The sequence below is a fragment of the Nocardia sp. NPDC005998 genome (assembly GCF_040614395.1).
Lineage (GTDB): Bacteria > Actinomycetota > Actinomycetes > Mycobacteriales > Mycobacteriaceae > Nocardia.
Genome location: NZ_JBEXUI010000038.1, coordinates 1 through 56,640 on the forward strand (window position 1 = coordinate 1; position 56,640 = coordinate 56,640).

53 protein-coding genes (1 of these 53 only partly in view) are annotated in these 56,640 nt (G+C 65.8%); 31 read left to right on the forward strand and 22 right to left on the reverse strand.

Features of this window, described 5'->3' with window-relative positions; genetic code table 11:
* Positions 1-140: 140 nt before the first annotated feature.
* Both ABZ293_RS33860 and ABZ293_RS33865 read right to left on the reverse strand, forming a co-directional pair.
* Positions 141-917 (reverse strand): IclR family transcriptional regulator, encoded by a 777-nt coding sequence (locus ABZ293_RS33860; RefSeq protein WP_355187418.1) that lies wholly within the window; start codon positions 915-917, stop codon positions 141-143.
* Between the two features lie 120 nt (positions 918-1,037).
* On the reverse strand, positions 1,038-2,138 hold the full coding sequence (locus ABZ293_RS33865; protein WP_355187420.1) for a sugar kinase: 1,101 nt from the start codon (positions 2,136-2,138) through the stop codon (positions 1,038-1,040).
* An 88-nt stretch (positions 2,139-2,226) separates the two neighbouring features.
* On the opposite strand from ABZ293_RS33865, the gene ABZ293_RS33870 reads away from it, so the two are divergent.
* The 4 genes from ABZ293_RS33870 (at position 2,227) to ABZ293_RS33885 (ending at position 7,313) form a co-directional block, all read left to right on the forward strand.
* On the forward strand, positions 2,227-3,519 hold the full coding sequence (locus tag ABZ293_RS33870; protein ID WP_355187422.1) for an amino acid deaminase: 1,293 nt from the start codon (positions 2,227-2,229) through the stop codon (positions 3,517-3,519).
* Between the two features lie 4 nt (positions 3,520-3,523).
* Positions 3,524-5,137 (forward strand): D-aminoacylase, encoded by a 1,614-nt coding sequence (locus ABZ293_RS33875; protein ID WP_355187424.1) that lies wholly within the window; start codon positions 3,524-3,526, stop codon positions 5,135-5,137.
* Positions 5,134-5,769 carry a bifunctional 4-hydroxy-2-oxoglutarate aldolase/2-dehydro-3-deoxy-phosphogluconate aldolase gene (gene eda, locus ABZ293_RS33880; RefSeq protein ID WP_355187426.1) on the forward strand — a complete coding sequence of 212 codons (636 nt, stop codon included), beginning with the start codon at positions 5,134-5,136 and terminating at the stop codon, positions 5,767-5,769. The genes ABZ293_RS33875 and eda overlap by 4 nt, the downstream gene beginning before the upstream one ends.
* 92 nt (positions 5,770-5,861) lie before the next feature.
* On the forward strand, positions 5,862-7,313 hold the full coding sequence (locus tag ABZ293_RS33885; protein WP_355187428.1) for a gluconate:H+ symporter: 1,452 nt from the start codon (positions 5,862-5,864) through the stop codon (positions 7,311-7,313).
* 409 nt (positions 7,314-7,722) lie between these two features.
* Here the strand turns inward: ABZ293_RS33885 and ABZ293_RS33890 are convergent, their stop codons facing one another.
* Complete coding sequence (locus tag ABZ293_RS33890; RefSeq protein WP_355187430.1) at positions 7,723-8,685, reverse strand: YafY family protein; 963 nt, start codon at positions 8,683-8,685, stop codon at positions 7,723-7,725.
* A gap of 63 nt (positions 8,686-8,748) precedes the next feature.
* Between ABZ293_RS33890 and ABZ293_RS33895 the strand changes: the two genes are divergently transcribed.
* A complete protein-coding gene (locus ABZ293_RS33895) occupies positions 8,749-9,933 on the forward strand; it encodes an epoxide hydrolase family protein (RefSeq protein ID WP_355187432.1) in 1,185 nt (394 codons plus the stop codon).
* On the opposite strand, the gene ABZ293_RS33900 is transcribed toward ABZ293_RS33895, so the two are convergent.
* Positions 9,923-10,906 carry a YafY family protein gene (locus ABZ293_RS33900; RefSeq protein WP_355187434.1) on the reverse strand — a complete coding sequence of 328 codons (984 nt, stop codon included), beginning with the start codon at positions 10,904-10,906 and terminating at the stop codon, positions 9,923-9,925. The two genes, ABZ293_RS33895 and ABZ293_RS33900, sit on opposite strands and share 11 nt — an antisense overlap.
* Positions 10,907-10,969: 63 nt before the next feature.
* Between ABZ293_RS33900 and ABZ293_RS33905 the strand changes: the two genes are divergently transcribed.
* Complete coding sequence (locus tag ABZ293_RS33905; RefSeq protein WP_355187435.1) at positions 10,970-11,461, forward strand: pyridoxamine 5'-phosphate oxidase family protein; 492 nt, start codon at positions 10,970-10,972, stop codon at positions 11,459-11,461.
* 12 nt (positions 11,462-11,473) lie between these two features.
* Here the strand turns inward: ABZ293_RS33905 and ABZ293_RS33910 are convergent, their stop codons facing one another.
* Positions 11,474-12,163, reverse strand: a complete 690-nt coding sequence (locus ABZ293_RS33910; protein WP_355187437.1) for a TetR family transcriptional regulator — start codon at positions 12,161-12,163, stop codon at positions 11,474-11,476.
* A gap of 147 nt (positions 12,164-12,310) precedes the next feature.
* On the opposite strand from ABZ293_RS33910, the gene ABZ293_RS33915 reads away from it, so the two are divergent.
* Positions 12,311-13,075 carry an SDR family NAD(P)-dependent oxidoreductase gene (locus ABZ293_RS33915; protein WP_355187439.1) on the forward strand — a complete coding sequence of 255 codons (765 nt, stop codon included), beginning with the start codon at positions 12,311-12,313 and terminating at the stop codon, positions 13,073-13,075.
* A gap of 13 nt (positions 13,076-13,088) precedes the next feature.
* Here the strand turns inward: ABZ293_RS33915 and ABZ293_RS33920 are convergent, their stop codons facing one another.
* Positions 13,089-13,991, reverse strand: coding sequence for a LysR family transcriptional regulator (locus tag ABZ293_RS33920; RefSeq protein WP_355187441.1), 903 nt, complete (start codon positions 13,989-13,991; stop codon positions 13,089-13,091).
* A gap of 112 nt (positions 13,992-14,103) precedes the next feature.
* Between ABZ293_RS33920 and ABZ293_RS33925 the strand changes: the two genes are divergently transcribed.
* Positions 14,104-14,874: an SDR family oxidoreductase gene (locus ABZ293_RS33925; RefSeq protein ID WP_355187442.1), complete on the forward strand. Its 771-nt coding sequence runs from the start codon at positions 14,104-14,106 to the stop codon at positions 14,872-14,874.
* Between the two features lie 241 nt (positions 14,875-15,115).
* On the forward strand, positions 15,116-18,514 hold the full coding sequence (locus tag ABZ293_RS33930) for an aminoglycoside phosphotransferase family protein (RefSeq protein WP_355187444.1): 3,399 nt from the start codon (positions 15,116-15,118) through the stop codon (positions 18,512-18,514).
* Positions 18,515-18,840: 326 nt separating this feature from the next.
* Here the strand turns inward: ABZ293_RS33930 and ABZ293_RS33935 are convergent, their stop codons facing one another.
* The 5 genes from ABZ293_RS33935 to ABZ293_RS33955 form a co-directional block, all read right to left on the reverse strand.
* Positions 18,841-20,061 carry an RNA polymerase sigma factor gene (locus ABZ293_RS33935; protein ID WP_355187446.1) on the reverse strand — a complete coding sequence of 407 codons (1,221 nt, stop codon included), beginning with the start codon at positions 20,059-20,061 and terminating at the stop codon, positions 18,841-18,843.
* Position 20,062: 1 nt separating this feature from the next.
* A complete protein-coding gene (locus ABZ293_RS33940) occupies positions 20,063-20,404 on the reverse strand; it encodes a YciI family protein (protein ID WP_355187448.1) in 342 nt (113 codons plus the stop codon).
* A gap of 9 nt (positions 20,405-20,413) precedes the next feature.
* Positions 20,414-20,983 carry a dihydrofolate reductase family protein gene (locus ABZ293_RS33945; RefSeq protein ID WP_355187450.1) on the reverse strand — a complete coding sequence of 190 codons (570 nt, stop codon included), beginning with the start codon at positions 20,981-20,983 and terminating at the stop codon, positions 20,414-20,416.
* A gap of 98 nt (positions 20,984-21,081) precedes the next feature.
* Entirely contained in the window at positions 21,082-21,861 is a 780-nt protein-coding gene (locus ABZ293_RS33950) for an isocitrate lyase/phosphoenolpyruvate mutase family protein (RefSeq protein WP_355187452.1), read from the reverse strand.
* On the reverse strand, positions 21,861-22,523 hold the full coding sequence (locus ABZ293_RS33955; protein WP_355187454.1) for a hypothetical protein: 663 nt from the start codon (positions 22,521-22,523) through the stop codon (positions 21,861-21,863). The genes ABZ293_RS33950 and ABZ293_RS33955 overlap by 1 nt, the downstream gene beginning before the upstream one ends.
* Positions 22,524-22,587: 64 nt before the next feature.
* Here ABZ293_RS33955 and ABZ293_RS33960 point away from each other — a divergent pair, with 64 nt between their 5' ends.
* From ABZ293_RS33960 to ABZ293_RS33990, 7 genes are all read left to right on the forward strand, one after another.
* The gene (locus tag ABZ293_RS33960; protein WP_355187456.1) at positions 22,588-23,295 is read left to right on the forward strand and encodes a winged helix-turn-helix domain-containing protein; all 708 of its coding nucleotides are present in this window, start codon (positions 22,588-22,590) and stop codon (positions 23,293-23,295) included.
* Positions 23,296-23,709: 414 nt separating this feature from the next.
* Entirely contained in the window at positions 23,710-24,768 is a 1,059-nt protein-coding gene (gene argC, locus ABZ293_RS33965; protein ID WP_355187458.1) for an N-acetyl-gamma-glutamyl-phosphate reductase, read from the forward strand.
* Entirely contained in the window at positions 24,765-25,982 is a 1,218-nt protein-coding gene (gene argJ, locus ABZ293_RS33970; protein WP_355187460.1) for a bifunctional glutamate N-acetyltransferase/amino-acid acetyltransferase ArgJ, read from the forward strand. Before argC ends, argJ begins: the two co-directional genes overlap by 4 nt.
* A gap of 76 nt (positions 25,983-26,058) precedes the next feature.
* Positions 26,059-26,991, forward strand: coding sequence for an acetylglutamate kinase (gene argB, locus ABZ293_RS33975; RefSeq protein ID WP_354953032.1), 933 nt, complete (start codon positions 26,059-26,061; stop codon positions 26,989-26,991).
* Entirely contained in the window at positions 26,991-28,205 is a 1,215-nt protein-coding gene (locus ABZ293_RS33980) for an acetylornithine transaminase (RefSeq protein WP_355187462.1), read from the forward strand. The genes argB and ABZ293_RS33980 overlap by 1 nt, the downstream gene beginning before the upstream one ends.
* 77 nt (positions 28,206-28,282) lie before the next feature.
* Entirely contained in the window at positions 28,283-29,248 is a 966-nt protein-coding gene (argF, locus tag ABZ293_RS33985) for an ornithine carbamoyltransferase (protein ID WP_355187463.1), read from the forward strand.
* A 124-nt stretch (positions 29,249-29,372) separates the two neighbouring features.
* A complete protein-coding gene (locus ABZ293_RS33990) occupies positions 29,373-29,885 on the forward strand; it encodes an arginine repressor (protein WP_354953026.1) in 513 nt (170 codons plus the stop codon).
* A gap of 415 nt (positions 29,886-30,300) precedes the next feature.
* Here the strand turns inward: ABZ293_RS33990 and ABZ293_RS33995 are convergent, their stop codons facing one another.
* From ABZ293_RS33995 to ABZ293_RS34005, 3 genes are read right to left on the reverse strand one after another with little or no spacing between them, the layout of a single operon-like run.
* Positions 30,301-30,756 carry a deaminase gene (locus tag ABZ293_RS33995; protein WP_355187465.1) on the reverse strand — a complete coding sequence of 152 codons (456 nt, stop codon included), beginning with the start codon at positions 30,754-30,756 and terminating at the stop codon, positions 30,301-30,303.
* Positions 30,753-31,445, reverse strand: a complete 693-nt coding sequence (locus ABZ293_RS34000) for a dihydrofolate reductase family protein (protein WP_355187467.1) — start codon at positions 31,443-31,445, stop codon at positions 30,753-30,755. The genes ABZ293_RS33995 and ABZ293_RS34000 overlap by 4 nt, the downstream gene beginning before the upstream one ends.
* A complete protein-coding gene (locus ABZ293_RS34005; protein ID WP_355187469.1) occupies positions 31,442-32,161 on the reverse strand; it encodes a hypothetical protein in 720 nt (239 codons plus the stop codon). Before ABZ293_RS34005 ends, ABZ293_RS34000 begins: the two co-directional genes overlap by 4 nt.
* Positions 32,162-33,282: 1,121 nt before the next feature.
* Between ABZ293_RS34005 and ABZ293_RS34010 the strand changes: the two genes are divergently transcribed.
* Genes ABZ293_RS34010 through galE form a run of 4 tightly spaced genes read left to right on the forward strand, consistent with a single transcriptional unit; the run spans position 33,283 to position 37,185 of the window.
* Complete coding sequence (locus ABZ293_RS34010; RefSeq protein WP_355187471.1) at positions 33,283-33,762, forward strand: hypothetical protein; 480 nt, start codon at positions 33,283-33,285, stop codon at positions 33,760-33,762.
* A 23-nt stretch (positions 33,763-33,785) separates the two neighbouring features.
* Positions 33,786-35,180 carry a phosphomethylpyrimidine synthase ThiC gene (locus tag ABZ293_RS34015; RefSeq protein WP_355187473.1) on the forward strand — a complete coding sequence of 465 codons (1,395 nt, stop codon included), beginning with the start codon at positions 33,786-33,788 and terminating at the stop codon, positions 35,178-35,180.
* Position 35,181: 1 nt separating this feature from the next.
* Positions 35,182-36,210, forward strand: coding sequence for a hypothetical protein (locus tag ABZ293_RS34020; protein WP_355187475.1), 1,029 nt, complete (start codon positions 35,182-35,184; stop codon positions 36,208-36,210).
* On the forward strand, positions 36,211-37,185 hold the full coding sequence (galE, locus tag ABZ293_RS34025; RefSeq protein WP_355187476.1) for a UDP-glucose 4-epimerase GalE: 975 nt from the start codon (positions 36,211-36,213) through the stop codon (positions 37,183-37,185).
* A 305-nt stretch (positions 37,186-37,490) separates the two neighbouring features.
* Here the strand turns inward: galE and ABZ293_RS34030 are convergent, their stop codons facing one another.
* A complete protein-coding gene (locus tag ABZ293_RS34030; protein ID WP_354953022.1) occupies positions 37,491-37,643 on the reverse strand; it encodes a hypothetical protein in 153 nt (50 codons plus the stop codon).
* 221 nt (positions 37,644-37,864) lie between these two features.
* Here ABZ293_RS34030 and ABZ293_RS34035 point away from each other — a divergent pair, with 221 nt between their 5' ends.
* The 3 genes from ABZ293_RS34035 (at position 37,865) to argH (ending at position 41,473) form a co-directional block, all read left to right on the forward strand.
* Positions 37,865-39,067 (forward strand): argininosuccinate synthase, encoded by a 1,203-nt coding sequence (locus tag ABZ293_RS34035; protein ID WP_355187478.1) that lies wholly within the window; start codon positions 37,865-37,867, stop codon positions 39,065-39,067.
* A 91-nt stretch (positions 39,068-39,158) separates the two neighbouring features.
* The gene (locus tag ABZ293_RS34040) at positions 39,159-40,064 is read left to right on the forward strand and encodes an SAM-dependent methyltransferase (RefSeq protein WP_355187480.1); all 906 of its coding nucleotides are present in this window, start codon (positions 39,159-39,161) and stop codon (positions 40,062-40,064) included.
* Positions 40,061-41,473, forward strand: a complete 1,413-nt coding sequence (gene argH, locus ABZ293_RS34045; protein ID WP_355187482.1) for an argininosuccinate lyase — start codon at positions 40,061-40,063, stop codon at positions 41,471-41,473. The genes ABZ293_RS34040 and argH overlap by 4 nt, the downstream gene beginning before the upstream one ends.
* 248 nt (positions 41,474-41,721) lie before the next feature.
* Here argH and ABZ293_RS34050 read toward each other — a convergent pair whose 3' ends face one another.
* Entirely contained in the window at positions 41,722-42,492 is a 771-nt protein-coding gene (locus ABZ293_RS34050; RefSeq protein WP_355187484.1) for a hypothetical protein, read from the reverse strand.
* 169 nt (positions 42,493-42,661) lie between these two features.
* On the opposite strand from ABZ293_RS34050, the gene ABZ293_RS34055 reads away from it, so the two are divergent.
* The 5 genes from ABZ293_RS34055 to ABZ293_RS34075 all read left to right on the forward strand — a co-directional run bounded on the left by ABZ293_RS34055 (position 42,662) and on the right by ABZ293_RS34075 (position 46,983).
* Positions 42,662-42,985: a multidrug efflux SMR transporter gene (locus ABZ293_RS34055; protein WP_355187486.1), complete on the forward strand. Its 324-nt coding sequence runs from the start codon at positions 42,662-42,664 to the stop codon at positions 42,983-42,985.
* 45 nt (positions 42,986-43,030) lie between these two features.
* Positions 43,031-43,876 carry a DUF4253 domain-containing protein gene (locus ABZ293_RS34060; protein ID WP_355187488.1) on the forward strand — a complete coding sequence of 282 codons (846 nt, stop codon included), beginning with the start codon at positions 43,031-43,033 and terminating at the stop codon, positions 43,874-43,876.
* Positions 43,877-44,004: 128 nt separating this feature from the next.
* Positions 44,005-44,769 (forward strand): ATP-binding cassette domain-containing protein, encoded by a 765-nt coding sequence (locus ABZ293_RS34065; protein WP_355187539.1) that lies wholly within the window; start codon positions 44,005-44,007, stop codon positions 44,767-44,769.
* A gap of 77 nt (positions 44,770-44,846) precedes the next feature.
* Positions 44,847-45,953 carry an ABC transporter permease gene (locus ABZ293_RS34070; protein WP_355187490.1) on the forward strand — a complete coding sequence of 369 codons (1,107 nt, stop codon included), beginning with the start codon at positions 44,847-44,849 and terminating at the stop codon, positions 45,951-45,953.
* Positions 45,954-46,008: 55 nt separating this feature from the next.
* Entirely contained in the window at positions 46,009-46,983 is a 975-nt protein-coding gene (locus tag ABZ293_RS34075) for an ABC transporter substrate-binding protein (protein ID WP_355187492.1), read from the forward strand.
* A gap of 104 nt (positions 46,984-47,087) precedes the next feature.
* Here ABZ293_RS34075 and ilvA read toward each other — a convergent pair whose 3' ends face one another.
* Positions 47,088-48,308, reverse strand: coding sequence for a threonine ammonia-lyase (ilvA, locus tag ABZ293_RS34080; protein ID WP_355187494.1), 1,221 nt, complete (start codon positions 48,306-48,308; stop codon positions 47,088-47,090).
* Between the two features lie 313 nt (positions 48,309-48,621).
* Positions 48,622-49,791 carry a serine hydrolase domain-containing protein gene (locus ABZ293_RS34085; RefSeq protein WP_355187496.1) on the reverse strand — a complete coding sequence of 390 codons (1,170 nt, stop codon included), beginning with the start codon at positions 49,789-49,791 and terminating at the stop codon, positions 48,622-48,624.
* A gap of 171 nt (positions 49,792-49,962) precedes the next feature.
* Here ABZ293_RS34085 and ABZ293_RS34090 point away from each other — a divergent pair, with 171 nt between their 5' ends.
* The 3 genes from ABZ293_RS34090 to ABZ293_RS34100 all read left to right on the forward strand — a co-directional run bounded on the left by ABZ293_RS34090 (position 49,963) and on the right by ABZ293_RS34100 (position 52,992).
* Positions 49,963-50,685 carry a GntR family transcriptional regulator gene (locus ABZ293_RS34090; protein ID WP_355187498.1) on the forward strand — a complete coding sequence of 241 codons (723 nt, stop codon included), beginning with the start codon at positions 49,963-49,965 and terminating at the stop codon, positions 50,683-50,685.
* A gap of 85 nt (positions 50,686-50,770) precedes the next feature.
* Positions 50,771-52,258 carry an NCS1 family nucleobase:cation symporter-1 gene (locus ABZ293_RS34095; RefSeq protein WP_355187499.1) on the forward strand — a complete coding sequence of 496 codons (1,488 nt, stop codon included), beginning with the start codon at positions 50,771-50,773 and terminating at the stop codon, positions 52,256-52,258.
* Complete coding sequence (locus tag ABZ293_RS34100; protein WP_355187501.1) at positions 52,258-52,992, forward strand: aspartate/glutamate racemase family protein; 735 nt, start codon at positions 52,258-52,260, stop codon at positions 52,990-52,992. Before ABZ293_RS34095 ends, ABZ293_RS34100 begins: the two co-directional genes overlap by 1 nt.
* 19 nt (positions 52,993-53,011) lie before the next feature.
* On the opposite strand, the gene ABZ293_RS34105 is transcribed toward ABZ293_RS34100, so the two are convergent.
* The 4 genes from ABZ293_RS34105 to ABZ293_RS34120 all read right to left on the reverse strand — a co-directional run.
* On the reverse strand, positions 53,012-53,362 hold the full coding sequence (locus ABZ293_RS34105; protein ID WP_354960074.1) for a hypothetical protein: 351 nt from the start codon (positions 53,360-53,362) through the stop codon (positions 53,012-53,014).
* Positions 53,363-53,920: 558 nt separating this feature from the next.
* Complete coding sequence (gene idi, locus ABZ293_RS34110) at positions 53,921-54,499, reverse strand: isopentenyl-diphosphate Delta-isomerase (RefSeq protein ID WP_355187503.1); 579 nt, start codon at positions 54,497-54,499, stop codon at positions 53,921-53,923.
* Positions 54,496-55,368, reverse strand: coding sequence for a geranyl diphosphate 2-C-methyltransferase (locus ABZ293_RS34115; protein ID WP_355187505.1), 873 nt, complete (start codon positions 55,366-55,368; stop codon positions 54,496-54,498). Before ABZ293_RS34115 ends, idi begins: the two co-directional genes overlap by 4 nt.
* A 54-nt stretch (positions 55,369-55,422) precedes the next feature.
* On the reverse strand, positions 55,423-56,640 hold the 3' portion of the coding sequence (locus ABZ293_RS34120) for a family 2 encapsulin nanocompartment cargo protein terpene cyclase (protein ID WP_355187507.1). Its footprint extends 339 nt past the window's final position; only the last 1,218 of its 1,557 coding nucleotides appear in the window; its start codon lies off the right edge, out of view; the stop codon is at positions 55,423-55,425.

The following is a 56,640-nucleotide window of genomic DNA, read 5'->3' on the forward strand; positions in this document are numbered from 1 at the left end:
GCTCCGTCACGAGCGAGTGCTCGGCTGTGTTGATTGTTCGCTCGCTTCGCTCGCTCATGACTGCGCCTCGCTGGCGCTCGGCTCCGTCACGAGCGAGTGCTCGGCTGTGTTGATTGTTCGCTCGCTTCGCTCGCTCATGACTAACCTTTCGTTGCGGTCGGGTGTGCGGTGCGGACGGGAGTCCAGCCGAGTTCGCCGGAGATGGCATCGGCCGCGGCGCGCACCCGCGGCAGTTCGGCAAGCACCTGGTCGTGGTCGAGCAGCATGTCCGGTACCGACATGGAGACCGCCGCGACCACCGTCCCCGTGCCATTGCGCACCGGGACGCCGATGCAGTTGACGAAGCTCTCGTGCTCCTCGTGGTCTTCGGCATAGCCCTGTGCGGCAACGAGTTCCAGCTCAGCGAGATAGCGTTCGGGGGTACGGATGGTGCGGTCGGTGAATTCGCGGTAGTCGATGCGTTCCGCGATCACCCGCCACTCGGCGCGCGGTTGCGCGGCGACCAGCACTTTGCCGACCGCAGTGCAGTGCAGTGGGGCGGGGCGACCGATCCGTGAGTACATGCGGACGCTTTGGATGGCATCGAATTTGTCGATGTAGATGGCCTCGCCGGACTCGTAGGTGGCCAGGTGGATCGTCTGGCCGGTGGCGGAATTCAGCGCACTGAGATGCGGGCGCGCGAGGGTACGGACGTCACGCTGTTCGAGTGCCCGGTTGGCAAGCTCGAAAAGCCGTGAGCCGAGCACGTATTGGTGCTGGCTGTCATGGGTGACGAAGCGCTGGGACTCCATGGTCTGCAGCAGCCGCAGCACCGTCGACTTGTGCACGCCGAGTTCGGCCGCGAGCTGATCCAATGACCGGGCGTCCTCGCCGAGCGAGAGCAGGATGGTCAACGCACGCAACAGACTCTGGCTCATGACCGTGCCCTACTCGTCGCCGACGCTATGTTCTGGAATCGCTCGCTCATGACTGCGCCTCGCTGGCGCTCGGCTCCGTCACGAGCGAGTGCTCGGCTGTGTTGATTGTTCGCTCGCTCATCACGTCACATTCTCGGCTAACACGTCTCTGCGGTAATGCACACGCCCCCAAGCGGACTCGTCGAGGTCGGCTAGGACTTCCAAGGCCCGCGGCGAGGGCAGTTCGGCGACATCGCCGGTGCCGGTGAGTGCGGCGGCGGCGCACAGATGGCCGAAGCGCAGGCGCTGTGCCAGTGGACGTCCGTGCAGCAGGGCGGCGAGGTAGCCGCCCGCGAAGGCGTCGCCGGCACCGATCCGCTCGGTGATCTCCAGTTCGAGGGCGGGCACTTCGACGCGCTCCGTACCGGAGAATCCGGTGACCGAATGCTCATTGTTCTTGACCACCAGATGCCGCGGCTGCGGGAACAGTGCGCGCAATCGGTCGGCGTCGTCTTCGCCGAAGACCGCACCGGCCTCATCGGCGCCGAGAAAGACCACGTCGCAGCCGCGCACGTGGTGGGCCAGCACCTCGGCGGCCTGCGCCGCGCGTCCGGCCCACAGTGCCGGACGGTAATTCAGATCGAAGCTGACCAGCCTGTCCCGGCGCGGCAGTGTGACCAGGGCTTCGGTGAGCTCGGTCGCGGATTCCGAGAGTGCGGTGGTGATTCCGGTGAAGTGCACGACATCGCAGTGTTCGAGCAGACCGGCCGCCGTAGTGGCCGCGAGATCGGCGGTGGACAGTGCGCTGGCGGCGGAACCGGTGCGGTAGTAGAGCATGCGGCTGGCGCGTTCGGCCAGATCCGTGGCCTTGCCCGAACCGCTGCCGCGCTCTTTCACGTAGACCGCGGTGGGGCGTGCGGGATCGGTGACGACCGCGGACACATCGACTCCGCGTGCCGCGAGATGTCCGGTCAGGTACCGGCCGAAGCCGTCGTCGCCGACCCGCGAGATCCATGCGGCGTCCACGTCGAGCTGGGTGAGCACCGTCGCCACATTCGCCTCGGCGCCGCCCGCGGTTCGCTCGAAGTTGTCCGAGTCCTCCAGCGGACCGGGGCGCGCCACCAGAACGGCGAGCCCCTCACCGATGGTCACCGCCCGTGGGCGGGGCGACGTAGTAGCCCACGTCACATCGATCTCCCTTCTGCCCTTGCGGCCACCGGCCATCCAGTGCAGAATAACCACACTGAACACGATGTGCAACAAGCGTTGCAAAATATGCAATGCATGGCAGATATGACTCAGCGGAGACGATTCCGCGGGAAGGAGCGACATGGCGATTGATGAGAAAGCCGTTGCTGCACTGGCGGATCGGACCCTCGGTCCGGAGCACAAGGGTCTGCCGCCCGCGGCGTGGGGTCGCACGGTCCGGGAATTTCTGGCCGCCGCGCCGTACCTCGATGAGTTCGAGACACCGGTGCTGACCGTCGATCGCGCCGCCGTCGCGGCGAATGTCGCGGTCATGGCCGATTGGGCGGCGGCTGCGGGTATGCGCTTGGCGCCGCACGGAAAGACCACGATGGCGCCGCAGCTATGGGCCCAGCAGCTGGCCGCCGGTAGCTGGGGCATCACCTTGGCCACCGTGTGGCAGGTACAGGTGGCCCGTGCCTTCGGCGTCGAGCGGATCGTACTGGCCAACTCGCTGGTCGATCCCGTCGGATTGCGCTGGGTCGCCAAGGAATTGGCGCGCGATCCGCAGTTCGAATTCCTCTGCTGGGTCGACTGCGTCGAGGCCGTCGCGTTGATGGACGAGCAGTTGTCGGGTGATGTGCGCATTCGGGTGGTCATCGAACTCGGTGGGCCGCATGGCCGTACGGGGGCGCGAACCGTCGAGCAGGCGCATGCCATCGCCGAGGCGGTCGGCAAGTCCGAGCGGCTGACACTGGCCGGAGTCGGCGGATACGAGGCCGCGCTCGCGCACGACCGGACTCCGGACGGTATCGACGCCGTTCGGCATTACCTCGACGAACTCGCTCGCCTGCACCGCGAACTCGCCGCGGCCGGACGCTATCCGGATCGGGCGATCGTCACCGCAGGCGGTAGCGCCTACCCGGATCTGGTCGTCGAATGTCTCTCCGGGCTCGCCGATGAGCAAGGCGCACAAGGTGTTCCGACCACAGTGGTGCTGCGCTCGGGTGCGTACATCATCCACGACGACGGTTTCTACGCGGGTATCTCACCGCTGGCCGCACCGCGCAGCGAACGGCCGCTGCGCTCGGCGATGCACGGGTGGGCGCGCACCGTTTCGCGACCCGAGGCGGAGCTCGCGCTCCTGGATGCGGGGAAGCGCGATCTTCCCTTCGATGAGGGGCTTCCGGTCCCGCAATTCGTTGCGGGACCGGAGGGGCCACTGAATCCGGACGCACATGTCAGCGCGCTCAACGATCAGCACACCTTCCTGCGGCTGCCGGGCGGTGCGCCCACCGATGTGCCCGTCGGCAGTGTGGTGCGGCTGGGGCTGTCGCATCCGTGCACGGCCTTCGACAAGTGGCGGCTGATCCCGGTCATCGATGATGCCGATGCCGAGCGGCCGCGCGTTGTCGACCTCGTGCACACCTTCTTCTGACGCCATGACGGACTTAGTGTTTCGCGATATCGACGTCATCGATGGCACCGGAGCGCCACGTTTCCGCGCCGATGTCGCCATCGACCGGGGACGCATCACCACGATCGCGGAGCCGGACACGATCACCGTGGCGGCGCGGTTCATCGATGCCGCGCCTGGTGCGGTGCTCGCGCCGGGCTTCATCGATATGCACGCACATTCCGATCTGCATCTGCTCACCGATCCCGGTCATTTCCCGAAGATCAGCCAGGGCGTCACCACTGAGGTCATCGGACAGGACGGACTCTCCTACGCCCCGATCGATGACGCCGCGCTGTCGGTGCTGCGGCGGCAGATCGCCGGGTGGAACGGCAATCCCAGCGAACTCGACTTCTCCTGGCGCACAGTCGGGGAGTATCTGGACCGGCTGGATCAGGGCATTACACCCAATGCCGCCTACCTCGTGCCGCAGGGCACACTGCGGTTGCTGGTCGTCGGCAGTGAACAGCGTCCGGCCAGCGTCGATGAGATCCGGCGCATGTGTGAACTGCTGGCGCAGGGACTGCGCGAGGGTGCGGTCGGGATGTCGAGCGGTCTCACTTACACCCCCGGAATGTATGCCGACACCGGGGAATTGGCGGCACTGTGCGAGGTCGTCGCCGAGTACGGCGGGTTCTATGCGCCGCATACCCGCTCCTACGGCAAGGGGGCGTTGGCGGCCTATGCCGAGATGATCGGCCTGGCTCGGAGTACCGGGTGCGCACTGCATCTCACGCACGCGACCATGAACTTCAGCGTGAACCACGGGCGCGCACCGGAATTTCTGGCATTGATCGATGCCGCCAGGGACGAGGGGTGCGATATCACCCTCGACACCTATCCGTATCTGCCCGGCTCGACGACGCTGTCGGCCCTGCTGCCGAGTTGGGCGATGTCCGGTGGCCCGGATGCGGCGCTGGCCCGTATCGACGATCCGGCGATGCGTGCGCGAATCGCCTTGGACATCAATGTGAATGGTTCCGACGGCTGTCACGGTGTCACGGTCGAATGGGGGACCATTCAGATCAGTGGCGTCGCCAACCCGGAGTTGGGGGAGTTCGTCGGCCGGACGGTCGCGGAGATCGCGGCCGATCGTGATCGCGCGCCGGTCGAGGTGTTCTTCGAACTGCTGCGCCGAGATCAGCTGGCCACCACCATCCTCCAGCACGTCGGGCACGAGGAGAACGTGCGCGCGATCATGGCGCATCCGGGGCATATGGGCGGCAGTGACGCACTGCTCGTCGGCGATCGGCCGCATCCACGCGCGTGGGGCACCTTTCCGCGCTATCTGGGCCATTATGTCCGTGAACTCGGGGTGCTCGGGCTCGAGGACTGTGTGCACCATCTGACCGGTCGGCCCGCCGAGCGGCTGCGGCTGAGCGACCGTGGGCAGGTATTCACCGGATACGCAGCCGATCTCGTGCTGTTCGATCCGTCGACGATCAGCGATACCGCGACCTTCGACAACCCCAAGCAGCAGGCGCGTGGGATTGCGCATGTGCTCGTCAATGGGGAGTTCGCCATCGAAAACGGCGCGCCTACCGGCAAACTCGCCGGGCGTGCGCTGCGGATGGATGCCGCGCGGAAGGAGACATATTGAATGCCAATGGCGCTCTCGGCGCCCTGGAAGTCATTCGCGCCGACCGGGTGCTGAGTGTGGTTCGCGCGCCCGAGATTCCGGATCCGGCTGCACTGGCAGATGCCTTGGCGCGCTCCGGGATTCGCACGTTGGAACTCACGTTCACCACCCCCGGCGTGCTCGATTACCTACCGGTGGCCGCGGCCGTCGATGGCGCGGTCGTCGGTGTCGGGACCGTGCTGCACGCCGACCAGGCCAAGGCCGCGATCGAGCGCGGAGCTCGGTTCCTCGTTACTCCCGGCGTGCGTGCCGAGGTTGCGGCCGTCGCGGCCGAGTGCGACATCCCGGTCGTCATGGGTGCTTTCACCCCCACCGAGGTGCTCACCGCGCTCGATCTCGGCGCGGCCGCGGTGAAGATATTCCCGGCCAGGGCACTCGGCCCCGGCTACTTGAAAGACCTGCGCGGCCCCTTCCCCGATGTGGCGCTCATTCCCTCCGGGGGCGTCAATGCGGGCAATGCCGCCGAATTCCTCGCCAACGGAGCCGTGGCCGTGACCGCGGGTACCGATGTCGTGGCCCCATCCGACGTCGCCGCGGGCCGATGGTCCGAAATCGCCTCGCGCGCTGCGTCATTCGTTCGATCCATGAATTGAGAGGTACCCACGGTGAGGGAGCGCAGCGAGCGAACAAGTCCACCCAGCGCCCAGCGGCGTATGCCCGGGCCGAGCGTCAGCGAGGCACGGGCATGAACGCCACTGTCGACTGGCTGCGCACCACTACCCCGGGGTTGCTGGTGCTGTGCGGTCTCGCGATTGCCGTACTGCTGTTCGCCATTATCAAGGTCAAGCTGGAGCCGTTCATTGCACTGCTGCTCACCGGACTCGGTCTGGCCCTGGCCGCCGGACTACCGGTGTCGAAGATCGTCGGCACGGCGATCAAGCCCGGTGATTCGCTCTTGGAGACCGGATTCGGCGGCATCCTCGGGCATATCGCGGTCATTATCGGCCTCGGCACGGTGCTCGGCGCGATTCTCGAACGCTCCGGTGGTGCGGATGTATTGACCGGCAAGCTGTTGGGCATCTTCGGTGCCAAGGGCGCGCCGGTGGCCATGGGTCTGCTCGGGCTCATCTTCGGCATCCCGGTCTTCTTCGATATCGGTATCTTTGTGCTGGCGCCGCTGATCTATGTGGCCGCCAAGCGCGGTGGGCGGTCGCTGGTGCTGTACGCGATGCCGATGCTGGCCGGTCTGTCCATGACCCACGCCTTTCTCCCGCCGCATCCCGGACCGGTGGCGCTCGGTGGCCTGCTCGGAGTGAGTCTCGGGTGGCTGATCATTATGGGGTTCGTCTGCGGTATACCCGGATTCATCGCGGCTGGCCTGGTGTGGGGCACCTATATCGGCAAGCGGGTCCAGGTGGAGGTGCCCGCCGAATTCCTGGTCCGACCCGATCAACTGGTCGAAGCGAAGGGTGAAGGCCCCGGCACCGCAACGGATCCCGGTTCGACGCGGACCGAGACCCGCGCGCCGTCGGTCGTGCTCATCGGTGGCATCATCGCGATTCCGCTGGTGCTCATCCTCGGTGCGACCTTCGGCACCCAATGGCTGGCCAAGGATTCGCAACTGCTGCAGGTGTTGACCTTCCTCGGCACGCCCGCCGTTGCGCTGTTGATCGCGGTACTCGTCGCCTTCTATCTGCTCGGTGTGCGCCGCGGCTCGAGCGTGCAGGAACTCAGCACGCTCACCGCGGAATCACTCAAGCCGGTCGGCATGTTGCTGCTGGTGGTCGGTGCGGGCGCCTTCTTCGGAAAGGTCATCTCCGCCACCGGAATCGGTACCGCGCTCGCCGACACCATGTCGGCCGCCGGGCTGCCGGTGATCGTGCTCGCCTACATCATCAGCTGTGGTCTGCGCATCGCGCAGGGCTCGGCCACCGTGGCGATTGTGACCACCGGCGGCATCGTCGCACCGCTGGTCGCCGGACACGGGTACTCACAGATGGCGATCGCGCTGATCGCCATGGCCATCGCGGCGGGCTCGATCATCCTCAGTCATGTGAACGACGGTGGCTTCTGGATCATCTCGAAGTACTTCAACCTGAGTGTGAAGCAGACTCTGCAGACCTGGACGGTGTTGGAAACCGTGCTCTCCGTGGTGAGTTTCGCGGTCGCCGCGGTGCTGTTCGCGATCGTCAGCTGAGCGACGGTCGGATAGATGATGCCAGTCCGGCACGGGGTCGAATCTTCGTGCGGGGCGGCCGATTCGTGGCGCGATGCATCGAGAGGCGAGGAGCAGGTTCGCCAATCCGGGCGACCGATGTGGTGCACGCTCATTGCCGTGCTGGTCGGCGCTACGGTGCACGATGACATCGAAGCCAGGGCAGGAGGTGTGCCCGGGAGTGGAGCCCATGCGGTCTTGCTCGCGAAAGTCGCTGCGGCGGACGGTGATCTGATCCGATGCCCGACGACGGGCGTCGGCCGCCAGCGCAGATCATCGCGGCACGGTCGGTGCTGTCACATAACGGGAGTCGGTATCGGTGCGGCTGTGGGGCTGGTGCCGGCATAGGTTCATAACGCGTGGGCTGCGCTCGATCGGAGTCGAACGCGGATCATTCGAAGTTGCGCAGGGCGACTGTGCAGCGGTTGGCTTGGGCGCGGATGGCGGCGACGAGTTCGGGGGGACCGCTGAGCAGGGTGAAGTCGATATCGGTCGAGGTGATCATCCAGACCAGTGCTTCCGGAGTGTCGGCACCGACGTGGAGTTGGCAGCTGTGGTCGTCGACGGCCTCGATGACGCCCATACCGGGCCAGACATTCGCCGCGGCATCCTCGGCGGACCTGTGCAGCAGCGCAATTGCCTGATACGGCCAGGCGCGGGCCGACAGTCGCAGCGAAAGGTGCACCGCGACATCGCCTTCCGGCAGTTCACGCGGGGTGAAGCGCGGGCCGGTCGGGGTGCGTGGCGTGATGCGGTCCGCTCGGAAGGTTCGCCAATCGCCGCGGTCGACATCCCACGCCACGAGGTACCAGCGCCTGCTGAAATGCACCAGACTGTGCGGCTCCACCGAGCGGCGGGTGGTGGTGCCGCTGTGCGCTCGATAGTCGAAGCGCAGCCGTTCGTGCCGTTGACAGGTCTCGGCAATAGCCATCAAGGTGTCCGGTTCGACCGTGGCATCCGATGCCCCGACCCGGACCGTCGCGCCACGCAGGGTGCGGACCCGATGGCGCAGGCGCGGCGGCAGCACCTGCTCCAGTTTGGTCAGCGCGCGCAGCGATGCCTCCCCGATGCCCGCCACGGTGCCGTTGGACGCGCTGCGCAATCCGACCGCCACCGCGACGGCCTCCTCCTCATCGAGCAGTAGCGGCGGCAGCGCGGCCCCGGCGCCGAGCCGATAGCCCGCGGTGCCCTGGGTGGCGTGCACCGGATAGCCGAGTTCACGCAGCCGATCCACATCGCGGCGGACCGTGCGGCCGGTGACGCCGAGCCGTTCAGCGAGTTCGGTGCCGGTCCAGTCACCGTGGGTCTGCAGCAGGGCAAGCAATTTCAGCAGGCGCGCCGAGGTCTCCAACACGGAATCCAGAATGCCAGAAGCTTAGGAACAATCCTGTCCTAAGCGGGTCATATCGTCGCTTTCATGAGTACCGAACACGACATCCGCCCCTTCCGCATCGATATCCCGCAGGCACAGATCGACGATTTGCACGCCCGGCTGGCGAATATCCTGTGGCCGGACGAAATCCCCGGCGCCGGTTGGGATAGGGGCGCGTCGATTTCGTATATGCGCGACCTCGCCGAGTTCTGGCGCTGTGAATACGACTGGCGGGCAGTCGAAGCACGGCTGAACCGGCTGCCGCAGTTCGTCATCGATATCGATGGGCAGCAGGTGCACTTTCTGCATATCCGCTCGCCCGAACCCGATGCCATGCCGCTGGTATTGAGCCACGGGTGGCCCGGCTCGTTCGTCGAATTCCTCGATGTGATCGGACCTTTGAGCGATCCGCGGGCGCACGGTGGTGATCCGGCCGACGCGTTCCATCTGGTCATTCCGTCGCTGCCCGGATTCGCATTCTCGGCGGCCGGGCCGAAGGTCGGGGACGGTTCGACCGAGCGGTTCGCGCCGGTGGTCGCGAAGCTGATGGCGCGGCTCGGCTACGACCGGTATGGCGCGCAGGGCGGCGACGCGGGGTTCTTCGTCTCGACCGAGCTGGGACGGATTGCGGCCGACCGTGTAGTGGGAATCCATGTGAACGGGCCGATTACGCTGCCGTCCTGGGACGACGGTGATGCCGATGCGCAGGTTCGGGAACCGGAGTACAGCCCGGAGGATCGGGCGAAGCTGGACAAACTCACCGGCAGCCAGAGCTACACCCGCTACGGCTATGCGATGGTGCAGGCGGGACGCCCACAAACCCTGGCGATCGGTATGCACGATTCGCCGGCGGGGCTGCTGTCCTGGATCGTCGATATCTTCCAACGCTGGACCAATCCGTCACTCGAATTGCCCGATGCCGCGGTGGATCGCGATGCGCTGCTCACCAATGTCAGCCTGTATTGGTTCACCCGGACCTTCGTCTCCTCGATCAGGCTGTACGGGGAGGGGGACTCGTGGGGGACGGCCTTGCAGAGTTCCGGCGTGCCGACGGCCGCGGCGGTATTCCCCGGTGACAATTCCATTCGCGTGATCGCCGAGCAGCAGCACAATATCGTGCGCTGGACCGAATATGACCGGGGCGGTCACTTCGCGGCAATGGAAGCACCGGATCTGCTGATCGACGATATGCGCGCGTTCTTCCGTGCACTGCGCCGACTCATTCGGTAGCGGCCGTGCCCCGGTAGCGCTCGGCCATGGCGAATGCCGTTGCGGCGAGTCGGTCGCGCAGTTCGGGCGGGTCGAGGACCTCGCAGAATTCGCCGAGCGGGAGGAGGGCGCTCGCCAGCACCTCGAAGGACTCCGATGGGATCGTCACTTCGATCCACCCCTCGGCGTCGGGTGCGGTCGCGGAGGCCATGGCCTCGGCGACCGCGGCGGGCTCATTCGTCAATCGCAGCCGCTGCACATGCGATGCCGCGATCCGGCAGCGCGCCCGCACCCGCAGCATGGAGCGCGCGAAATCGTCGGCAGACGTCGACCAATGCCCGGCGAGGTCGAAACCTTCTGGGCGCGTAAATGATTCACCGGTCTGCTCGGCGGAGGTGATCCGGCCGACGCGATAGGAACGCACTGCCGACCGGTCGCGTGCAATGAGATACCAGGTCCCGGCCTTCAATACCAGGCCGAGCGGATCCAGGCGGCGTTCGACGGCGCGGTCCTTGCGTTGGTAACGGATATCCAGTCGCCGGTCGTGCCAGAGTGCATCGACAACCGTTGCCAGCGTTGGTGTTTCGTCGGGTCGATGGAACCAGCCCGCCGCGTCCACATGAACGCGCTCCGCGATTCGCGTTGCCCGGCCCCGCAACTCGGGTGGCAATGCGGCCAGCACCTTGAGCTGTGCGGTGGCGAGCACCGTGCCGAGTCCGAGGTCCGCCGCGGCGGCGGGCTGTCCCGCGAGCAATACCGCATCGGCCTCCTCGGTGGTGAGACCGGTCAGCCGGGTTCGGTAGCCGTCGACCAGCTGCACGCCGCCTGCGCGTCCCGGTTCGCTGTAGATCGGCACGCCAGCGGCGGAGAGCGCCTCGATATCGCGATAGACCGTGCGCACCGATACCTCGAGCTCGCGGGCCAGCTCCGGTCCGGTCGTCCGGCCGCGGGTCTGCAGCAGCAGCAATAGCTGCACCAGTCGACTCGCTCGCATGATTCGAGATTAGCCATAAAACCTGACAGAAGATGTCAGGTTTGGCTCATACCGTCTTATTCCATGACCACATGGAGCCAGTTCACCGAAGAAGCGCCACACATCGCGACCGTGTTCACTCGTCGGCACAAGGCCACCGGCAATCTCTGCATGCTCGCAACCCTGCGCTCGGACGGCTTCCCCCGTATCAGCCCGGTCGAACCGCGGATTTTCGAGGGGATGCTGGTGATCGTGGGTATGCCGAATACAACCAAGTTCAAGGACCTCGCCCGCGACGCACGGTTCTGCCTGCACACCGCCACGGTGGACACCCAGGTCGGCGACGGTGACGCGAAGTTGTTCGGCACCGTCGTGGACCTTCCGGACAAGCAGGTGCACGCGCGGTTCGCGCAGGAGCTGTTCGACGAGATCGGGCTCGATCTCCGCGACCAAGAGTTCGACCACTTCTACGTCGCGGACCTGACCGGCGCGTCCACCGTCGAGGTCATCGACGATCACCTGGACATCACCATCTGGAAGCCGGGGCAGGGCGAGCGAGTGGTGCGCAAGCACTGAGCGGTCGGCGGCTCAGTCGTCGCCGCACTGCGCGCCGAAGCCGATCGCGAGCGCGGTGGTGATGTCGCCGAGGTCTTTTTCGAATCTGTCTGTGCCGAGTTGGTTTCCGGACTCGAGGGCGGCTGCCGCGATGATGTCGTTCGGGTTGGCGAACGGCCACAGCCCAGCAACGGTGACGATGAGGGCCCGGCCGATCGCTGCGCCCGCGGTTTCGGTCAGCAGAGGCGCGGCGCGGGGTATCAGCTCGGCGAGGCGGTCGTTGAGCGAGTAGGCACGCCGCTTGAACGATCGTGCGGTCTCGAGGGACACGTTGGTTTCCAGCTCGATCGACATGGCCGCGAACAGGTCGCACAGCACCGGCCTGCTGCTCAGAGTTTCGGCGAGCAGCGATGCCAGACGACGTGCCTGGCTCTCGACATTGGCGGGTGCGGCATCGTGTTCGGCCTGGACGCGGGCTGCGAGCTGGTCCAGCCACGACTCCCATTCCTCGACCAGCAGTTCGAGGAATACGGCTTCCCGGCTGTCGAAGTAGCGCAGGACATTCGATTTGGCGACACCTGCGTGTTCAGCGAGATCCCGCAGCGTGACCTCCCGCACCGATCGACCCGACAGCGTGCGCCGGGCGGCGGCGAAAATCGCTGCCCGGCGCAATTCGACGTGCTCGGGCCGACGAGCCCGCTGGAACGGTAGCGGTTCCGACATCATCCAACTTTAACAGAACGCCGGTCCATTGTTAACGGAACATTGTTCTGTTAATATGATCGCGGCTGGTCAGAATGTTGTCGATCGGCGTGAGAGGGCGAAGGCCGCCCACCTTTTCGATCCGACTGTGGTGAACGGAGTTCGGACATGAATGCAAATCTGGAAGGCACCGTGGCATTGGTCACCGGCGCCGGGACCGGTATCGGCGCGGCGATCTCGCGCGCGCTCGCAGGCGACGGCGCTGCGGTCGTCCTGGTCGGCCGCCGCAGCGCCTACCTGGAGGAAGTCGCGGCGCAGATTCGTGCCAGCGGCGGGTCGGCCAGTGTTTTCGCAGCCGATATCGCCCAGCGCGCACAAGCCGCACTCGCTGTGGAGCACGCGATCTCGGAATTCGGGCGCCTGGATATCGTCGTCAATAACGCCGGAGTGATGCACGTGGGACCGGTCGCCGATGCGCCCGAGGGCGAATGGGAACGCATGATCGATGTGAATCTCAATGGGACGCTCTACATTACGCAGGCCGCGATCCCGCATCTCGGGGAGTCTGCCGACGCTGGACCACGTCGGGTCGCCGATATCGTCAACATCAGCTCGACCGCAGGCCGGGTAGCTCGGCCCGGAACCGCCGTCTACAACCTCACCAAGTTCGGCGTCAACGCGTTCAGCGAAGCCCTCCGGCAGGAACTGCAACCCAGGCGCGTGCGGGTCGGGGTGATCGAGCCCGGCAACGTTGCCACCGACCTGGTCTCGCACACCCGAGCCGAACTACTCGAAAGTGTTCAGTCCCAGATCAATTCCATCGAGCGGCTCGTACCCGAGGATATCGCCGACGCGGTCACCTACATGGTCGGCCGACCCCGACGCGTAGCTGTCAACGAAATGCTCGTGCGCGCTGCCGACCAGAGCTGGTAGGCCCGGCTGCGTCTCAGTGCGGGGTGAGCTGGGTTGCGATCGATGTCGGAACCGGGATGGCGCGGCGGATCAGGTCTGCGGTGAAGCGTTGTGCGAGTGGGTCGTTCGGGGTTGTGGTCAGGGCGACGACGGCGCGGGTGAGCTGTGGTTTCAAGCTGGCGACCGCGCCGGCGAAGGTAGCGGTCACGGCGGTGGTGGGGACCAGGGCGATGCCGAGTCCGGCGGCTGCCAGTTGTGCCGCGGTGGTGGCCTGGCGGGTGCGGGTCGTGGCGGTCAGGGTGACGCCGTGTTGGGCGGCGATCTCGTCGAGCCAGGCGCCGAGGCCGTTGTCGGGGTGGTAGTGCACGATCGGATGCTCCGCGATCTGTGCGAAAGTCATTGTGGTGCTGGGCCGTTCGGTGGCTGGCAGGGCGGCGACGATTTCTTCCTCGCCGATGATGTCGAGATGTCCGTCCCAGTGCGTCGGTTCGGGACCGATCGCGATATCGACCCGACCCGATGCCGCCAGTTCGGCAAGGGCGTCGGCGCTCGACAATTCCGTCAGTGCGAGCTGGATACCCGGATGCCGCCGATGCCAGGTGCGCAGGACCGGTGCCAACAGCCCGGCGGTCATGCTCTCCGCGCAGCCGATGCGCAGTTGTCCCTCGGTGCCCGCGGCGACCGCCCGGCCGGTCGCGACGACACGCTCGGCGGCGGCCAGCGCGGCCCGTGCGTCCGCGACGATCGCGCGACCGGCCGCGGTCGGGCGTGCCCCGCGTGGCAGTCGCTGCACCACCGGCGTGCCGATCTCGCGTTCCAGGGCCGCGATCTGATGCGACAGGGCGGGCTGCGACATGTGCAGGCGCGCCGCGGCTTCGGTTACTGATCCGTAATCCGATACGGCGACAAGGCATTCCAGGGAGCGCAGTGTTGCCATTCGTCAATTCTATCGAAATCAGAGAAAAGATTCATGGCGCGACGGGATTGCGGACGATACCGGAGCACGTTCGATCTCGGTGAAAGGCAAACAACTACCGCGGAGGCAAGGCATGTCAGCTGTGCTGGATGGGAAGAAGCTGCTCGTCATCGGGGGAGGTTCCGGGATCGGGCAACAGATCGCCGCAGACGCCCTGATTGCGGGTGCGCACGTCGTAATCGGTGGCCGGGATCCGAAGGCGATCAGCGCCACGGTTGCCCGAATTGCCGATGACCACCTGGCCGGAGTCGCACAGGGCACCGACGAGGCGCCCATCGGCGAACGGGTGCTCGGCGCAACGGTCGACCTGACCGATGAAGATTCGATCCGCATGCTCGCCGAACAGACCGGCGACCTGGACTACCTGGTATCGGTGGCCGCCGCACATGCCAATGGTCCGGTCGCGCAGCTGGATCGAACCGCGATCACCAGGGCATTCGACGCCAAGGTCATCGGCCCGCTCCTACTCGCCAAACACTTCGCCCCGCAAATCCGCACCGGCGGAGCAATCCTCCTGTTCTCCGGCGTCGCCGCATGGCGCCCCGCCCCCGAACGCACGGTCATGGCCACCACCAACGGCGCCGTCAGCTTCCTCGCCGAAGCCTTAGCCGTAGAACTCGCCCCCATCCGAGTCAACGCCCTCTCTCCCGGCATCGTCGATTCCGGCGCCTGGGACAAAATGGGCACAACCAAGAACCAGTTCTTCACCCACGTCGCCACCGCCAACCCCGCCCGCCGCATAGGCCACCCGTCCGACATATCAGCAGCCGCCCTCCTAGCCCTGACCAACCCATTCCTGACGGGCACCACCCTGCACATCGACGGCGGAGGCCGCCTCGCCTGAATCACGGCGCCGATCCCGTTCGTTCCGTTGGCATTTCGAGGACGAGGCATCGTGGCTCGGCATCGGCGTTCTCGCCTCAGTTGCCTGCGCCCACATAACGCAGCGCTTGGTGACCCTCCTACCGCTCGTGCCACGAGCCCTGCCACTGTCTGTCAGAATCTAGGCAGTGCTCAATGCGAGGGGGAACGCAAAGATGGTGTTGTCCGCGCGATTTCAGCCGGGGGCTACTCGGCGACCATTCGTGGATCGGGAAACTGTTCTGGCGACTTTCGACGAGTTGCTCGTCGGATCCGTGGACCAGCCCCGGGTTCTGCTGCTGAGCGGCGTCGGTGGGATCGGCAAATCGCGTCTGGTTGCGGAGCTGCGTTCGCGGGTCGCAAAGCGGCATCCGGCGGCGGTACTGGATCTGCAGGTGCCGAGTCAGCGCCAGGCAGCCGACGGTTTGGCGGTGCTGCGGACGCAGTTCGGCGCCCAGAAGGTCAAGTTCCATCGATTCGATATCGCCTGCGCGGTGCTGTGGCAGCGCCTACATCCTCATCTGCGGCTGACGTCGGAGCTGGCATTGGCCGAACACAGTGAGGTACTGACCGAAATCCTCAACGACGCCACCGGAATTCCGGTTTTCGGTACGGCGTCTCGGCTGTTGGAATTGGGTGCCCGGCGCGCGGTTCGCACCCACCGAATCCGCCACGACCCGATCCTGCAGGAGCTCGATCAACTGAGCCTCGGCAATCTGGAAGCCGCGGTGTCGTATCTCTTCGCGGAGGATCTGAAGGCCGCAACGTCGGGTAAGAAACCGTATGTCGTCTTCCTCGACGCATATGAAGCGCTGATGGGAGGTGTCGATCGCGAGGGCCGGGTCGCGGCTTCGGATGCCTGGCTGCGAGATGTCGTGGCACAGTTGAACACCGGGCTCGTCGTCATCGCGAGTCGGGAGCCGCTCGGGTGGGAGCGATACGATCCCGAATGGGCCGCACGAGTGCATTCGGTACAGGTCGACGACCTGCCGATGGCCGCACGGTACGAATTGTTGGACTCCTCCGGTGTCAATGACGCGGAGGAGCGCGAGGCGATCGCGGTGTCGAGCGCCGGGGTCCCGTTCTATCTGCATCTGGCGATCGATGCGCGGAGTCGGATCGAGGGGGCGTCGGCAGCGGCTTTGGTCTCACCCGAAGCGATCTTGGAACGGTTTCTGCAGCATGTGCGGCCGGACGAAGTTCGGATGCTGGAACTGCTGAGCTTGCCGCGCACATTCGATCTCGAGATATTCACCGGTATCGCAGGCCAATTCGGGCTTCCTGGCCATCTCACCGCGTGGAAGTCGTTGATCGCGTACTCCTTTGTGCACGCCGCGGACGAGGGCGGTGAGGGCGAGCGGTATCAACTGCACCAATTGATGGTCACAGCATTACGGCACCGACTGGACGCCGATGTGCGGTCGGTTTTGCACGCTGCGCTGCACTACCTGTGGCGGGCTCGCGCGGAAAGGCCGGGCGGTCGGGTGTCGGCGCTGCGCGAGGCGGGCTACCACGGTGTCCGAGCTGGAATTCTCAATGCCGCTGCCCTGCTGGAGTACGTCGACCGGATCGAAGCCGCGGGCGGAAATCAGGGGATCGAGGGGGTCCTCAGCGATTTGCATAGCTTCCTGGACCAGCCGCATGACACCCTGGCAGATATGGCGGAGCTTTCCGAACTCACCCGGTGCCTCGAGGCCGAGGCAGCGGTTCTGTTGGGCGATGCGAAGCAGGCCGACCGCTTGACCCGGCACGTCGACCTGGCCCGAACCGGTCCGGTCGCGGAACGTCTCGCGCTCGCGGCGGCGAATGCGCGCCGCATACTCGGTGCGACGGACGAAGCACTGTCGATCTATTCGAACGTGTGGGCACGCGGCTCGGGGCGAACGCGATTGCATGCCGGGCAGTGGGCGGCGGATCTGCATATGTGCCAGGGACGTTTCGCTCGAGCGCTGGAATTGTGCGACGAACTGGTCGAATCGGCCGACGATGATGATCGCGACTTTCTGGGAGATGTGGCTCGGTTACGGCATCTCACCTACCGCTTGTCGTTCGATACCGAGACGGCCGCAAGGTATTTGGCCGAGGCGGATGCGCACTACCGTGCGGCCGGGAGCGTTGTCGGACAGGCCAATGTCGCGACCAACCTGGCCGAGCTATTGGCTTTGACCGATCCGGCACGGGCCATTGCCGCTGCCGGTGCGGCGATTGCCGAGCAGCGCGAGCTCGGCGCGCTGCACGAGCTCGGAAAGGCTTACACCGCACTTGGTTTGGCCGAACTCGCACTCGGCGATCCGGACGCGGCCGACCGCGCACTGACCGATGCCTGTGAGATCTTGGAGCGGGCCGGTTACCGTTCCGGTCGGGCGCGAGCGGAGTTGTTCCGCGCCGCTGTGTGCGCGCGGCGAGGTCTGCGCGGCGAGGCCGTCGAGAGCGTCCGATGGGCAGTGACCGAACTGGAAGCGGCGAATGTATACCCGGGATTGGTTCTGGTCGCACGGGTGGTGCTCGCTCTGTTCGGATGGATCGAGCCCGATATCGCCCTGGCGGCTGCACAGGCCCGCCTGCGGACGCGGCCGCCGACCCCGGATCGGAATCTGGACTTGGGCGCCCAGCAGTTGATCGCGCGGATACTGGGCATCAATGCCGACACCTACTACCGTGAGGCGGTTGTGCGAACCGATTCGTCGGCGGGGTACTACAACCACAATGTTCGCGTCAATGGCGCCATGGGCGTGGTGAATGTACGGATACCGGTCGACGGGGCCGACGTGATGGATCTGCGGATATGGCCCGAGGCGGCGGTATTGCGCACCATCGAGCCGTTCGTCCGCGCCGCGCCGCGCCTGCGCTGGGAGTCCGCTGAACCTGCGTACCAGATCCACGAGTACGTCGAGGGCGAAGTGCTGGACCGGATCGCGCCACGCGGTACGGCTGTTCCTGTACATGTACCGGGCGACGTCGCGACACTGTTCGCGGATCTGCGCCGAATACCGCACGAACTGCTGCCGCCGAGTTCGACAGGGCGAGCAGAAGATCCGGTTGCGTTCGCGCGGCACTTGTCGAATATCACCAGCCGAGTGCACCGTGAGAACAGTGCGGCGTTCGGTGCGCTGTACGCCCGTCTCGGCGTGCCTGCTAGACCGCTCGAAGATGTCGTCGATGCGTGGAACACACTCGAGCCGAGACCATTTCGGCTGTTGCATGCCGATGTTCATCGGAAGAACATGATCATTCGCGAACACGCGGTCGTATTCATCGATTGGGAGCTTGCGCTGTTCGGTGACCCGTTGTACGACGTGGCCACCCATCTGCACAAAATGACCTACCTGCCGGACGAGCTCGATACGTTCCTGACCGCATGGGCAGCTGCCGAGCCGGTGGCCGCGCAGGGTTCATGGCGGCGTGACCTGCAAACCTACTTGAATCATGAGCGGGTCAAATCCGTTATTGTCGACTCGGTTCGCTATGCCAAGGTATTGGCTGAAGGGCACGTCACAGCCCAAGCGGCGGGGGCGCTGATTGCCAGTCTGGTCGGCAAACTGGAAGCGGCGCGAGTGATCTGGGGGCAGGACGAAGCGGTCGACCCGGGGCTGGTCGAGATAGCACTGAGGTCTTGGCGCTGACGTGTTTGTCCGAATCGTGATCCGTTGTTCGCCACAATAGTTCGCGGCTCGGTCCGAGACTCTTCGCTACTTGCGGTGGCAGTCCTGGAATGTCACGCATCGACGTAGCTGACGCATCGGCCACCAGCAAGCGAGCGCTCCGGATAGCACTCGCCTTTGCTGCTCCCGGACACTCGGCGAACGTGTGTGCTCGGTCAATTTCCAACCCATTCCTGACGGGCACCACCCTGCACATCGACGGCGGAGGCCGCCTCGCCTGATCCGTTTCTGCGCCAAACCTTCTGGAGCACCTGCAACCCGTGAAACCGGAAGGGGCCGGAGTCGACCTAGTTCGCGGCGGCGAGGTTGTTGCGTTTGCGCTGGAGGAAGGTCTTTTCGGCGGTATTGGTGGCGTGGGTGATGGCGGTGTCGTAGGCGTGGATGGCCGCTGTGTTGCGACCGAGTCGGCGTAGGAGGTCGGCGCGGATCGCGTGGTACAGATGGTGATTCGGTAGGTCGATCTCGTCCAGTAGGGCGAGTGCGGCGGCTGGGCCGGTGAGTTCGGCGACGGCTACTGCTCGGTTCAGTGCTACCACTGGGCTCGGTGCTACCGCGGTCAATTGGTCGTAGAGGCATAGGATCTGTTGCCAGTCGGTGGATTTCGCGTCGGGGGCATCCGCGTGAACCGCGTTGATGGCTGCCTGGATCTGGTAGGGGCCGGGTTGGTTGCGGCGCAGGCATTCTCGGACGAGTGCGTGGCCTTCCGCGATGAGGGTGCGATCCCAGTGGTGACGATCTTGTTCCGGCAGCGGCACCAGCGAACCATCGGGTGCGGTGCGGGCGGGGCGACGTGATTCGGTGAGCAACATCAGTGCGAGCAGGCCGCGCACCTCCGGCTCATCGGGCATGAGCTCGATGAGTAAGCGCCCCAAGCGGATTGCCTCGGTGCACAGGTCGGTTCGCACGAGCCGATCGCCGGAGCTGGCCGTGTGCCCCTCGGTGAAAATGAGGTAGGTGACGGCGAGTACTCCGGGTAGCCGGGTGGGCAGGTCCGCATCGCGGGGAACTCGGTAGGGAATTCGCGCGTCACGGATCTTGCCCTTGGCTCGGACGAGTCGCTGGGCCATGGTCGACTCGGAAGTGAGGAAGGCGTGGGCGATTTCGGGGGTGGTCAGCCCGCCGAGCAGCCGCAGGGTGAGCGCGACCTGGGCATTGAGTGATAGTGCGGGGTGGCAGCAGGTGAAGATGAGGCGGAGCCGATCATCCTGCACCGCACCGGAATCGGACGGTTCGTCATCGGCGTGCAGGAGTGCGGCCTGGGCGTGCCGGTCATCGCGAGATGCCTCACGCCGCAAGCGATCGATGGCTCGGTTGCGTGCGGTGGTGATGATCCAACCGGGCGGGCTGGGCGGGACTCCGTCGGTCGGCCAGCGTTGTACTGCCGCGGTGAACGCGTCCTGTACCGCGTCTTCGGCGATGGTGATATCGCCGAAGACGCGGATCAGGCTGGCGACCGCGCGGCCGTAGTGTTCGGTGAACACGGCCTCGATGGTGGCGGAGGTGACCATCTCAGTGATCGGCCACCGGCCGGACCTCGACCGGCAGGGTGAGCACGGCGGCCATCTTCTTGCCCCAGTACAGCGCCTCGTCCAGATCGGCCGCCTGGATGACGGTGAATCCGCCGATGTGCTCCTTACTTTCGACGTAAGGGCCGTCTGTAACAAGGACATCGCCGTCCTTGGCCCGGAGCACGGTGGCGGTGCTCGGCGCATGCAGGCCCGCGGCGAAAACCCAGGCGCCCGCGGTACGCATCTCGTCGTTGAGCGCCGCCAGATCGCGCATGATCTCGTCGAGATTGTCCGGCGGTGGCCCTTCGCTGGGCTGATAGATGGTGAGCAGGTACTGCTTCATGGCTCCTCCTCATCCCCGCTGATAGGTGGCGATCACCACGCCGGTGGTGGTGCTGACGCTATCGACAAGCCGCAGGTCGCCGAGGTCGACCCCATCGAACAGGCGCCGACCGCCGCCGACCACGATCGGGTGGATCAGCAACAGATACTCGTCGACCAGATCGTGACGCATCAATGTTTGCATCAGATTGCCACTGCCGAGCACCACGAGATCCTGCTCCAACGCAGACACCGCGCCCACGACATCGTCGCCGAGCAGGGTGGAGTTCTGCCAGGGCAGCGGCTCGGTCCGGGTCCGGGATGCGACGAACTTCTCGGCCTTGTTCAGCACCTCGGTGAACGGATTGTCGGTCTGCTGCGGCCAAAAGCCGTAGAAGTCCTCGTACGTCCGCCGCCCGAACAGCAGCCCACCGTGATGGGTCGACATATGTGCGCCCACCGCCCTGGCCTGCACGGAATCGTGATAGCGATGCGCCCAGCCGCCGTAGCGGAACCCGTCCCGGGTGTCCTCGTCGGCCCCGCCGGGGGCCTGCATGACACCGTCCAGGGTGATGTTCTCGACCGCGGTGATCTTGCCCATGGGAGTCCTTTCAGCTGGCCGGTCCGTTACCGGCTGCACCTCCTACACGAACTGCTCCTCGCCGAATCGACATCATCGACAGAATTGCTTCGAACGAATTATTCCGAGCCCGTGATGGCCTGAATTTCGCGGTAGGTCGGGATGCCCGAAGGAATGGCCCCGCCGTCGCGTACGGCTCGCGCGATATCGACGATCCCGGCCAGCGCCGCCCGATACAGCAGCGATCCCGTGCTGATCCGCCGCACACCCAATGCCGCGAGCTCCGCGATCGACGGTCCGGCCACCGAGTACAGCATGTTGATGGGCAACGGCACCGCCGCGACGATCCGGGTGATCTCCGCCGGATCCGTCACACCGGGTACAAAGATTCCATCGGCACCGGCCTGCACGTAGGTCTCGGCACGGGCCAGCGTCGAATCCTGTTCCAGCTGTAGCCAATACGTATCGACCCGGGCGTTGACGAACAACTCGGGCACACGGGATTTGATCGCGGCGATCAACTCTGCCTGGTGCCCGGCATCGGCCAGCGCCGTATCCGCGCGCCCGTCTTCGAGATTCACCCCGGCAATGCCCAAAGCGGCAAGCTGCGTGACGTATTCGGCGACCGCCTCGGGGTCCTCGCTGAACCCACCCTCGATATCCACGGTCACCGGCACCGGCAGACGCGCGAGTCTCGTTGCCAGCGAGAGTGTTTCATCGCGCGTGACACCGGCGCCGTCGGCGAGCCCCGCCGCCACCGCGACGCCGAGACTGGTGGTGCCGATTGCCGAGAACCCCTCGGCGGCCAGCACCGCGGCCGAGCCGAAGTCCCAGGCATTGGGCAGCACCAGCGGTTCGGCACGATGGTGCAGGTCGTGGAAAGTCTTCGTCTTGTTCATCAGGACCTCTCGATGATTCCGGCGGCAATGGCGATGGCATGGTCGCGACCAGGGCATATATGCGGCCCCGCGCCGAATCCCAGGCCCGTGAGATCGACTTCGACCAACTCCTCGTCGACAACCCGTCGAGTGCGGCGCACCGGCGGATCCTCGACCATGGTGCGTGCGATGACCTCGTCCGCGCTGCCTTCGAACCGGCGCGCGTTGTCTACCAGCGCCCCCGTCGCCTGACAAGCCTGGATCAGCAGACCGATTCGAGCGGCCGCGCGCTCGTCGGCCACCCCGCCGCAGGCGGCCACCAACTCGGCGACGGCCCGGTCCGCCTCGGCGCTGTCGGGTTCATGGGGCTGGTAGTGCGCGGCGGCAATCGCGACTGTCGATACCGAGATGTCCGGAATCCCAAGGGCTTCCGCCAGCACTCGGACATGGGGAAGGTCGCCCTCGACCGTGCAGACCCGTTCGCGCAGCACCTCGGGCGACAATCGAGCCAATTCCGCGACGACCAGCGCGCGCCGCCGATCATGGTCGACCCCATCGCAGAATCGGGCGACATGGGCACGCAGCCAGCCGATGCCGACAGCTTGCGCGCTCCGCGGTACCGCGGGCATCGGTGCGCCGGTCAAAACCTCCCGCACCCGATCGGGCTCGGTGATCAGATTCATGCCGCGACGGTATCCCCCTGACGTTTCGGTGGCCGCCGAATTAACCCGGCGCGATCATGGTGTGGTGCAGACCCGAGGAGCCGAACTGGCGGGACTGGCCGCCCTGCTGGCCGATCGCACCCGCGCCGATATGTGCCTGGCCCTGGTCGACGGCCGTGCCTGGACGGCCGGGGAACTGGCGCGATATGCCGGAGTCGCGCCGTCCACCGCGACCGAGCATCTGAACCGGCTGCTCGACGGGGGTCTGCTCGTCGAGCGCCGTCAAGGCAGGCATCGGTACGTGCAGTTGGCGAGCCCGCAGGTGGCCGAGCTGTTGGAGACGATGGTCACCCACCTGGAGCCGTCACACCCCGAGCCGACGACGCTGCGCGCGTCCACCGCCGCCGCGGCCCTGGCCCGTGGCCGAACCTGCTACGACCACCTCGCGGGCCGACTCGGCGTCGCCATCACCGACGCGATGATCGAACGCGACCTGCTCGACGACGAAGGCGGCTTCGCCCTCACCGAGGCCGGGGCGGCGTGGCTCACCGGCCCGATGGGCGTCGAAGCGACGACACTGCACGCGACGCGTCGTCCGGTCGCGCGCCCCTGTCTCGACTGGACCGAACGCCGCACTCACCTCGGCGGTGCCGCCGGAGCCCAGCTGTGCCGCCGGTTGCAGGCACTGGATTGGGTGCGGCGCGTTGGATCCGGCCGTGCCGTGCGCCTCACACCGAAGGGTGAAGCCGGCCTGTTCGAGGCGCTCGGCATCGATCCCGCGTCAGTTGCTTGACGGAAGGCTGCGTTCCGCACGGACGCCTCGGCTCGGGAGCGCGCCCAACCCGTGCGCTACGTCGCGACCGGCCTGCCTGTGGTGGCCCAGATCGTGACGAGCACCGGTCTGATGGGATAGGGAGCTGGCCCAGACTCTGATCGCCACCACGCGAGTGTCTGCCCGGCTGCACGTCGGAGCGCCTGCCCTTCCCCGGCGCGGTCGCCCATGATCTCGCGCCGCATGGGTGCTGAGCTCTCTGCTCACCGTCCGCCCGGTTGGAGTGTGTGCCGAATCTCATCAACGCGATTGAAGCGACTTCATCCCGGGTATCACGGCACGGGCAGGAACCGAACGACCTGGTGACCAGGGTCCGGCCGGGCGATGCGACACCCGGTTCATGAATGGGCTTGCATAATCGTGCATAATCATCACATGGTTGATTCGTCGGGCAACCCGGTCTTGCGGGTTGCGGTGGCCGGTGCGAGTGGATACGCCGGTGGTGAGGTGCTGCGTCTGTTGCTGGGCCATCCGGCCTACCGCGACGGGCGCCTCGTCATCGGGGCGCTGACCGCCGGATCGAATGCGGGCAGCACGCTGGGGGAGCTCCAGCCGCATCTGCTGCCGCTCGCCGATCGTGTGCTCGCGCCGACCACGGTCGACGAGCTGGCCGGTCACGACATCGTCTTCCTCGGCCTGCCCCATGGGCAGTCCGCCGCCATCGCGCAGCAGCTACCGGCGTCCACGGTGATCATCGACTGCGGTGCCGACTTCCGGCTGACCGATGCGTCGGCATGGGAGAAGTACTACGGCAGTCCCTACGCGGGCAGCTGGCCGTACGGGCTGCCGGAACTGCCCGGCGGACGCGACCGGCTCCGTGGCGCGACCCGGATCGCCGTGCCCGGTTGCTATCCCACGGTCGCCAGCCTCGCGCTGGCACCGGCGATCGCGGCCGGAATCGTCGAGCCGACGGTGAATGTGGTTGCGGTGAGCGGCACTTCGGGCGCGGGCCGCAAACTCGACGTCGGCCTGCTCGGCTCAGAGGTCATGGGTTCGGCGCGGGCCTACGGCATTGCGGGCGCGCACCGGCACACCCCGGAGATTGCGCAGAATCTGAAGGCTGCGGGTGGCATCGACGTCGCCGTATCGTTCACCCCGGTGCTGGCGCCGATGCCGCGGGGCATTCTCGCGACGTGCACCGCCCCGACCAAGGCCGATGCCGAGCAGGCACGGTCGGTTTATGAAAAGGCCTACGCCGAAGAACCATTCGTGCATCTGCTGCCGGAAGGCACACTGCCGCAGACGGGTTCGGTGATCGGCTCCAATGCCGTCACCCTGCAGGTCGCGGTGGATACCGATGCCGGGCAGCTGGTGGTGATCGGCGCGATCGACAACCTCACCAAGGGCACCGCGGGCGCCGCGGTCCAATCCATGAATCTGGCGGTCGGATTCGACGAGACCGCAGGACTTTCCACCGTAGGAGTGGCACCGTGACGACGTTCGAAACCGAGACCGGCAAGCTGGTCCGGACCCAGGGCGTAACCGCGCCGCTCGGCTTCCGGGCGGCGGGCATCGCCGCGGGCATCAAGGCCAGCGGAAAACCCGATCTGGCATTGGTATTCAACGAGGGGCCGGAATATGCGGCCGCTGGCGTGTTCACCCGCAACCAGGTGAAGGCCGCACCGGTGCTGTGGTCGCAGCAGGTGCTCAGCGGCGGCCGGTTGCGCGCGGTGATCCTGAATTCCGGTGGGGCCAATGCCTGTACCGGTCCGGGCGGCTTCCAGGACACCCACCAGACCGCCGAGGAACTGGCCACGGCGCTGAGCAATTGGGGTACCGAGACCGGCGCGGGCGAAATCGCGGTCTGCTCAACCGGTTTGATCGGCGACCGACTGCCGATGGACAAGGTGATTCCGGCCGTCACCGAAATCGTGCACGAGATGGGCGGCGGCATGTCCGGCGGGCTCGATGCGGCACACGCCATCATGACCACCGATACCGTGCCCAAGGAAGCGGCGTTCCACCACCGCGACAAATGGAATGTCGGCGGTATGGCCAAGGGCGCTGGCATGCTCGCGCCCTCGCTGGCGACCATGCTCGTGGTGCTCACCACCGATGCCGCCGCAAGCGCCGAACAGTTGGATCGCGCGCTGCGCAATGCGACTCGGCTCACCTTCGACCGGCTCGACGTCGACGGCTCCTGCTCCACCAATGACACCGTGCTGCTGCTCGCCAACGGCGCCAGCGAGGTCGCGCCCGCGCAGGAGGAACTGGACGCGGCGGTACTCGCGGTGTGCGACGATCTGGCCGCACAGCTGATGGCCGATGCGGAGGGCGTGACCAAGCGGGTGCTGATCACCGTCGCCGGTGCGGCCTCCGAGGACGACGCCCTGATCGCGGCGCGCGCCGTCGCCCGCGACAGTCTGGTCAAGACCGCGCTCTTCGGCTCCGACCCCAACTGGGGGCGGGTGCTCGCCGCCGTCGGCATCGCCCCGGTCACCCTGGATCCGAACCGGATCTCGGTGTCGTTCAACGGAAATCCGGTCTGCGTCGACAGCGTCGGCGCGCCCGGTGCGCGCGCGGTCGATCTGTCCGGCGCCGATATCGAGGTGCGGATCGAACTGAATGTCGGTGACAGCACCGCCACCGTGCGGACCACCGACCTGTCGCACGGCTATGTCGAAGAGAATTCGGCCTATAGCTCATGAGCGAGCGCAGCGAGCGAACAATCAACACAGCCAGCTTCGCTGGCATGGCGGAGCTGAGCGCCAGCGAGGCGAAGCCATGACCAGCGATGCGGTGCAGGACCTTTCGGCATTGGATAAGGCGCACGTCCTCGCCGACGCGCTGCCGTGGCTGCAGAAGTTCCGCGACAAGATCGTGGTCGTCAAATACGGCGGCAATGCGATGGTCGACGCGGACCTCAAACAGGCCTTCGCCGCCGATATGGCATTCCTGCGCACCGTCGGGGTGCATCCGGTGGTGGTGCACGGCGGCGGACCGCAGATCAGCGCGATGCTGAAAAAGCTGGGTCTGCAAGGCGAATTCCGCGGCGGCTTCCGCGTCACCACACCCGAGGTGATGGATGTGGTGCGGATGGTGCTGTTCGGTCAGGTCGGCCGGGAGCTGGTCGGGCTGATCAATGCGCATGGTCCGTACGCGGTCGGCATCTCCGGTGAGGACGCGCGGCTGTTCACCGCGACCCGGCGCACCGTCGATGTCGACGGCGAGGCGACCGATATCGGTCTGGTCGGCGATGTCACCGAGGTGAATGCCGATGCGGTGCTCGACCTCATCGGCGCGGGCCGCATTCCGGTGGTCTCGACCATCGCACCGGACGCCGATGGTGTGGTGCACAACATCAATGCCGATACCGCCGCCGCCGCACTCGCCGAGGCGATCGGCGCGGAGAAGCTGGTGATATTGACCGACGTCGAGGGCCTGTACACGAACTGGCCGGACCGATCGTCGCTTACCTCGTGCATCGATACGGCCGAATTGGCCGGGTTGCTCCCGCGCCTGGATGCAGGCATGGTGCCCAAGATGGAGGCCTGCCTGCGCGCCGTGCAGGGTGGGGTGCCGACCGCGCATGTCATCGACGGTCGGGTCTCGCATTCGGTGCTGTTGGAACTGTTCACCGGAGAAGGAATCGGAACGATGGTGACGCCCGCCCCGCTCCCCATGAGCGCGGCGGACACACTGAACGGAACGAAATGATGAGCGAAACAGCAGGATTGCAAGAGCGGTGGTCTGCCGCGCTGATGAAGAACTATTCGACGCCCAAGGTCGCACTGGTGCGCGGCGCGGGCGCGGTGGTCTATGACGCGGACGGCAAGCGCTACGTCGATTTCCTCGGTGGTATCGCGGTCAATAGCCTCGGCCATGCCCATCCGGCGATTCTGGAAGCGGTCACCCAGCAGCTCGGCACGCTCGGGCACACCTCGAATATCTACGCCAACGAACCGGTCATCGAACTGGCCGAGCGGCTGCTCGCGCACTTCGGCGACGGTGAATTCGGCGACGGCCACGGCCGCGCGTTCTTCTGCAATTCCGGCACCGAGGCCAATGAGGCGGCCTTCAAGATGGCGCGGCTGACCGGGCGGCGCAAGATCATCGCGACCGATGAGGCCTTCCACGGCCGGACCATGGGCGCGCTCGCACTCACCGGGCAGCCCGCCAAGCGCACACCGTTCGAGCCGATGCCGCCCGGTGTCGTGCACGTGCCCTACGGTGATGTCGAGGCCCTCGCGGCGGTCGTGGACGAGGACACCGCGGCGGTATTCCTCGAGCCGATCATGGGAGAGAGCGGCGTTGTCGTGCCGCCCACCGACTATCTGGTGAAGGCCCGCGAGATCACCGCGCGCCACGGCGCGCTGCTGGTGCTCGACGAGGTGCAGACCGGTATCGGACGGTGCGGAAAGTTCTACGCGCACCAGGCATTCGGCATCGTTCCGGATGTGATCACCCTCGCCAAGGGACTCGGTGGCGGGCTGCCGATCGGTGCGGTGCTGGCCACCGGACCGGCCGCCGACCTGCTGACCCCGGGCCTGCACGGCACCACCTTCGGCGGCAATGCCGTCTGTGCCGCAGCGGCTTTGGCTGTCCTGCGGACCATCGATGAGACCGATCTGCTCGCGCACGTCGAATCGGTCGGCAAGCGGCTCAGCGATGGCATCGAAATGCTCGAGCATCCGCTGATCGATCATGTGCGCGGCGCCGGTCTGCTGCTCGGCATCGTGCTGAACGACGATGTCTCGGCCGAGGTGGAGAATCGGGCTCGCGAAGCGGGCTATCTGGTGAATGCGCCCAAGCCCAATATCATTCGGCTCGCGCCGCCATTGGTGCTCACCGAGACGCAGTCCGATAATTTCGTCGCCGATCTGCCCGATATCCTCGACGGGGCGATCGCCGATGCCAAGGGGGACAAATGAATACAGCATCGCGGAGCGATTCCATCAGGGGTGGCGGTCGGGTGACGGGTGGGCATACAGTATCGCGGAGCGATTCCATGAGGGGTGGCGGTCGGGTGACGGGTGGGCCTATTCGCCACTTCCTGCGCGACGATGATGTGACGCCCACCGAACAGGCCGAAATCCTCGCACTCGCAGCGGAGCTGAAGAAGGATCCGTTCGCCCACCAACCGCTGGCAGGGCCGCGCGGAGTCGGCGTGATCTTCGAGAAGAACTCCACCCGCACGCGCTTTTCCTTCGAAATGGGCATCGCTCAGCTGGGCGGGCATGCGGTGGTGGTCGACGGCCGCGACACCCAGCTCGGCCGTGAGGAGACCCTCGGCGATACCGGCAAGGTGCTCTCGCGCTACGTCGACGCGATCGTGTGGCGGACCTTCGAACAGGTGCGCCTGGACGAAATGGCCGTCACCGCAACGGTTCCGGTCGTGAACGCGCTGTCCAATGAATTCCACCCGTGCCAGGTGCTCGCCGATCTGCAGACCCTCGTCGAGCGCAAGGGCAGCCTGACCGGCCGCAACCTCGCCTATTTCGGTGACGGCGCGAACAATATGGCACATTCGCTGCTGCTCGGCGGCGTGACCGCGGGTTTGAACGTAACCATCGCCGCCCCGGCGGGTTTCGAGCCGCTGCCGTGGATTCTGGAGGCCGCGCGCAAGCGTGCCGCCGAGACCGGCGCCACCATCACGCTCACCGGCGATCCGGTCGCAGCTGCGGACGGCGCGGACGCCCTCGTTACCGACACCTGGACGTCCATGGGCCAGGAAAACGACGGCCTCGACCGCGTCGGCCCCTTCCGTCCCTTCCAGCTCAACGCCGACCTGCTGACTAGGGCCCAGCCGGATGCCGTTGTGCTGCACTGCCTTCCGGCGCACCGCGGCGAGGAGATCACCGACGACGTGATCGACGGACCGCACAGTGTGGTGTGGGACGAGGCGGAGAATCGGTTGCACGCGCAGAAGGCGCTGCTGGTGTGGTTGCTGGCCAAGCGAGGTGAGGCGCGGTGAGCGCACGCGAGCGAGCATGGGCCGCAGGGGCGACGGGCACGGTTGCTCGGCGTGACCAGCCCCGCGGCCGATCCAACGTGGCCCGCTTTGGGATCGCGGAGAGACGCAGTGGCGAGGCGTGGTCATGACCGTCCAACCCGATGCCGGAAAGTCCGCTCCCGCCATCGCCCGCACCCGCGCCGGTCGGCAGTCCCGAATCATCGAGTTGCTGACCGCGCATGCGGTCCGCAGCCAAACCGAACTGGCCGCCCTGCTCGCCGCCGAGGGCATCGAAACCACCCAGGCCACCCTCTCCCGTGACCTCGATGAACTCGGCGCCGTGAAATTGCGCGCCGCCGACGGCGGTGCGGGCGTCTACGTGGTTCCTGAAGACGGCAGTCCCGTCCGCGGCGTCACCGGCGGCACCGACCGCCTCTCCAAACTGCTCGGCGATCTCCTCGTCTCCACCGACGCCAGCGGAAATATCGCAGTGCTGCGCACCCCGCCCGGTGCCGCCCACTACCTGGCGAGTGCCCTGGACCGAGCGGCTCTGCCGTTCATCGTCGGCACCATCGCAGGCGACGACACCATCGCCGTCATTGCCCGCGAACCGCTCACCGGCGCCGAACTAGCCGCCAAAATCGAGGCACTTGCCTGAGTAGTCTCTTGATCGGCCCGTTCTGCTCCGTTGGCGTCGTCATGCCCACCCGGGGGTATCGTGATGTACACCCCATCGGTCCGCTGAGGCGAGTTCGGAAAACACTGCGGGCCAGCGTCATTCGGATCTGCTTAGCTCGCACATCCACATCGAGAACAGGATCTCGGAGCTATCCTCGAGCTGTCCACCAACCGCGATTCGTAGCATCGTCAGTGCCGGGGCAGCCCGCCCACCAACACTCCATGACATGGTGAAGGTGCTGCGAATCGTTCATCTGCCAGCGGGCGTCGGCCTACGACTGTGCGGCGAGCCTGGCCGAATCGTTCTGGCGCGGATGCTCGATGAGCTGGAGATGGCGGCCGACGGTGAGAAATACCACCGCCGTCTGAGAAACTCTGGACTAACGCCGTACCGGCTACGACAGGTCGAGATGGCGATTCATCGACATCGCAGCATCGGCCAGCTCCGGCAGTTCGATCACGCTGACGCCGTTCTCCTTCAATTTCTCGACACCGATGCAGTCCTCCACGAATGTCGACGGTTCACGCCAGGCGATCACGACTACTGGAATTCCGGCCTGCAGAATGCGATCGGTGCACGGCACCCGGGTTTTGGTGGCCCGCTCCGAGCATGGCTCCAGCGTGCTGTAGATCGTTGCGCGCTTCAGCCGCGCATCGTCTGCGTCGAGTTTGTCGAGCGCGGATTCTTCGGCGTGTACCTTCTCGTCAGTCTCGCGGGAATAGCCGGTCGAGATCTCCTCGCCGTCGGCAACGATCACGGCGCCGACTGAGAAGGCGCCTTCTACGACCGGGCACAGCTTGGCGAGCTCGATAGCCCGGTTCATCCAGTGAGTGTGGTCGAACTCGGTCACCGGTCTGTCTCCTTTGATGGTTGGTAGCGCAACAGGGCGACGTCGCCGATTTGGGTGACGTCGAGCAGATGCATCCTGCGCGTGGACCCGCCGGGGAAGGTCGCCGGGTTCGTGAACCGCGGTGCCTCGGGGTCGCCGACGAGCGTAGGCCCGATCGCGATCTGTAGTTCGTCGGCGAGCCCGGCCGACAAGAATTCGGTGTGCATATGGCTGCCGCCTTCGACCATCAGCCGCTCGACCCCACGCTTACCGAGATCGTCCAGCACGGCACCGAAATCGACTGCCGCGCCGAGTGATACGACCTCGGCGAGGTTCGCGAGCCGGGCAGTGATCTTCGCCGCGCCCTCGACGGTGGTGTATACGACGGGCCGCTGCTCGAGGGTGCCGTGGTGCCAGAACTTGGCCTCATGGTCCAGATCCCCGCTGGCGGTCACCGTGACCTTCAACGGGGTCGGCGCCCGCCCGGCCGCGACCCGTTCCGCTTGCCGCGCTTGGCTTTTCACGATCAACCGGGGATTATCACGTCGGATCGTTTCGGCGCCAACGAGAATCGCGTCGGAATCGGCGCGCACTTGGTCGACGCGATCGAAGTCCTCGGCGTTCGACAGCAACAGCCGCTCGGGCGTTGTGTCGTCGATATAGCCGTCGACGCTCACGGCGACCGACAGCAGCACAAACGGTTGGGTCACGACGTGAGGACCGCCCAGCGCTGTCCAGCGTCACGAAACGCGACAACTTCGGATTGTTTGCTGTGCGGGTCGAGCAGGTCGTTGAGTTCGTGAATGTTATGCAGGATTCGTTCTGAACCGGTGCTGACCCCGACCCGCATCGCGGCCTGCCCGAGCTGTGCGGCGGGTTCGGCATCACCGGCCTTGGCGCAGGCGACCGCTTGCCGGGCAACGTAGACGGCTTGATCGCGGGTGAACCCAGACCGCATGCCGCTGATCGCCGCACCGAACTGTTCGATCGCGCCGCGGTAGTCGCCGAGCGCGACCCGCCCGTGTGCCTGGTGGACATCGATATACGGGTGGTCGAGGAAGAATCCCCACGAGGGATCTGCGTCTGCGTCATCGGCAAGGGCGCGGGCGCGGTCGAATGCGCGTTCGCTGGCAGCCCGCTCGCCTGCGAGTGCGTAGCCGTGCCCAGTGAATGCCGCAGCGACTGCCACGAATCGTGTCCCCGGGGGTGCAGCACGTTCGGCCGCCTTGGCCAGCTCGTATGCTTCTTTCCCATCGCCTTGGTCGTTGGCGATCTGCGCTTTCCTGATCAACGTGGCGGCGATCGAGTAGTTGTCGTCGAGCTGGTGCGACCACGTCAACGCGCGGTCAGTCCAGTGCTGTGCGCGATCCCATGCGCGGGCGTCTTGGTGTAGCCAGGCAGCGAACTCGGCGTACAGAATACGCATTCGCTGCATTGCGGTGGGATCGCCGATGCCGGCGCGCCTGAGCTGGCCGATTCTGTCGATGCTCTGTTCCATGAGCGGGACGACAGATCCGGACCCGTGGAGGTTATCGCTCTCGATAAGGGCCAAGCGCAGTTTGTGGAAATGCTCGACTTGGTCGATCTGGGGTGTGTTCGCGAGCACTGCGGCGGGCAGTGCCCCGGTAGCCGCGGCTAGCGCGCCTACGCCGATTCCAGTGACTACGGTGCGACGTGGGAGTGACACGAGGACGACCTCTCCAGCGGCGGTCCGGGCGGGCACCCAGACGTGATCAGCTTCATCAGCACCCAGCGTGGCCGGTGAAAGCTGACGGAGGGTGTCATTCGCCAGCGTAACCGTTCTGGGCGGTCTGGGATCGAGTTCGTCAGGGCTATCCGGGTGACCTCGTAGTGTCCTCTCGAACCTCGCCGCAACGCATTTGGGTGCCGCAGTGAGCGTCTGATCCAGAAGCCGTCTACTCGAAGGCCGGAGGGTCGCCTTCGCTCCCTGGATCTCCCACCCCTCAACTGTCCGCGCCGCGACCTGCACCTTATGTGCGAACTGCTCGATGGTCAGATTCATAGCCTCGCGCAGCGCTTTGGACTCGACTCCGGTCCATCCGTAAACAATCATCGGCCCAGCTCCAGCCCCTGCTCGTGCCGCCGTGGTGGATCGAAAGCTACACCCGTTCAACCGAGCTTGGGGTCCTAACAGCGGTGGAACCGCACGAAGTTGCGGGATAAATGCGGAATCAACTCCTGTTCGCCGCAACAACATCCGCCGACTCTGAGATCAGCACCCGGCGCCGGAGAGCAGACGATCCCCTCATCTCGGATACGCGAAACCGGCTGGGCGGATATCGGATTCGTTCGGTCGGACCGGCGTCGGTGTGCCCCAACCAGGAGGCACAGACATGAACATGTTGCCAAGCGTCACCGATCAGCGGAATTCGGAGTAATCATGGCCGCGATTCTGTGGGTCGGAGCATTCGCCGCCACCGTAGGGCTGACCTTCGCAGTTGTGGTCGTTGCGTGGCCATCTAGGCGTCGGGGCCCCAGCGTTTGGGATATCCAGCGCAGGCTCGCCGCCGAGGAACGGGGCTCGAAATGAGATCCGGATTCTTCCTAGTCGGAGGTTCCTCAGCTCGCCTGACGTTGCCGGACTGGCATGCACTTCTAGCCGCATTCCGCGGCGCGCGGGGCGTGCTGCCCGGCGACCATCTGATCCTGCGGTGGGCTGGATCCCTGGCCCACGTACACCGCATCGGGCACGTCCGCTTCGACCGTGCCGCCCAAATAGACCACCGGCGATGCGAACTCGTCGAGCTGATCACCAACTGGGTTGACACCCACATCCCGTGCGCGACCAGCGCCGAACGGGTGGGCCGAGCTGTCGATGATCTCGCCGCCGCCTATGTCGACGCCGAGCTGGTGCTGGCCACCGCCGAGAAAGCATCCGACCCATCCGTTCATGACGCCTGGATCGAGGCCAGTGCCCTCGCGGTCGCGTGGGCGGACCTGGTCGCCGAGGTCATCGACGGCCAGCAACCGATGCCGTGGCCTATCGGACACCTTCCACCGCAGTAACCACGATTGAAAGGAAGCACGAAATGTTCGACCTCGCAACGGATTCCCAATTCACTGCCACGTGCCACGCCGAAGGCCTCGACCCCGACGTAGCCGCCCGGCGAGTCGAAAGCGGAACCCTGGTGTTCCTGCGATCGGAGGCAAGCCGACATATGACGGCGTTCCGCCCTCTGCTCGTCGGCGAAGACACCCGCCGCAAGGTAGCGGCCCTCATCGGGCTCGGCCCGCGTGATACCGATCGGCAGGCCATCATCGAGAGCATGGCGGTGATCCTCGCCGCGGGCCCGGACGCAGTCATGGACCTCACTACCAACCCCGAAGGGGTGGCGTTGCGCGCCGACTTGAAGGAAGTCGTGGGCGTGCCGCTCGGCGCATGCCTGACATACGATCTGTTCGCCAATCCGCGTAAGAGGCTGGGCCGCAATGAATTCCTGGAGCGGTTCGAACTCGGACTGGCTCCTGGCGTCGACTTCGTCCTCATCCACGCGGGCATCAACCCAACACTTGTCGAGATGAGCGTGAAGTCCGATCGGATCATGCCGACCACCTCGCGCGGCGGCGGCCTGCTCGCCCGCTACATGCGGATGCACAACTGCGGCAACCCGCTGATCGAGTACTTCGACGGCATCATCGACATCTGCCGTCGACATGAGGTAGTGCTGGACCTCGGCGACATCTTCCGCCCTGGCGCGACCGCGGACGCAGGCGACGAACTGAAATGGCTGGAAATCCAGCTGCTCGCCGAGCTGCGCAAGGACGCACTCGCCGGGGGCGTGCAGGTGCTGTGTGAGAGCGGTGGACATATACCGCTGCACCGGATCCCGGAGCTGATCCCTGCCTACAAGGAAGCCCTCGGCGGTGCGCCGCTGTGGCTGGCTGGGCCCATGGTGATCGACAACGGCGTGACCCTCGACGACACGGTCAACGTCCTCGGCGTCGCGGCCGCAGGGCAGTGCGGTGGTGACATGTTCGCCTCGATCACCCACAACGAGCATTACGCCATGCCGACCGCCCCCGAGACCGCGACGTCGGTGCGCATGGTCCGCGTGGCGATCGCCGCACTGGATCTGGTGCGCGGCTGGGAACCCGAGATCGCCAAGCAGCGCGCGATCAGTGTCGCCCGCCGCGCAAACGACTGGGAAATCCAGCAAGGCCACGCCCTGTACCCGGGGCTGGCGGGCAATGTGTTCATCCAGCATGGTCTCCGAAAAGGTGCCCCCTGCACGATCTGTGGGTCACTGTGTCCACACATCACCGCGAAGAAGGAACATGAGGAGACACCCGTCGCGGCCGCGCCGGTACTTCTGCCCATGCCCGCGGCAGGGCCGCGTGGTGAGGTCGGACCTGACGACGCTGCCGACCCGGAGTACGACACGGAGGCGGCCATATTCGCCGCGACCAGCCAGACGGAGGCGTGAGGTGAAGACTGTAACCTTCGCTGAGCGCATCACCTCACGGCTATCCAACGCGCCCGAACTCGAGCACGCGGCACGGGGCATCGCCGACGATCTGCGGTCGCTCGGACATTGCGTACCGGCCGACGATTGGCTGATCGTCGGCGGCTCCCTGGCACGTGGCGAACCCACCTTCATCCGCCACCAAGGCGAGCCGCTGCTGATCAGCGACGTCGATTTCCTTTACGTGCACTACGGCGACGCACCGTCGATGTCTATCGGGGAGCTGCGGATCCTCGCTGAAAAGGCGTTCCCCACAGTCGATTTGATGACACTGCCACTCGGCGACTACCGCGCTATTCAGACCTCACTTGGATTCGATTTCAAGGACCTCGGCCTGGCCGTCACCGACCACGGCCTACCTGAGCACGAATCGGTGCAGCTCGACGCCCGCGATGCCTACGAGATCCTGCTGTACTACACGCAGGCGTATTTCTGGCTCGGTCTCCATGAACAGTGGTGCGCCGGAACGGATTCGGTGCACTTCCACCTCATGGTGAACCGACTCTGCATGAAGATACTGCGGGCTACGGGCATGATCGACGGCGCATACGCACACCACGATTTCGATTCGATGGCACCACATCTAGCCGAGCAGATGCGCGCCGAACTCCACTGGCGGCGCGATCCGACACAACCGTCCTTGGATCCAGGACGGTTCTGGACGTACTTGTACGACGCGTTCCAACGGTTCGACACCGAGTTCGGGCAGCCGCGCGCCGACGCGGTCAACTACAGCCGCTACGCGACGACCAGTAGCGGCCGGGTGGTAGCTCGTCATCATCAAGCCGTGCACGCGCTCGCGCGTGCCATGGCGGACGCATGGATCGCTGCACCCGACGCTGCCTCGTTGGCTACGGTGAAGCGTCGTGCCTGGGAACGCATCACGGGCTGGACCGGAAGCGGACGCCAACGCAGCCCGGAGGACTACTTCCTTACACACAAGCAGGAAATCCACGATCACCTACTCGCCATGAAAGTGCAGGTCAGATAAGTGAAGCTGCTGGTCACCGGGGGTGCGGGCTTTGTCGGAGCCACTGTCACGAGGATGCTGATCGACGCTGGGCATGAGGTGGTCGTGGTCGACGACCTCTCCCGCAACGACGACCGGCAGATTCCCAACGGCGTGAAGTTCATCCAACTGCGCGTCCAAAACGTGGCGGAAGTCCTCACCCCCGGGGCCGGGTTCGATGCCGTGCTCCACTTCGCCGGACTTATCGCCGCTGGGGAGTCGATGGAGCACCCCGAATGGCACTGGGACAACAACACCCGTGCCTCGCTCGCGCTGCTGGACGCGATGCGTGCCGCCGACGTAGGCAAGCTCGTGTTCTCCTCCACCGCAGCGGTGTACGGCGAGCCGACCGGGCTGCCGCTGGTCGAAACCGCACCGACGAACCCTGTCAACACCTATGGCGACACGAAGCTGGCGATCGACCGGGCAATCACCACGTTCACCCGCGCGTTCCCGTTCGGCGCGATCTCGTTGCGCTACTTCAATGTCGCGGGGGCGCACGACTGCGGCGACGGCACAATGATCGGCGAACGTCACGATCCCGAAACCCATCTGATCCCGCTTGCCCTGGATGCGGCGATCGGCCGGGCCGACAAGCTCTCGCTGTTCGGCGACGACTACCCCACCCCCGACGGCACCTGTGTGCGTGACTACATCCACATCACCGACCTTGCCCGCGCACACCTGCTCGCCCTCGATGCCATCCACCCCGGCGAGCACAAGATCTACAACCTCGGCAACGGCATCGGCTTCTCGAATCTCCAAGTAATCGAAGCGATTCGCGAGGTCACCGGAATACCGTTCGAGATCGAGAACGCGCCACGGCGACCGGGTGACCCGGCAACCCTCTACGCCTCATCCGAGTTGGCGCAGCGCGAACTCGGATGGACGCCGGAGAAACCCGACATCGTCGAAATCGTCCGCGATGCATGGCGATTCCATCAACAACGTGGCTGAGCACGCCAGCACACCAACAGTAGGGTGCATTGGCGATGCCGTCGAAGGATGGAGATGACGATGGAGGCCAGCGTATCTCGCAGGTGCTGAGGTTTGTCTGCCGATTTGTACGTCGGGTCGAGTGGAGTAGCCGAGTTGTTGTTCATGGTGTTGGACCTTCGCTGGCCGGGCGCACGCCTCGGATTCGATTGCTACAAGAGCTGACCGAGGGACCGCGCTCAATCGAGTCTCCGGGCTAGCGAGCGCTCGAGACGAGTGCGTATGCGAGCCGCCGATGACGACGGCCCGGCAGGAAGACGTTCGGCTCAGCCGAAGGGGTATTGGCCGCCACCGCCCGGCGAGCTGTGGCCGGGTGTGCCTACGTTGATGATGTCCTGGATCAAGTCGACGAGGGCGCGGCCGACGTCGAGGACGGCGTTGCCGAGAGTGCTGAAATCGCCTGCGATGAGGTGCAGCATGTCGTACATCCTTCTGCCCGCCCAGATGGTGTTGTTCTAAGGGTAGGGCACGGCGCAAGCGGGACCCGGGTGTGAATGGGCTTGCATCGTCATGCATAATCATTTGTACGACGGTGTGGGCCGCCTGACGTGCGATGGGCGCGTTCGGCGCGCGCCGCGCCTACCGCCCGCCGCTACGGGCACGACCTGCAGACAAGCACGAAACCGAGGAGCACATAGACATGTCCGAGCGCGTCGTACTCGCCTACTCCGGTGGGCTCGATACCTCCGTTGCGATCAGCTGGATCGGCAAGGAGACCGGCGCCGAGGTCGTGGCGGTCGCCATCGATCTGGGCCAGGGCGGCGAGGATATGAACGTGGTGCGCCAGCGCGCGCTGGACTGCGGTGCGGTCGAGGCGATCGTGGTCGATGCGCGCGACGAGTTCGCCAACGAGTACTGCCTGCCGACCGTCCAGGCCAACGCGATGTACATGGGCCAGTACCCGCTGGTTTCGGCGATCAGCCGTCCGCTCATCGTCAAGCATCTGGTGGAGGCCGCCAAGTTCCACGGCGCGAGCACGGTCGCGCACGGATGCACCGGTAAGGGCAACGACCAGGTGCGTTTCGAGGTCGGCATCGGCGCGCTCGCCCCCGATCTGAATGTGATCGCGCCGGTCCGCGACTATGCCTGGACCCGGGAGAAGGCCATCGCCTTCGCCGAGGAGAACCAGCTCCCCATCAATGTCACCAAGAAGTCGCCGTTCTCGATCGACCAGAACGTGTGGGGTCGCGCGGTGGAGACCGGCTTCCTGGAGGACCTCTGGAACGCGCCGACCAAGGACGTCTACGACTACACCTCGGACCCGACGGTCAACTTCGAAGCGCCGGACGAACTCATCGTCACCTTCGACAAGGGTGTGCCGGTCGCCATCGACGGCCGCCCGGTCAGCGTGCTCGAGGCGATTGTCGAACTGAACCACCGCGCCGGACGTCAGGGTGTCGGCCGCCTCGATATGGTCGAGGACCGCCTCGTCGGCATCAAGAGCCGTGAGATCTACGAGGCCCCGGGCGCCATCGCGCTGATCACCGCGCACCAGGCACTCGAGAATGTCACCATCGAGCGCGAGCTGGGCCGCTACAAGCGCCAGGTCGAGCAGCGCTGGGGCGAGCTGGCCTACGACGGCCTCTGGTTCTCCCCGCTCAAGCGCGCGCTGGACGCGTTCATCGCCGAAACCCAGGAGCACGTCACCGGCGAGATCAGGATGGTGCTGCACGGCGGTTCGGTCGTGGTCAACGGCCGCCGCTCCGAGCAGTCGCTCTACGACTTCAACCTGGCGACCTACGACGAGGGCGACACCTTCGACCAGTCGCTGGCGAAGGGCTTCGTACAGATCCACGGCCTGTCCTCGAAGGTCGCGGCGCGTCGCGACCTGAATCAGAAGTAGCGAGCGCGCGGGCCGAGGACGGTCTCCGTCCGCCGGTGACCACTAGGCTCGAACGGGTCGGCGCTGCGGTCGCCGACCCGAAGGGAGCACCATGCGGACCGACGACGACAGCTGGGATATCGAATCGAGCGTGGGCGCCACCGCCCTTGGCGTCGCGGCAATGCGAGCCGCCGAGAGCCGCCGTCCGGACGCACTGTTCCATGACCCGTATGCCGAAGTGCTGGTGACCGCCGTCGGTTCGGAATCCTGGACGCGCATCGTGCGCGGCGAGATCCCGGATCTCGAGGAGGCCGCGATAGCGTCGATGGGACCCATTATCTCGGCCCTGATCGCACGCACCTGCTACCTCGACGCCTACTCGCAGGAGGCGGCCGCCGACGGCATCCGGCAGATCGTCATCCCCGCCGCAGGACTCGATGCCAGAGCCTATCGGATCGAATGGCCGGTCGGCACAACGGTTTTCGAGCTGGATCTGCCGAAGGTGCTGGAGTTCAAGGAGAGCGCGCTTGCGGACTTCCCGCCCGCGGCGCAGCGCTGCGCGATCGCGGTGGATCTGCGCCAGGATTGGCCAGCGGCGTTGCGGGACAATGGATTCGATCCGGCCGTGCCGACCGCATGGCTGATCGAAGGACTGTTGCGCTACCTCCCCGCGGACGCCCAGGACCGGCTGTTCGACAGCATCGTGGCATCGAGCGCACCGGGCAGTCGCGTCGCGATCTACCGCTCATCCGGTTCCGCCCCGGCCCCGAAGGCATTGCAGGAGGCGCGATCCGTCGGGGTCGACGTCGGGGTCGATGTCGGCGAACTGTGGTACTCCGATGAGGGCCGCAGCGATCCGATCGACTGGTTCACCGAACACGGCTGGACCGTGTCGCGCGCCGATCCGGCCGAGGTGCTGCGCAGCCGCGGCCGGGATGTACCCGAAGCGGCCGCAATCCAACTGAAAACCCACATTTTGTTCACCGCCCGACGACCCGGAGGAGACAGCACACGATGACGCAGAGCGGCAGCACCAACGAAGGGGCGCTGTGGGGCGGACGTTTCGCGTCCGGACCGGCCGCGGCAATGGCCGCGCTGAGCAAGTCGACCCAGTTCGACTGGGCGCTGGCCCCCTACGATATTCGCGCGTCGAAGGCGCATGCGCGGGTGCTGCACAAGGCCGGGCTGCTGTCGGAGAGCGACCTCGCCGCCATGTTGGCCGGACTGGATCAGCTTGCGGCGGACGTGGATTCGGGTGCTTTCGCCCCGGCCGAGGCCGATGAGGATGTGCACGGCGCACTGGAGCGCGGGCTGATCGATCGGGTCGGCCCCGAACTCGGCGGGCGACTGCGGGCCGGGCGTTCGCGTAATGACCAGGTGGCCACGCTGTTTCGGATGTGGCTGCGCGATGCGGCCCGCCGGATCGCCGCCGGACTGCTCGATATCGTCGACGCACTGGTCGCCCAGGCCGCCGCGCATCCGGACGCGGTAATGCCGGGCAAGACGCATCTGCAGGCCGCGCAGCCGGTGCTGCTCGCACACCATCTGCTCGCGCACGCACATCCGCTGCTGCGCGATATCGATCGGCTGGTCGACTTCGACAAGCGCGCGGCGGTCTCGCCCTACGGATCCGGCGCGCTGGCCGGTTCCTCGCTCGGACTGGATCCGGAAGCCATTGCGGCCGAACTGGATTTCCATGCCTCGGCGGCGAATTCGATCGATGCCACCTCCGCGCGCGATTTCGCGGCCGAGGCGGCATTCGTACTCGCCATGATCGGTGTCGATCTGAGCCGGATGGCCGAAGAGGTGATCATTTGGAGCACACCGGAATTCGGCTACGTCACCCTCGCCGACGCCTGGTCCACCGGCTCGTCGATCATGCCGCAGAAGAAGAATCCGGACGTCTCCGAGCTCACCCGCGGTAAGGCCGGTCGCCTCATCGGCAACCTGACCGGACTGCTGGCGACCCTGAAGGCCCAACCGCTGGCCTATAACCGGGACCTCCAAGAGGACAAGGAGCCCCTGTTCGATTCGGTCGCCCAGCTGGAACTGCTGCTCCCGGCGATCGCGGGCCTGGTCTCGACCCTGACCTTCCACACCGACCGCATGGCCGAACTCGCACCCGCCGGTTTCACCCTCGCCACCGATATCGCCGAATGGTTGGTCCGGCAGGGCGTTCCGTTCCGCGTCGCACACGAGGCGGCGGGTGCGTGCGTGCGTGCCGCCGAGGCGCGTGGCGTCGGCCTGGACGAGCTGACCGATACCGAGTTCGCCGCCATCGACCCGGCGCTCACGCCGCAGGTCCGCGAAGTGCTCACCGTGCAGGGCTCGATCGCCTCCCGCAATGCCCGTGGCGGCACCGCGGGTGTGCAGGTCGCGGCCCAGCTCGACGAGATCCGGCACGCGGTCTCGGAATTGCGCGGGTAATCGACCGCTCAACCGGGACTTCCAAGGGTGGTGCCGTCCGAACCGTCAGGGAGGGTGCCGTCCAGACGGCCAAGGGTGGTGCCGTCCAGACGGCCTGGGGTGGGGCAGCCCGGACCGCCACGGGCGGTGTTGTCCGGACCGCCAAGGGGGGTGCAGCCTGGACTGCGCCACACCACGAACGTGCGGCTAGGAATTGCCGTTGCGCCATACTTGGCCGGGCCGCAGGTGCAGCAGGATGCGCTGGGTTGTCACTGTCGAGCGTCCACGTTGATCGACGCCGGACCGAAGTCGCGGCCGAGTAGATCCGCCACGTGCAGCAGTGGTGCGGCGAGCGCCGGGGTCGCGTCCGGGTGACGCATCTGGCCCGGGCGATAGCTCAGCAGTTCCTGACCGGCGAGGCTCCAGTCGGGGACGGCTCCGGCGAGATGTGCCTCCCGTAGCGGCCTGCCCACCAGCCATCGCGCATAGCCGGGATCGGCCGAGGCGATCCGGAATCGCGAGTCGAACCGTTCGTCGCCCGTCGCCGTCGGTTTGTCGCCGAACAGTGACCGACCGAGCTTGGACATGGCACCTCGGCTGTGGACCGAGGCCGGGGGCAGCGGGCGATCCAGCAGTACGACAACCACGATGAAGCGGTGCGTATGGGTCTTCGTATGGGTCTTCGTATGAGTTGTGGTGGAACCCTCGCCCAACGCGGACGACGATGTCGACGTGGATGACGACGATGTCGACGTGGATGTCGTCTCGTACGAATAATCCGCCACAGTCACCCAGCGGCCACCGATCTGCCCGGTCAGCGTCACACCGACGCGCTGTCGACGGTGGCCGGGCAGACGCGACATCCACGGAGCCCGCGAGCTCTCCACGAAGGTCCACCCGTGCTGCGCCGCCCACTGCCGCAGGCCCGCCCTGCGGGCGCGCTCGGCGCGCATCGACAACGGAATCGCCACCGCCAGAAGCGCGACAACCAGCACAATCGGCACGACGATCAGTGCGATCACGACCGCCGATGCGTCCATAGCTCCTCCTCGTTCGACTACCGTAGCGGTAGGCGATACCTGTGCCGGACCTGTCGCCAGGCAACCCCGCGACCGGAGTCTCCGCTATCGACCTTGTAGTCGAGGCACCCAAATCCTTGCGGCCACAACCACATGCCTGTGCCGCACCCGCCCCGGTTACGCTGCGCGAATGACCCTGCTGTTGCTCGCGCTGGCCATCGCCTCAGAGATCACCGCGACCGTATCCCTCAGGCTCTCCGAGGGTTTCACCAAACTGGTGCCCTCGATCATCGTGGTCATCGGCTACGGCTCGGCCTTCTTCTTCCTCTCCCAGGCGCTGAAACGGGGCATGCCGATCGGCGTCGCCTACGGTATCTGGTCTGCGGTAGGCGTCGCGGCCATTGCGGTCATCGGTGTGCTGTTCCTCGATGAACGGCTCTCGCTGATCCAGGTCGGCGGCATCGCACTGGTGATCGTCGGCGTCTTGGCGCTGGAACTCGGTGGCGCTCAATGACATCCGCTCGCAATTTGTCGGTGGGTGGCTGTTGAATGCCGACTCATGAGAAGACATTTCGGGGCAGGGACCTTCACGCCGGATAGGCAGGCACAGCCGGTGGCGGTGCCGTTCGCGGGCAATGATCCGGTGGAGGCGTTGGCGGCGTACGGAATCGAGCTTCCGGCGGCGTCGGTGGTCGATCGAACGGTCGCCGGGGCTCCGGTGTGGGTGGTATCGACCGAGCCGGGCTATGCGGCGACCGAGCTGTGGGAGCAGGTGCGGGAGGTGCATCCGAAGACCGGACTGTGGCCGCTGCTGACCAAGACCGATACCTGGTACCGGACCGGGCCCGAGCACGGTTGGGAGCGTTCGCGCGACCTGTCGGTTCCGGAGTTCATCGCGAAGACCGACGGTGCCGACTGGCTCCGCGAACAGTATCGCGAGCTGTCGGCCGAGGATTGGTCGATTCCACGGGGCGGACCGGATTGGGCCGATCTGGATCTCGAGCTCTACGACTACGAAGGATTCGATTGGGCGGATGTCTGGAATATCCGCGACGATTGCGAGGAGTTCGATCAGCTGGCGCTGGTGCCCGCCGCGAATTCCTGGTTGGTCCCCTATGAACTGCAATGGTCGGGTGCGCTGAACCACGATATCGACGGTGCCGATCACGCGCTGGTGCTGCGGCGGTGGGCTGCGTCGGAGCGCGGATGTGAGCTCGTCGCGCTGGAGTCCGACACCGTGTGGCTGCGTGTCCAACACGAGCCGGAGCTGAGTGAGGGCCGCGCGCTCGCACTGGCACTCGAAGGGTATCTGTACTGCGCGGACGCGGCCGAACAGGATCGCGATTCACTCGACGAACTGGCCGAGTCCATGATGCGGCAGCTCTGGCGCTTCTGGTGGGACTGATCGGTTTCGTTGCGCCCTGCGCATTTTGCCGAAATCGTCCCATGAGAGGTGGCGGCGAACGTAGCATCGGCCGATGGATTGGACGCTTGCTCACCTGAGTCGACGTGGGTGACGGGATGACATCGGATGTGGGCGATGTGGTCCTCGAGGCCCAGACCCTGGTGAAACGCTACGGTAGCGTCGAGGCGTTGCGGGGAGCCAACTTTCAGGTCCGCGCCGGTGAGGTCGTGGCATTGATCGGCGACAATGGCGCAGGCAAATCCACGCTGGTGAAATGCCTTTCCGGGGCTGAACAACCGGATTCGGGGGCAATCCTGCTCGACGGTGCGGAAACCGTGCTCAGTACGCCCACCGCCGCTCGCAAACTCGGCGTCGAAACGGTGTACCAGGACCTCGCTGTCGCGCCCGATCTGGACCCGGCCGCGAATCTGTTTCTCGGCCGGGAACTGGTTCGTCGCGGCTTGGCGGGCAAACTGGGCATGCTCGATAAGGGTGCGATGCGGACCCAGGCCGTCGAACATTTCCGGCGACTCGGCGTCACCTTGCAGCGCACCGATGTGCCGATCGGTGCGCTGTCGGGCGGCCAGCGCCAGAGCGTGGCCGTGGCGCGCGCGGTGATGTGGGCCAGCAAGGTCGTCTTCATGGACGAGCCGACCGCGGCCCTCGGCGTGGTGCAGCGCGAGCGGGTGCTCGAGGTGATCCGGAAGGTGCGCGATCAGGGCATTGCCGTGGTGCTGATCAGCCACAATATGCCGGAGGTGCTGGCCGTGGCCGACCGGATCGAAGTGCTGCGCCTCGGTAAGCGGGTCGCTCGGTTCGTCGCCGCCGACGCAACGCTCGAGCAGTTGGTCGGCGCGATGACCGGAGCGCTGTCAGATGAGGACGCCAAATGAGGAAAGCATCGCGAAGCGATTCGATGAGGGGTGGCGGTCGGGTGACGGGTGGGCGGAAAGCATCGCGAAGCGATTCGATGAGTGGTGGCGGTCGGGTGACGGGTGGGCGGGAAGCATCACATAGCGATTCGACGAGCGGTGGGTCCAAAGCCGCGACCGCCGAGGCAAATGGCGGCCCCGACCTGCCGGAACGCACTGTCCTGCAACGGCTGCTCGGCGCGAGCACGCTGTGGATCGGGGTGGTGCTCGTGGCGCTGTGCGTGGTGTTCAGCATCATCCGTCCCGATGCCTTCCCGACCCGCTTCACCCTGCAGACGCTGCTGATCGAAACCTCGGTGCTGCTGGTGCTTTCGGTCGGGATGACCTTCGTGATCATCACCTCCGGCATCGACCTATCGGTCGGCATGGTGCTGATCTTCGCCGGGGTGCTCGGCGCGAAGACGATGGAATGGCTGAGTCCCGATGAGAACGCCACCGCGGCGGGCTGGGGGATCATCGGCCTCGGCTTCCTCATGTCCGTTGTCGGCGGCGGCATCTGGGGTCTGCTCAATGGAATTCTGGTGGCCAAGGCCAAGATTCCGCCGCTGATCGTCACGCTCGGTTCCTTCGGCGCGGCACTCGGTGCGGCACAACTGATCACCGGTGGCGTCGACACCAGAACCGTCCCCGATAAACTGCGCAATTCCCTGGGTTTCGGGACATCGCTGGGCGGGGTGCCGAATCTGGTGCTGGTCGCCACTGCGGTGACGCTGCTCGCCGCCTGGCTGCTGCACACCACCCGATTCGGCCGCTACACCTACGCGATCGGTTCCAATGAGGAGGCCGCACGGCGTTCGGGTATCGCGGTCACCCGCCACCTCGTGCTGGTCTATCTGATGACCGGGTTGTTGGCCGGGCTGGCCGGATTCATGAATCTGGCCTACTTCGGCACCACCACCATCGGTGGGCACGGCACCGACAATCTCGATGCCATCGCCGGTGTCGTCATCGGTGGCACCAGCCTTTTCGGAGGTATCGGCACGATTGTCGGCACGGTCATCGGCGTCTTCATTCCGTCGGTCTTGCGCAAGGGTTTCGTTATCGCGGGGGTGCCGGTGTTCTGGCAGCCGATCGCGGTGAGCGCGGTTCTGGTCGGGGCGGTGTGGTTCGACCAGCTGCGCCGCCGGGCACGGGACCGCAAATAGAGAGGTACGCAGTTACAACACTGCGCGATAGGAAAAATAAGGCGGAGGTAGCCAGATGAGGGTGGCGAAGCGGACCGCGGTGGTGATCGGCGCGATGGCGGCGGTCGGCACGCTGGTGGTGGGATGTAGTGGGTCGGTGAGCAATTCCGGCGGAACGGATACCAAGAAATTGGTGTTGATTCCCGGCGTCGCCGACGAACCCTTCTACATCTCCATGCAGTGCGGCGCACAGGACGAGGCGAATAAACTCGGCTACAAACTGGAGACGCAGGCGCCGACGAAATTCGACGCGGGCGCGCAGACTCCGGTGCTGACCGGTGTGGTGGCCAATAAGCCCGGCGGCATTCTGATCGCGCCGACCCATGCGACGGCGATGGCGAATCCGATCAAACAGGCCAAAGACGCCGGGATCAAAATCATCGAGGTCGATACCGCGCTGGACGACACCTCCATCGCACTGTCGTCGATCGCATCCGATAACAAGAAGGGCGGCGAACTCGCGGCCCAGACCCTGGCCAAGCTGATCGGTGACAAGGGGCCGGTGCTGGTGATCAATACCAAGGCCGGAACCTCCACCACCGACGCGCGTGCGCAGGGTTTCGAAGACGCGGTGAAGGCCTACCCGGGTGTGACCTCGCTCGGGGTGCAGTACAACAATAATGAAGCGGCACAAGCGGCTTCGATCGTCACCGCGACCCTGGCCGCCCATCCCGACCTCGCGGGCATCTTCGCCACCAATCTGAGCTCGGCCGAGGGCGCGGCCACCGGGCTGCGCAATGCGAATAAACTCGGCCAGGTCAAGCTGGTCGGCTTCGACGCGAGCCCGAAACAGGTCGAGGACCTGAAAGCCGGTACGGTACAGGCACTTATCGCCCAGGATCCGGGTGGGATCGGCGCCAAGGGCGTCGACCAGGCCGCGGCCGCGCTGGAAGGTAAGCCGGTCACCCGCAATATCCAAACCGATATGGTGGCGATCACCCAGGCCGATATGGATGCGAACTCGAAGTACTTCTACAAGCGGAAGTGCTGACCGCCCGACTCGGAACCGTACTGAGCGTGCACTTTTCGACGAATCCGGCAATCTCCGTCGGGCTTGCGAAACGTGCACACTCGGCGCGGCCGGTCGCCATGCGCTCAGTCCTCCACCCGCACCATGTAGCCCGAATTCTCCAGTGCGGCGAGCACATCGTCGCGATGGGCCGGACCGCGCGTCTCCAAGGTCAGCGATACCTCGACCTCGTCGACGGCGAGCCATCCGCCGGTCCGTGAATGCACCACATCGACGACGCTCGCACTGGTCTTGCCGACCACCGCGAGCAGTCCGCTGAGCGCACCCGGCCGATCCGAAATCGTCACGCGCACGGCGAGATAGCGGCCCGCGGCACCAAGGCCGTGTCCGATGATCCTGGTCAGCATCATGGGGTCGATATTGCCGCCGGACAGTATCGCGCACACCGGACCCTGCAGCCCGAGTTCCTCGGGCGCATAACTCATCAGGGCTGCCACCGCCGCGGCACCCGCTGGCTCGACGATCAGCTTCGCCCGTTCCAGACACAGCAGCAGCGCCTTGGACAGCGCATCCTCTTCCACCGTCACCACTGCGGGCACATGCGCGGCCACATGCGCGAACGGCACCTCACCCGGCAGCCCGACCGCGATACCGTCGGCCATGGTCGACATGCGCGCCACCCGCACCGGCTTACCCGCCGCCAGCGAATCCGGCCACGCGGCCGCCTCCGCCGCCTGCACCCCCACCACCCGCACCTGCGGTGCGACATGGTGCAGTGCGATGGCGACGCCGGCCAATAGCCCGCCACCGCCGGTCGGCACGAGCACCGTCCCGACATCCGGCATCTGCTCGATGATCTCCAAGGCCACCGTTGCCTGTCCGGCCACGATATCGGGGTGGTCGAACGGATGGATCAGCGTCGCACAGGTCCGCTCGGCGTAATCCAATGCGGCGTCCAGTGAGTCGTCGACGGTCTCACCCACCTGCCGCACCTCGGCCCCATACGCCTTGGTAGCCACCAACTTCGGCAGCGACGCGCCAACCGGCATGAATACTGTCGACTGAATCCCCAGCGTAGCGGCGGCCCACGCTACCCCCTGCGCATGATTTCCGGCACTGGCCGCGACCACGCCCCGCGCCCGATCCGTCGCCGGAAGATTCGCGATGCGGAAGTACGCACCTCGCGGCTTGAACGATCCGGTCCGCTGCAAGTTCTCGCACTTCAGCCGCACCTCCGTCCCGGCGCATTCGGATAACACACGTGACGCGACCACCGGCGTCCGCCGAATCACCGGCGCCAATGCCGCCGCGGCCGCCTCGATCCGCTCCAGTCCCAGCAACTCCATGCGCCCATGCTGCCAGCCCCCAGGCCGAATGCGGGGCTACATGTCGAAATCATCCGATGATTGCGGCAGTGTGGTCGCGCGCTCAGCATCTGTCGCTGCGCCGAATCCGCATGAGTCCGCAGCATCGGCGCAACAGTGGGCGCTCGGGCCGAGGTGCTGGGCCGACGACACCGTCAGCTGGAGTGTTGCATCGCCACCAGCTTCGGGTGTCGGTGCGGCGCATCGCCTCCAGCAGCTCGATGGGCTACACCACATTGCCCTGCTACCTTCCGGGTGCCGCGGTGACCCCGTCGGCGGGAGTGTGCTCCGCCTGTCACCCAGCCTTCGCGATGTTGTGTGCGATCGTCCCGAGACGTGCCAACCGAGCATCGCCCAACGGTGTGAGCTTCCCGCCGAGACGGTTGGTGACGAAAGCCAGCGAAATCCCGGTCGCCGGATCGGCGAAAGCACCGGAGCCGCCGAGCCCGAAATGGCCGAAGGCGGCGACGGGTTCGGCCTTCGAGGGCTTCATCGGAACGCCGTGGAAGCCCAACGCCCACGGAATGCGGAAGGCGAGAACGTAATCGGGAGTGAAGACCTGACGCCGGGTGATCTGCTCGATGGTTTCCGGACGCAACAGCTGGACATCGCCCAGCCGACCATTGGTTGCGAGCGCGCTGTACATCCTGGCCAGCGCACGCGCGGAGAACACGCCGTTGACGCCCGGCATGACCGAATCGTGCAGGCGCGGATCGGAAACCAGATCGGCGAACCCGCACGGTGTGGTTTCCGCGGCCGCCGCGAAACGGGTCCGGCCCATGAGCCGGGCACTATTTTCCCAACTCATTCCGGCGACGGTGAGCCGGGGAAAGTTGGTGGCGATCCGACCGCGCTCGGTTTCCGGCACACGGAACCAGAGTTCTTCCGCGGCAAGCGGTTCCGCGATTTCGGTGCGCAGAATCTCGGTGAAGTCCGCGCCGGTGACCCGGCGGATGAGCTCGGCGACCAAATGCCCGAAGGAAATTCCGTGGTAGCCGCTGGTGTAGGTGTGGCGCGGATCGGGGGAGCATGCCGCGAGAGCGGCGGTGACCTCGGCGTCGTCGAAGAACCGCTCCACCGGTCCCGGCAGCAGTGCACGCAACCGGTGTAGACCCGCCCGATGCGTGAGCATCTCGCGGACCGTTATCCGCTGCTTACCCGCGGCCGCGAATTCGGGCCAGTAGGTGGCGACCGGCTCGTCGTAATCGAACAGTCCGCGCTCGGCCAGTCGGTGCGCCAGCGTCGAGACAACGCCTTTTCCGGTGGAGTAGGCCATGGCCACGGTATCGGCGGCCCACGGCACGCCGGGATGTGCGAACCCGGCCCATACGTCCACCACGGGTTCGCCGTGCTGGTAGACCACGAGTGCGCCGCCGCCATCGCTGGGGCGTCGGAACAGCCTGTCGAATTCGGCGACCAGGCGCACATAGCGACGATCCACCGACTGCGTTGTCGTAAGTGTCATCGGAATACCCCTGTCGTTCGACCGACTAACAGCATGACACGGTGGTGATGGCGCCTTCGAAGGTGCCGATATCCGAATCGAGCCGACCACGCGACCGGTCGGTTCGGTGAACGTTTCCTGACCGTCACATCGGGCCCCGCGATCGCAACACGGCTCGCATAGCGTGTCCGCATGCCACCGAGAAGACGATCGGCGCTGCTCGCGAGGCTGGTTGTCGATGAACCAGGCCGACCGCAAGTGATCCTCGGCGAACTCCGCCGGGTGATTCTCGACGGGGCCGCGCCGCCGTGCACCGTCATTCCGCTGCGCGAGGTCGCCGAATTATTCGGCGTCAGCCATATCCCGGTGCGGGAGGCGCTCAAGACATTGATCGGGGAGGGGCTGGTGACGCATCAGCCACACGGCGGGTACGCGGTGGCCCAGCTGACCCCCAATGAGCTGCGCGAAATGTATATCGTGCGAGAGACCCTGGAAACCGCTTCACTGGCAGCAGCCGCCCGCAATGCCACCGCCGCCGACCGTGCGCAGTTGCTCGAGCTGAATTCGCTATTGGAACAGGCGATTCGGGATGACGACCCGGTCGCCTACCACCGCCGATCGCGCGATTTCCACGTGGCACTGACCAAACCGTCGCGCATGTTCCGGCTGCTGCACATGCTGGAGTCGGCGTGGAATGTCACCGAGCCGGTGCAGTCGATGGTGCATATCGGCCGTGCCGACCGGGTACGCCTGCATACCGATCACGCCCTGATGCTCGACGCGTTCATGGCACGCGACGTGGATCGCCTGCTGCTGGCGGCCGAACGGCATCACAGCAGGTTGGAGACGGTCATTACGACGCTGCCCACCGATACCGGCCTGCTGGCGCCGGAAGATATATCTGTCGCGCAATAGCCGGGCAATAACTGCGCAATGGTGGGGCAATGCGTGGTTTCTACCGTCGTTTCGATCACAGTTTCGCCCTCGGATGGGACACACCATGACCGAAACGCTCACCACACCGGTCGCACCCGCGGCACCATCAGCACCCGCATACGACCCACGACTGACCAATGCGGACCTGGCACCGCTGCGCAAGCAGACCTGGGGTTCCTACAACATCTTCGCCTTCTGGATGTCGGACGTGCACAGCGTCGGCGGCTACGTCACCGCGGGCAGCCTGTTCGCGCTCGGACTGGCCAGTTGGCAGGTGCTCGCTGCGCTGCTGATCGGGATCACGATCGTCTATTTCTTCTGCAATCTGGTCGCCAAGCCGAGCCAGGTCACCGGCGTGCCGTATCCGGTCATGTGCCGCAGTGCCTTCGGGGTGCTCGGCGCCAATATCCCGGCCATCATCCGCGGTCTGATCGCCGTCGCCTGGTATGGAATTCAGACCTTTCTCGCCTCGGCGGCGCTGGATGTCGTTCTGGTGAAGCTATTTCCGGGATTGGCACCGTATGCGGTCGTGGATGACTACGGGTTCCTGGGACTTTCGCTGCTCGGGTGGGGCAGCTATCTGCTGCTGTGGGTGGTGCAGGCCGGTGTGTTCTGGCGCGGCATGGAATCGATCCGGAAGTTCATCGACTTCTGCGGTCCCGCTGTGTATGTCGTGATGTTCCTGCTCTGCGGATATTTGATCGCCAAGGCGGGCTGGAGTGCCATCGATCTGAAACTGGGCGAGGTGAAGTACACGGGTTGGGCCTCGGTACCGGTCATGCTCGGCGCGATCGCACTGGTGGTCTCCTATTTCTCCGGCCCGATGCTGAACTTCGGCGACTTCTCCCGCTACGGAAAGAGTTTCGCCGCGGTGCGGCGCGGCAATCTGCTCGGGCTGCCGGTCAACTTCCTGCTGTTCTCGCTGCTGGTCGTGATCACCGCATCGCTGACCGTCCCGGTCTACGGTGAGCTGATCACCGATCCCGTTGCGACGGTGGCACGTATCGACAGCACCTTCGCGATCGTGCTGGGCGCGTTGACCTTCACCATCGCCACCATCGGCATCAATATCGTCGCCAACTTCATCTCTCCGGCCTTCGACTTCTCCCATGTCAGTCCGCAGCGCATCAGCTGGCGCGCGGGCGGCATGATCGCCGCGGTCGGCTCGATCCTGATCACGCCATGGAACCTCTACAACAATCCGGAGGTCATCCACTACACCCTCGAGGTGCTCGGGGCGTTCATCGGCCCGCTGTTCGGCGTGCTCATCGCCGATTACTACCTGGTGCGCAAGCAGCAGGTAGTAATCGACGACCTGTTCACCCGGTCGGAGACCGGAACCTATTGGTACAGCAAGGGGTACAACCCCGCCGCCATCATCGCCACGGCCCTCGGCGCGATCGTCGCGGTGATCCCGGTGCTCGTCAAGGATGTCACCGGCATGTACACCGCCGCGCAGTACAGCTGGTTCATCGGCTGTGGGCTCGGCTTCGTCACCTACTACCTGCTGGCGACGCAAACCCGACTGGCAGTCAAGGGGGTCGCTGCCTGATGCGCATCCGGGTCGTCAACCCGAACACCACGCGGGCGATGACCGACACGATCGAGCAGTGCGCCAAGGCCGTGGCGGGCCCGGGCACACTGCTCGACGCGGTCACCGCAGAGATGGGTCCTGCCTCGATCGAAAGCCACTACGACGAAGCGCTCAGCGTTCCTGGCGTGCTGGCCGCCATTCAGCGCGGTGAGCAGGAGGGTGTCGACGGCTATGTGATCGCCTGCTTCGGCGATCCGGGCCTGGACGCGGCCCGTGAACTGGCCAGCGGCCCGGTAATCGGGATCGCGGAGGCGGCCATGCATACGGCCAGCCATCTCGGCCGCGGCTTCAGCATCGTCACCACACTCAGCCGTACCATCGGTCGCGCCACCGATCTGGTGGACCGCTATGGCATGCGGTGCCACTGCCGCGGCGTGCACGCCTGCGAAATTCCGGTGCTCGCGCTGGAGACCGATCCGGACGCCCGCAAAATCGTCACCGAGGCCTGCCGCGATGCCGTGGACGCCGACGGTTCCGACGCGATCGTGCTCGGCTGTGCGGGAATGGCGGACCTGTGCAACCACATTCGCGACGAGATCGGCGTCCCGGTGATCGACGGCGTCGCCGCCGCCACCCTCACCGTGCAATCGCTGATCACCCTCGGCCTACGCAAATCGGGTAGGGGAGAGTTCGCCACTCCGCCACCCAAGCCGTACACCGGGCCGCTGCGGTCGTTCGGCTCGAATCCATGAGTGGGGGAAGGGATTTCGGTCAGGCCGCGACGGCCGCGGTGAGGGCTCGCTTGGCGGCATCGGGATCGTCGACATCGACGACCAGACGGGTGAAGCCGGGGCCAGCAAGGTCGATGAGAATGGCCTGGCCGACGAATCTGGTGTCCCAGAACTCTTTTCGGCCCCTACCTCGGTAGGTGCCGGCGGCGATCACGCCGGGAAAGAAGGTGCCGGGCGCGCGGACCCACGGTGGGCGCAGGTCGACCGGTGCGGTGGTGATCTCGGTGATATCGGCCAGATCGAAGGTCACATGCTCGCGCAGCGCCAGCAGACGGTGCCCGCCGAGTACGCGAACCGTCACCTTATCGTCCGCGACTTCGAGTTCGACCATCGTGCACCTCACTAATTCCACAAGCTCGTACCCGATCGAGGATGCAAGTCGGACCTGGCTGGACGCTGTGCCGTTCCTGTGAGTTCTCGAAGGTTTGTGCAGTGTGACAAGCACCGCATCGGCGGGATGCGGGCCAGATATTTGCCGAAACGTAGATATGCGCATCAAAGCATGAAATGTGACAGGAAAGAGTGGTTGCGGGCGGACCCGCATGTGTCGATCCAAAAGAGCAGCAAAGAGGCGAGGGACCAGCTCGTGCTCAGCTCGATTTACCGCCCGAAGAGGTGACGAAGCTCGGATTGCGACCGCGGTTCGCGCTCGCGCGGACCAGGCCACGATGCGGCCAGCGGGTGCGCGGGAATCGCGTTCCGTCTTCCCCACACGGCATCGGTCCAGCATCTGCATTCCCACCTGGCGGCAACCGCACGGGCGGCGAGTCCGGACCGGGCAGCCACACGCGCGGATCAACACCGACCACGAGATAACGCCGGAGGCGATCGATGGCTGCCTCGGCCCGGCCCGCATACCGGCCTTGGCCGGGCCAGCGGGACGACCTTCTCAGATAACCCGTACCGCCTCGTCCGCGATCTCGAGCACGCCCAGCAGCCACGGCGTGTAGCTCTCGGGATGGTCGGCGATCGCGTCGCGTAGGGCATCCGGCTGGATCCACGCGTAGTCGGCGACTTCGGCCGGATCGGGGCGCGGTGCGGCGCTCTGCAAGAACTCCGCACTCAACCGGCCGATGAGCACATGATCCCATTCGTGTTCCACGCGACCGGTCACGGAGTCTTCGGCGTGATACCGGAAGATGCCGACCTCGGTAAGTGCGGTGGCCAACCCGAACTCCTCCCCGAGCCGGACCGCGGCGGCCGCCGCCACCGGCTCATTCGGCGCCGGATGCCCACAGCAGGTATTGGCCCACAGCAGCGGAAACCGCGTCTTCACCGCGGCGCGCTGCTGCAGAAGCACCCGCCCCGCGCCGTCGTAGAGCAGCACCGAGAACGCGCGGTGCAGCAGTCCCGGCGCGGTATGAGCCTGCGCCACCGGGCACGCACCGACCGCGTACCCGGCGTCGTCGACGAGTTCGACGGGCAGGGCCTCGCGGTCGGTGATCGGCTTGGTCAGCGTTTCCGTCACCGGCCCACCTTATCGGCGGCAATGAGCAGGTACTGGAAGCTGCCCTCCCGGTAGGCGGTCAGGAACGGCTTTTCCACACCGGTCGCCAGCTCGGATTCGGTGCGCAGCTCCCAGTAGGGGATGGTCGCGGCGGTCAGATCGATCACATTGATCGGCACCAGATTGTGGTCGGCCATGGCCCGGAAGTACTCGCTGCGCGGATGGATCATGCAGCCGTAGTGGGCGTCGATCCAGCTGACCGAGGACGAGCGCCCGCCGCTGACATCGTTGGAGCAACCGGTGATGCAGACGTAGCGACCTCCGGGTTCGAGCAGCCGGGAGAATTCGCCGAACAGTTCGGCGAGATCGACGTACATGGTGGTTTCGTTGGTCCAGATGCCACGCATCGATCCGGTGTCGAAGCCGGTGTCCAGCATATTCCGGAAGTGGAAGCGCACCCTATCCGCCACACCGCGGTGCGCGGCCTGCCCCTTGGCGAAGCCGACCTGATATTCGGAGATGGTCACACCGTCGACCTGACAGCCGAACCGTTGACCGGCCATGAAACTGGTGCCGCCGCGGCCGGATCCGCCATCGAGCAGCCGATCGCCCGGCCGGATATCGCCGAGGTGGTCCAGCAGCAGCGTGGCCTGCGCGGTCTCCAGGCGGTGCAGTTCCCTGACGATCCGCTCCTCGCGGGTGTCCGCCGGTCCGGCCAGCGCCGCCTGATCGGGTTCGCCGATGCCGTAGTGGTGGTGGAAGAGTCCGTCGACCTCCCCGAGTTTGACATTGACCCGGTCGTCGTTCGGGTTGTTGTTCCAGTACTCGGCAACGGCCTTCTGGTAGCTGGTGCGCAGGACGGACCCCGTGTCCGGATTGAGCATGGTCATGCCTGATCATCCTCTCGTCTTGTTGCGTTACTACTGATTTCGTTGCGGTACTGGCTAATTCGACTCGTTGTAGCGCTTACTCGCGGCGTGCCAGGCGCGGTTGCCGCCCATCCAGGCCCACAGTCCGCCGAGGAATCGACGCAGTTCGGCCGATCCGACGGCCGCCAGCGGCCCCGCTTCCTGTTCGAATCGGTGCACCAGCTCGTCGTGGATGGCGGCCGTGCGCACCACCGCCTCGCGCCGGGAGCACCGCTCCTCCGCCGCCAAGACCGTCGGCAGGTTGAATTCCCTACCTTCCGAACGGTCTTCGCGCGCCATCGAGTACAGGTCGTTCACCATCTGACTGGCGAGCGCGGCCGTGGTGACCACCCGGCGCACCCGCGGATCGGTGTACTCGGCGGCCTGGAGCTCATATCCGCCGACCACATCGATCGGTGCCATACACGGCAGGAAACTGTGCGGTTGCCGGTTGGCGAGGTACTCCCATACCGGTGGCATGCGGTGTGCGGCCCGCCAACCGGCTTCCGCACCGAGCGCGATGAACCATCCGGCGATCTCCGTGCGCAATCGGGCGAGCTGAGCCGGGGTCGCATACCGGGACAGATGCTCGAAGGACGTGCGGAACGCGCGCAGGATCGGATCGGCCTGCATGGCCCGTTCCAGCTGGGGCGCGTAGCGCGCTGGCAGATAGACGGGATCTATTGCGGCGGCAGCCAATTCGAGCCGCGGACCGAGTTCGGTCTCGGCGCTGGAAGGCGTGCCGTCGGGTGCGGTGTCATCGGCTCCCTCATCACAGTAGTAGTCATCGACCGCCCATTCGGAGACCGCGCATTTGGCGGCGGCGAGCAGTCGGTCGGGATCGTTGCTGTCCGGATGGGCGAGCATGATCAGGCGGCCGAAGTCGGCATCGCGCAGTTCATCCAGCCGTCCGGCGTAGAGGCCGATATCCCCGGCCCAGGCGATGAGCCCATCATTGACCAGTTCGGCCAATGCCGGGTCGTCGCGCAGCGGCGGCGGACAGTACAGCGGTGGAATCGGTGCCGCGGTGTCGTGCAGGTAGGCCGACGCGGTACCCAAACCCGTGGGGCCGAGGGGAATTCGACTCCGCGCGGATTTCTGCTCGGTTGACGTCGATCCTGTCGGCGCGGCCCCCTGCGCCGCGCCGACAGTGATCGATGTGGCATCGAGCGCCACTGGAGGCGGCTGGAAACCAGCCGCCCGGATAGTAGGTGTGCATGCGGGGTCGGGTACCTCAGTAGTAGGTAATCCCGC

What these genes read in the sequence shown, in the direction of transcription:
- ABZ293_RS33860 (WP_355187418.1), bottom strand. Translation starts at nt 917, where the DNA reads ATGAGCCAGAGTCTGTTGCGTGCGTTGACCATCCTGCTCTCGCTCGGC.
- ABZ293_RS33870 (WP_355187422.1), top strand. Translation starts at nt 2,227, where the DNA reads ATGGCGATTGATGAGAAAGCCGTTGCTGCACTGGCGGATCGGACCCTC.
- ABZ293_RS33875 (WP_355187424.1), top strand. Translation starts at nt 3,524, where the DNA reads ATGACGGACTTAGTGTTTCGCGATATCGACGTCATCGATGGCACCGGA.
- ABZ293_RS33885 (WP_355187428.1), top strand. Translation starts at nt 5,862, where the DNA reads ATGAACGCCACTGTCGACTGGCTGCGCACCACTACCCCGGGGTTGCTG.
- ABZ293_RS33895 (WP_355187432.1), top strand. Translation starts at nt 8,749, where the DNA reads ATGAGTACCGAACACGACATCCGCCCCTTCCGCATCGATATCCCGCAG.
- ABZ293_RS33900 (WP_355187434.1), bottom strand. Translation starts at nt 10,906, where the DNA reads ATGCGAGCGAGTCGACTGGTGCAGCTATTGCTGCTGCTGCAGACCCGC.
- ABZ293_RS33905 (WP_355187435.1), top strand. Translation starts at nt 10,970, where the DNA reads ATGACCACATGGAGCCAGTTCACCGAAGAAGCGCCACACATCGCGACC.
- ABZ293_RS33910 (WP_355187437.1), bottom strand. Translation starts at nt 12,163, where the DNA reads ATGTCGGAACCGCTACCGTTCCAGCGGGCTCGTCGGCCCGAGCACGTC.
- ABZ293_RS33915 (WP_355187439.1), top strand. Translation starts at nt 12,311, where the DNA reads ATGAATGCAAATCTGGAAGGCACCGTGGCATTGGTCACCGGCGCCGGG.
- ABZ293_RS33920 (WP_355187441.1), bottom strand. Translation starts at nt 13,991, where the DNA reads ATGGCAACACTGCGCTCCCTGGAATGCCTTGTCGCCGTATCGGATTAC.
- ABZ293_RS33925 (WP_355187442.1), top strand. Translation starts at nt 14,104, where the DNA reads ATGTCAGCTGTGCTGGATGGGAAGAAGCTGCTCGTCATCGGGGGAGGT.
- ABZ293_RS33935 (WP_355187446.1), bottom strand. Translation starts at nt 20,061, where the DNA reads ATGGTCACCTCCGCCACCATCGAGGCCGTGTTCACCGAACACTACGGC.
- ABZ293_RS33940 (WP_355187448.1), bottom strand. Translation starts at nt 20,404, where the DNA reads ATGAAGCAGTACCTGCTCACCATCTATCAGCCCAGCGAAGGGCCACCG.
- ABZ293_RS33945 (WP_355187450.1), bottom strand. Translation starts at nt 20,983, where the DNA reads ATGGGCAAGATCACCGCGGTCGAGAACATCACCCTGGACGGTGTCATG.
- ABZ293_RS33950 (WP_355187452.1), bottom strand. Translation starts at nt 21,861, where the DNA reads ATGAACAAGACGAAGACTTTCCACGACCTGCACCATCGTGCCGAACCG.
- ABZ293_RS33955 (WP_355187454.1), bottom strand. Translation starts at nt 22,523, where the DNA reads ATGAATCTGATCACCGAGCCCGATCGGGTGCGGGAGGTTTTGACCGGC.
- argC (WP_355187458.1), top strand. Translation starts at nt 23,710, where the DNA reads ATGGTTGATTCGTCGGGCAACCCGGTCTTGCGGGTTGCGGTGGCCGGT.
- argB (WP_354953032.1), top strand. Translation starts at nt 26,059, where the DNA reads ATGACCAGCGATGCGGTGCAGGACCTTTCGGCATTGGATAAGGCGCAC.
- ABZ293_RS33980 (WP_355187462.1), top strand. Translation starts at nt 26,991, where the DNA reads ATGAGCGAAACAGCAGGATTGCAAGAGCGGTGGTCTGCCGCGCTGATG.
- argF (WP_355187463.1), top strand. Translation starts at nt 28,283, where the DNA reads ATGAGGGGTGGCGGTCGGGTGACGGGTGGGCCTATTCGCCACTTCCTG.
- ABZ293_RS33990 (WP_354953026.1), top strand. Translation starts at nt 29,373, where the DNA reads ATGACCGTCCAACCCGATGCCGGAAAGTCCGCTCCCGCCATCGCCCGC.
- ABZ293_RS34005 (WP_355187469.1), bottom strand. Translation starts at nt 32,161, where the DNA reads ATGCGTATTCTGTACGCCGAGTTCGCTGCCTGGCTACACCAAGACGCC.
- ABZ293_RS34010 (WP_355187471.1), top strand. Translation starts at nt 33,283, where the DNA reads ATGAGATCCGGATTCTTCCTAGTCGGAGGTTCCTCAGCTCGCCTGACG.
- ABZ293_RS34015 (WP_355187473.1), top strand. Translation starts at nt 33,786, where the DNA reads ATGTTCGACCTCGCAACGGATTCCCAATTCACTGCCACGTGCCACGCC.
- ABZ293_RS34030 (WP_354953022.1), bottom strand. Translation starts at nt 37,643, where the DNA reads ATGCTGCACCTCATCGCAGGCGATTTCAGCACTCTCGGCAACGCCGTC.
- ABZ293_RS34035 (WP_355187478.1), top strand. Translation starts at nt 37,865, where the DNA reads ATGTCCGAGCGCGTCGTACTCGCCTACTCCGGTGGGCTCGATACCTCC.
- ABZ293_RS34040 (WP_355187480.1), top strand. Translation starts at nt 39,159, where the DNA reads ATGCGGACCGACGACGACAGCTGGGATATCGAATCGAGCGTGGGCGCC.
- argH (WP_355187482.1), top strand. Translation starts at nt 40,061, where the DNA reads ATGACGCAGAGCGGCAGCACCAACGAAGGGGCGCTGTGGGGCGGACGT.
- ABZ293_RS34050 (WP_355187484.1), bottom strand. Translation starts at nt 42,492, where the DNA reads ATGGACGCATCGGCGGTCGTGATCGCACTGATCGTCGTGCCGATTGTG.
- ABZ293_RS34055 (WP_355187486.1), top strand. Translation starts at nt 42,662, where the DNA reads ATGACCCTGCTGTTGCTCGCGCTGGCCATCGCCTCAGAGATCACCGCG.
- ABZ293_RS34060 (WP_355187488.1), top strand. Translation starts at nt 43,031, where the DNA reads ATGAGAAGACATTTCGGGGCAGGGACCTTCACGCCGGATAGGCAGGCA.
- ABZ293_RS34070 (WP_355187490.1), top strand. Translation starts at nt 44,847, where the DNA reads ATGAGTGGTGGCGGTCGGGTGACGGGTGGGCGGGAAGCATCACATAGC.
- ABZ293_RS34075 (WP_355187492.1), top strand. Translation starts at nt 46,009, where the DNA reads ATGAGGGTGGCGAAGCGGACCGCGGTGGTGATCGGCGCGATGGCGGCG.
- ilvA (WP_355187494.1), bottom strand. Translation starts at nt 48,308, where the DNA reads ATGGAGTTGCTGGGACTGGAGCGGATCGAGGCGGCCGCGGCGGCATTG.
- ABZ293_RS34085 (WP_355187496.1), bottom strand. Translation starts at nt 49,791, where the DNA reads ATGACACTTACGACAACGCAGTCGGTGGATCGTCGCTATGTGCGCCTG.
- ABZ293_RS34090 (WP_355187498.1), top strand. Translation starts at nt 49,963, where the DNA reads ATGCCACCGAGAAGACGATCGGCGCTGCTCGCGAGGCTGGTTGTCGAT.
- ABZ293_RS34095 (WP_355187499.1), top strand. Translation starts at nt 50,771, where the DNA reads ATGACCGAAACGCTCACCACACCGGTCGCACCCGCGGCACCATCAGCA.
- ABZ293_RS34100 (WP_355187501.1), top strand. Translation starts at nt 52,258, where the DNA reads ATGCGCATCCGGGTCGTCAACCCGAACACCACGCGGGCGATGACCGAC.
- ABZ293_RS34105 (WP_354960074.1), bottom strand. Translation starts at nt 53,362, where the DNA reads ATGGTCGAACTCGAAGTCGCGGACGATAAGGTGACGGTTCGCGTACTC.
- ABZ293_RS34115 (WP_355187505.1), bottom strand. Translation starts at nt 55,368, where the DNA reads ATGACCATGCTCAATCCGGACACGGGGTCCGTCCTGCGCACCAGCTAC.